The 57,671-nt window shown below is 48.3% G+C and carries 57 protein-coding genes (2 of these 57 running past the window's edge); 40 read left to right on the top strand and 17 right to left on the bottom strand.

Features of this window, described 5'->3' with window-relative positions; genetic code table 11:
- Both NOM72_RS09120 and NOM72_RS09115 read right to left on the bottom strand, forming a co-directional pair.
- Positions 1–117 carry the 5' end (the start) of a hypothetical protein gene (locus NOM72_RS09120; protein WP_255998977.1) on the bottom strand. It extends 315 nt beyond the left edge of the window, so only the first 117 of its 432 coding nucleotides appear in the window; the start codon lies at positions 115–117; its stop codon lies off the left edge, out of view.
- 60 nt (positions 118–177) lie between these two features.
- On the bottom strand, positions 178–372 hold the full coding sequence (locus tag NOM72_RS09115) for an aspartyl-phosphate phosphatase Spo0E family protein (RefSeq protein WP_023467779.1): 195 nt from the start codon (positions 370–372) through the stop codon (positions 178–180).
- 220 nt (positions 373–592) lie between these two features.
- On the opposite strand from NOM72_RS09115, the gene NOM72_RS09110 reads away from it, so the two are divergent.
- Positions 593–1,291 (top strand): cytochrome c biogenesis CcdA family protein, encoded by a 699-nt coding sequence (locus NOM72_RS09110; protein ID WP_023467780.1) that lies wholly within the window; start codon positions 593–595, stop codon positions 1,289–1,291.
- 16 nt (positions 1,292–1,307) lie between these two features.
- Positions 1,308–1,787, top strand: coding sequence for a CcdC family protein (locus NOM72_RS09105; RefSeq protein ID WP_029341259.1), 480 nt, complete (start codon positions 1,308–1,310; stop codon positions 1,785–1,787).
- Between the two features lie 42 nt (positions 1,788–1,829).
- On the opposite strand, the gene NOM72_RS09100 is transcribed toward NOM72_RS09105, so the two are convergent.
- The gene (locus tag NOM72_RS09100) at positions 1,830–2,255 is read right to left on the bottom strand and encodes a DUF2621 family protein (protein ID WP_023467782.1); all 426 of its coding nucleotides are present in this window, start codon (positions 2,253–2,255) and stop codon (positions 1,830–1,832) included.
- Positions 2,256–2,346: 91 nt separating this feature from the next.
- Here NOM72_RS09100 and NOM72_RS09095 point away from each other — a divergent pair, with 91 nt between their 5' ends.
- Complete coding sequence (locus tag NOM72_RS09095) at positions 2,347–2,670, top strand: hypothetical protein (protein ID WP_023467783.1); 324 nt, start codon at positions 2,347–2,349, stop codon at positions 2,668–2,670.
- A 43-nt stretch (positions 2,671–2,713) separates the two neighbouring features.
- Here NOM72_RS09095 and NOM72_RS09090 read toward each other — a convergent pair whose 3' ends face one another.
- The 3 genes from NOM72_RS09090 to NOM72_RS09080 all read right to left on the bottom strand — a co-directional run bounded on the left by NOM72_RS09090 (position 2,714) and on the right by NOM72_RS09080 (position 5,591).
- Entirely contained in the window at positions 2,714–4,018 is a 1,305-nt protein-coding gene (locus tag NOM72_RS09090; RefSeq protein ID WP_255998976.1) for a VOC family protein, read from the bottom strand.
- 26 nt (positions 4,019–4,044) lie between these two features.
- Positions 4,045–5,058 carry a hypothetical protein gene (locus NOM72_RS09085; protein WP_023467785.1) on the bottom strand — a complete coding sequence of 338 codons (1,014 nt, stop codon included), beginning with the start codon at positions 5,056–5,058 and terminating at the stop codon, positions 4,045–4,047.
- Between the two features lie 92 nt (positions 5,059–5,150).
- Positions 5,151–5,591 carry an RrF2 family transcriptional regulator gene (locus tag NOM72_RS09080; protein WP_023467786.1) on the bottom strand — a complete coding sequence of 147 codons (441 nt, stop codon included), beginning with the start codon at positions 5,589–5,591 and terminating at the stop codon, positions 5,151–5,153.
- 140 nt (positions 5,592–5,731) lie between these two features.
- Here NOM72_RS09080 and NOM72_RS09075 point away from each other — a divergent pair, with 140 nt between their 5' ends.
- Positions 5,732–6,529 carry a hypothetical protein gene (locus tag NOM72_RS09075; protein ID WP_050678331.1) on the top strand — a complete coding sequence of 266 codons (798 nt, stop codon included), beginning with the start codon at positions 5,732–5,734 and terminating at the stop codon, positions 6,527–6,529.
- A gap of 62 nt (positions 6,530–6,591) precedes the next feature.
- On the opposite strand, the gene NOM72_RS09070 is transcribed toward NOM72_RS09075, so the two are convergent.
- Entirely contained in the window at positions 6,592–7,836 is a 1,245-nt protein-coding gene (locus NOM72_RS09070; RefSeq protein ID WP_255998975.1) for an MDR family MFS transporter, read from the bottom strand.
- Positions 7,837–8,238: 402 nt separating this feature from the next.
- On the opposite strand from NOM72_RS09070, the gene NOM72_RS09065 reads away from it, so the two are divergent.
- The 3 genes from NOM72_RS09065 to NOM72_RS09055 all read left to right on the top strand — a co-directional run bounded on the left by NOM72_RS09065 (position 8,239) and on the right by NOM72_RS09055 (position 11,615).
- A complete protein-coding gene (locus NOM72_RS09065; RefSeq protein WP_058705241.1) occupies positions 8,239–9,819 on the top strand; it encodes a peptide chain release factor 3 in 1,581 nt (526 codons plus the stop codon).
- Between the two features lie 125 nt (positions 9,820–9,944).
- Positions 9,945–10,406, top strand: a complete 462-nt coding sequence (locus NOM72_RS09060; RefSeq protein ID WP_035398102.1) for a YflT domain-containing protein — start codon at positions 9,945–9,947, stop codon at positions 10,404–10,406.
- Between the two features lie 120 nt (positions 10,407–10,526).
- The gene (locus tag NOM72_RS09055; RefSeq protein WP_255998974.1) at positions 10,527–11,615 is read left to right on the top strand and encodes an MBL fold metallo-hydrolase; all 1,089 of its coding nucleotides are present in this window, start codon (positions 10,527–10,529) and stop codon (positions 11,613–11,615) included.
- A 164-nt stretch (positions 11,616–11,779) separates the two neighbouring features.
- Here the strand turns inward: NOM72_RS09055 and NOM72_RS09050 are convergent, their stop codons facing one another.
- Positions 11,780–13,018, bottom strand: a complete 1,239-nt coding sequence (locus tag NOM72_RS09050) for a purine/pyrimidine permease (protein WP_255998972.1) — start codon at positions 13,016–13,018, stop codon at positions 11,780–11,782.
- Positions 13,019–13,125: 107 nt separating this feature from the next.
- Between NOM72_RS09050 and NOM72_RS09045 the strand changes: the two genes are divergently transcribed.
- From NOM72_RS09045 to NOM72_RS09035, 3 genes are read left to right on the top strand one after another with little or no spacing between them, the layout of a single operon-like run.
- Complete coding sequence (locus NOM72_RS09045; RefSeq protein WP_255998969.1) at positions 13,126–13,947, top strand: LysR family transcriptional regulator; 822 nt, start codon at positions 13,126–13,128, stop codon at positions 13,945–13,947.
- A 30-nt stretch (positions 13,948–13,977) separates the two neighbouring features.
- Positions 13,978–15,162: an RtcB family protein gene (locus NOM72_RS09040; protein ID WP_255998966.1), complete on the top strand. Its 1,185-nt coding sequence runs from the start codon at positions 13,978–13,980 to the stop codon at positions 15,160–15,162.
- A 33-nt stretch (positions 15,163–15,195) separates the two neighbouring features.
- Positions 15,196–15,765, top strand: coding sequence for a hypothetical protein (locus tag NOM72_RS09035; protein WP_023467795.1), 570 nt, complete (start codon positions 15,196–15,198; stop codon positions 15,763–15,765).
- 33 nt (positions 15,766–15,798) lie between these two features.
- Here NOM72_RS09035 and NOM72_RS09030 read toward each other — a convergent pair whose 3' ends face one another.
- Positions 15,799–16,293 carry a hypothetical protein gene (locus NOM72_RS09030; RefSeq protein WP_023467796.1) on the bottom strand — a complete coding sequence of 165 codons (495 nt, stop codon included), beginning with the start codon at positions 16,291–16,293 and terminating at the stop codon, positions 15,799–15,801.
- A gap of 257 nt (positions 16,294–16,550) precedes the next feature.
- On the opposite strand from NOM72_RS09030, the gene acnA reads away from it, so the two are divergent.
- The 10 genes from acnA (at position 16,551) to NOM72_RS08980 (ending at position 27,838) form a co-directional block, all read left to right on the top strand.
- Complete coding sequence (gene acnA, locus NOM72_RS09025; RefSeq protein ID WP_023467797.1) at positions 16,551–19,277, top strand: aconitate hydratase AcnA; 2,727 nt, start codon at positions 16,551–16,553, stop codon at positions 19,275–19,277.
- A gap of 57 nt (positions 19,278–19,334) precedes the next feature.
- The gene (locus NOM72_RS09020; RefSeq protein ID WP_255998962.1) at positions 19,335–19,802 is read left to right on the top strand and encodes a DUF3939 domain-containing protein; all 468 of its coding nucleotides are present in this window, start codon (positions 19,335–19,337) and stop codon (positions 19,800–19,802) included.
- 190 nt (positions 19,803–19,992) lie between these two features.
- Positions 19,993–20,700: a hypothetical protein gene (locus NOM72_RS09015; RefSeq protein WP_029341277.1), complete on the top strand. Its 708-nt coding sequence runs from the start codon at positions 19,993–19,995 to the stop codon at positions 20,698–20,700.
- A 76-nt stretch (positions 20,701–20,776) separates the two neighbouring features.
- A complete protein-coding gene (locus NOM72_RS09010; RefSeq protein WP_058705232.1) occupies positions 20,777–23,020 on the top strand; it encodes an AAA family ATPase in 2,244 nt (747 codons plus the stop codon).
- Positions 23,021–23,032: 12 nt separating this feature from the next.
- Entirely contained in the window at positions 23,033–23,470 is a 438-nt protein-coding gene (locus NOM72_RS09005) for an acyl-CoA thioesterase (protein WP_058705231.1), read from the top strand.
- Between the two features lie 238 nt (positions 23,471–23,708).
- Positions 23,709–24,740: a M15 family metallopeptidase gene (locus NOM72_RS09000; RefSeq protein ID WP_255998951.1), complete on the top strand. Its 1,032-nt coding sequence runs from the start codon at positions 23,709–23,711 to the stop codon at positions 24,738–24,740.
- Positions 24,741–24,757: 17 nt separating this feature from the next.
- Positions 24,758–25,372 carry a glycerol-3-phosphate 1-O-acyltransferase PlsY gene (plsY, locus tag NOM72_RS08995; protein WP_035398091.1) on the top strand — a complete coding sequence of 205 codons (615 nt, stop codon included), beginning with the start codon at positions 24,758–24,760 and terminating at the stop codon, positions 25,370–25,372.
- 191 nt (positions 25,373–25,563) lie between these two features.
- Positions 25,564–26,328 (top strand): DeoR/GlpR family DNA-binding transcription regulator, encoded by a 765-nt coding sequence (locus NOM72_RS08990; protein WP_023467804.1) that lies wholly within the window; start codon positions 25,564–25,566, stop codon positions 26,326–26,328.
- Between the two features lie 25 nt (positions 26,329–26,353).
- Positions 26,354–27,016: a copper homeostasis protein CutC gene (locus NOM72_RS08985; RefSeq protein WP_255998947.1), complete on the top strand. Its 663-nt coding sequence runs from the start codon at positions 26,354–26,356 to the stop codon at positions 27,014–27,016.
- A 186-nt stretch (positions 27,017–27,202) separates the two neighbouring features.
- Positions 27,203–27,838 carry a DUF975 family protein gene (locus NOM72_RS08980; RefSeq protein WP_058265217.1) on the top strand — a complete coding sequence of 212 codons (636 nt, stop codon included), beginning with the start codon at positions 27,203–27,205 and terminating at the stop codon, positions 27,836–27,838.
- 51 nt (positions 27,839–27,889) lie between these two features.
- Here NOM72_RS08980 and NOM72_RS08975 read toward each other — a convergent pair whose 3' ends face one another.
- Positions 27,890–28,771 carry an NAD(P)-dependent oxidoreductase gene (locus tag NOM72_RS08975; RefSeq protein ID WP_058265218.1) on the bottom strand — a complete coding sequence of 294 codons (882 nt, stop codon included), beginning with the start codon at positions 28,769–28,771 and terminating at the stop codon, positions 27,890–27,892.
- Positions 28,768–30,513: an ABC transporter ATP-binding protein gene (locus NOM72_RS08970; protein WP_023467808.1), complete on the bottom strand. Its 1,746-nt coding sequence runs from the start codon at positions 30,511–30,513 to the stop codon at positions 28,768–28,770. Before NOM72_RS08970 ends, NOM72_RS08975 begins: the two co-directional genes overlap by 4 nt.
- A gap of 124 nt (positions 30,514–30,637) precedes the next feature.
- Between NOM72_RS08970 and NOM72_RS08965 the strand changes: the two genes are divergently transcribed.
- The 4 genes from NOM72_RS08965 (at position 30,638) to NOM72_RS08950 (ending at position 34,917) form a co-directional block, all read left to right on the top strand.
- Complete coding sequence (locus tag NOM72_RS08965) at positions 30,638–31,069, top strand: YaiI/YqxD family protein (RefSeq protein WP_055967203.1); 432 nt, start codon at positions 30,638–30,640, stop codon at positions 31,067–31,069.
- A gap of 83 nt (positions 31,070–31,152) precedes the next feature.
- Positions 31,153–32,787 carry an ATP-binding protein gene (locus tag NOM72_RS08960; RefSeq protein ID WP_023467809.1) on the top strand — a complete coding sequence of 545 codons (1,635 nt, stop codon included), beginning with the start codon at positions 31,153–31,155 and terminating at the stop codon, positions 32,785–32,787.
- A gap of 32 nt (positions 32,788–32,819) precedes the next feature.
- On the top strand, positions 32,820–34,574 hold the full coding sequence (locus NOM72_RS08955; protein ID WP_255998943.1) for an EAL domain-containing protein: 1,755 nt from the start codon (positions 32,820–32,822) through the stop codon (positions 34,572–34,574).
- A gap of 61 nt (positions 34,575–34,635) precedes the next feature.
- Entirely contained in the window at positions 34,636–34,917 is a 282-nt protein-coding gene (locus tag NOM72_RS08950; RefSeq protein ID WP_023467811.1) for a hypothetical protein, read from the top strand.
- A gap of 72 nt (positions 34,918–34,989) precedes the next feature.
- Here the strand turns inward: NOM72_RS08950 and NOM72_RS08945 are convergent, their stop codons facing one another.
- Both NOM72_RS08945 and NOM72_RS08940 read right to left on the bottom strand, forming a co-directional pair.
- Positions 34,990–35,955, bottom strand: coding sequence for a DUF4003 family protein (locus NOM72_RS08945; protein WP_255998942.1), 966 nt, complete (start codon positions 35,953–35,955; stop codon positions 34,990–34,992).
- A 54-nt stretch (positions 35,956–36,009) separates the two neighbouring features.
- Entirely contained in the window at positions 36,010–36,525 is a 516-nt protein-coding gene (locus NOM72_RS08940; RefSeq protein WP_035398077.1) for a DUF1836 domain-containing protein, read from the bottom strand.
- A gap of 112 nt (positions 36,526–36,637) precedes the next feature.
- Between NOM72_RS08940 and trhA the strand changes: the two genes are divergently transcribed.
- The 5 genes from trhA to NOM72_RS16190 all read left to right on the top strand — a co-directional run bounded on the left by trhA (position 36,638) and on the right by NOM72_RS16190 (position 40,874).
- The gene (gene trhA, locus NOM72_RS08935) at positions 36,638–37,285 is read left to right on the top strand and encodes a PAQR family membrane homeostasis protein TrhA (protein ID WP_023467814.1); all 648 of its coding nucleotides are present in this window, start codon (positions 36,638–36,640) and stop codon (positions 37,283–37,285) included.
- Positions 37,286–37,403: 118 nt separating this feature from the next.
- Positions 37,404–39,128, top strand: coding sequence for a M3 family oligoendopeptidase (locus NOM72_RS08930; RefSeq protein WP_255998938.1), 1,725 nt, complete (start codon positions 37,404–37,406; stop codon positions 39,126–39,128).
- A gap of 42 nt (positions 39,129–39,170) precedes the next feature.
- Complete coding sequence (rpiA, locus tag NOM72_RS08925) at positions 39,171–39,869, top strand: ribose-5-phosphate isomerase RpiA (RefSeq protein ID WP_255998935.1); 699 nt, start codon at positions 39,171–39,173, stop codon at positions 39,867–39,869.
- Positions 39,870–39,890: 21 nt separating this feature from the next.
- Positions 39,891–40,151, top strand: a complete 261-nt coding sequence (locus NOM72_RS08920; protein WP_255998934.1) for a hypothetical protein — start codon at positions 39,891–39,893, stop codon at positions 40,149–40,151.
- A 429-nt stretch (positions 40,152–40,580) separates the two neighbouring features.
- On the top strand, positions 40,581–40,874 hold the full coding sequence (locus NOM72_RS16190) for a DUF4306 domain-containing protein (protein ID WP_370688685.1): 294 nt from the start codon (positions 40,581–40,583) through the stop codon (positions 40,872–40,874).
- A 620-nt stretch (positions 40,875–41,494) separates the two neighbouring features.
- Here the strand turns inward: NOM72_RS16190 and NOM72_RS08915 are convergent.
- From NOM72_RS08915 to NOM72_RS08905, 3 genes are read right to left on the bottom strand one after another with little or no spacing between them, the layout of a single operon-like run.
- On the bottom strand, positions 41,495–41,899 hold the full coding sequence (locus tag NOM72_RS08915; protein ID WP_023467822.1) for a DUF350 domain-containing protein: 405 nt from the start codon (positions 41,897–41,899) through the stop codon (positions 41,495–41,497).
- Between the two features lie 13 nt (positions 41,900–41,912).
- Positions 41,913–42,080 (bottom strand): hypothetical protein, encoded by a 168-nt coding sequence (locus NOM72_RS08910; protein WP_023467823.1) that lies wholly within the window; start codon positions 42,078–42,080, stop codon positions 41,913–41,915.
- 55 nt (positions 42,081–42,135) lie between these two features.
- Positions 42,136–43,251 (bottom strand): GGDEF domain-containing protein, encoded by a 1,116-nt coding sequence (locus tag NOM72_RS08905; RefSeq protein ID WP_255998931.1) that lies wholly within the window; start codon positions 43,249–43,251, stop codon positions 42,136–42,138.
- Positions 43,252–43,491: 240 nt separating this feature from the next.
- Here NOM72_RS08905 and NOM72_RS08900 point away from each other — a divergent pair, with 240 nt between their 5' ends.
- The 5 genes from NOM72_RS08900 to NOM72_RS08880 are packed head-to-tail and all read left to right on the top strand — an operon-like array spanning position 43,492 to position 48,319.
- A complete protein-coding gene (locus NOM72_RS08900) occupies positions 43,492–44,931 on the top strand; it encodes a GntP family permease (protein WP_035398062.1) in 1,440 nt (479 codons plus the stop codon).
- A gap of 24 nt (positions 44,932–44,955) precedes the next feature.
- Entirely contained in the window at positions 44,956–45,657 is a 702-nt protein-coding gene (locus NOM72_RS08895) for a CoA transferase subunit A (protein ID WP_255998928.1), read from the top strand.
- Positions 45,658–45,670: 13 nt separating this feature from the next.
- Complete coding sequence (locus NOM72_RS08890; protein WP_035398057.1) at positions 45,671–46,333, top strand: 3-oxoacid CoA-transferase subunit B; 663 nt, start codon at positions 45,671–45,673, stop codon at positions 46,331–46,333.
- A 5-nt stretch (positions 46,334–46,338) separates the two neighbouring features.
- On the top strand, positions 46,339–47,115 hold the full coding sequence (locus NOM72_RS08885; protein ID WP_023467828.1) for a 3-hydroxybutyrate dehydrogenase: 777 nt from the start codon (positions 46,339–46,341) through the stop codon (positions 47,113–47,115).
- A gap of 13 nt (positions 47,116–47,128) precedes the next feature.
- Positions 47,129–48,319 carry an acetyl-CoA C-acetyltransferase gene (locus NOM72_RS08880; protein WP_255999193.1) on the top strand — a complete coding sequence of 397 codons (1,191 nt, stop codon included), beginning with the start codon at positions 47,129–47,131 and terminating at the stop codon, positions 48,317–48,319.
- A 58-nt stretch (positions 48,320–48,377) separates the two neighbouring features.
- Here NOM72_RS08880 and NOM72_RS08875 read toward each other — a convergent pair whose 3' ends face one another.
- On the bottom strand, positions 48,378–49,310 hold the full coding sequence (locus tag NOM72_RS08875; RefSeq protein ID WP_075642094.1) for a DUF2268 domain-containing putative Zn-dependent protease: 933 nt from the start codon (positions 49,308–49,310) through the stop codon (positions 48,378–48,380).
- Between the two features lie 280 nt (positions 49,311–49,590).
- Here NOM72_RS08875 and brnQ point away from each other — a divergent pair, with 280 nt between their 5' ends.
- The 6 genes from brnQ to NOM72_RS08845 form a co-directional block, all read left to right on the top strand.
- Complete coding sequence (brnQ, locus tag NOM72_RS08870; protein WP_255998924.1) at positions 49,591–50,931, top strand: branched-chain amino acid transport system II carrier protein; 1,341 nt, start codon at positions 49,591–49,593, stop codon at positions 50,929–50,931.
- A 153-nt stretch (positions 50,932–51,084) separates the two neighbouring features.
- Positions 51,085–51,405 (top strand): antibiotic biosynthesis monooxygenase, encoded by a 321-nt coding sequence (locus NOM72_RS08865; RefSeq protein WP_023467832.1) that lies wholly within the window; start codon positions 51,085–51,087, stop codon positions 51,403–51,405.
- 132 nt (positions 51,406–51,537) lie between these two features.
- Positions 51,538–53,016 (top strand): AraC family transcriptional regulator, encoded by a 1,479-nt coding sequence (locus NOM72_RS08860; RefSeq protein WP_023467833.1) that lies wholly within the window; start codon positions 51,538–51,540, stop codon positions 53,014–53,016.
- Positions 53,017–53,342: 326 nt separating this feature from the next.
- Positions 53,343–55,037: an IucA/IucC family protein gene (locus tag NOM72_RS08855; protein WP_255998920.1), complete on the top strand. Its 1,695-nt coding sequence runs from the start codon at positions 53,343–53,345 to the stop codon at positions 55,035–55,037.
- Positions 54,994–56,619: an IucA/IucC family protein gene (locus NOM72_RS08850; protein WP_255998918.1), complete on the top strand. Its 1,626-nt coding sequence runs from the start codon at positions 54,994–54,996 to the stop codon at positions 56,617–56,619. Before NOM72_RS08855 ends, NOM72_RS08850 begins: the two co-directional genes overlap by 44 nt.
- On the top strand, positions 56,606–57,671 hold the 5' portion of the coding sequence (locus tag NOM72_RS08845; RefSeq protein ID WP_255998916.1) for an AMP-binding protein. It continues 131 nt past the right edge of the window; only the first 1,066 of its 1,197 coding nucleotides appear in the window; its start codon is at positions 56,606–56,608; the stop codon falls past the right edge of the window. Before NOM72_RS08850 ends, NOM72_RS08845 begins: the two co-directional genes overlap by 14 nt.

Raw genomic sequence — 57,671 nt, 5'->3', positions numbered from 1 at the left:
CAATGAGACATATTCAAGCGGCTCGACCTCATGTACGTATAGTTGAGGGAGATCGTCAGGTATATAGAGGGAACGAGAACTAGCAATGAGTGTAAGAGCGGACGTCAAGCACCTCATCAGAAATAAGAAGCCATAAAAAAGTCAGCATTCACACTCGAATGCTGACCAAATCGTGCATTAAGATAAGAGCGGTTCGTTCGAACCGTGAATGGTGTAGTTTTGGACTGTCCGTGAATATTCTAAAAGCAGAACATCAAGTTCATGGCTAAGTTGTAGAACACGCGGGGAGGTGAAGCTGGACTGGTCAGCTTGATGATATAGTTCGCTACGTTTGGCTTCGATGGCTAACGTCAATAGTTGTTGTGTCGTCATAGCAGTCTCCCTTACATTGGTGTCGTATCCATATTCTAGCAAGTCCATTTACGAGGTGCAATGAGATTTCAGTAAAATCGATGAAATGTAATTTTTTTGTAATTTTGGCGGACACGAATCTTTTGCAACTTTCTGTGAGATAATAGGTGCTAAATGCAGAGGAGTTTGGCAAAATAGAGGAGGAACTTCTTCTATAGTAGTAAAGAAAGGGGATGCTCATATGGAGCTCTCATTATGGTTAGCGTTTGGAGCAGGATTATTATCTTTCGTCTCTCCATGTACGCTACCACTGTATCCTGTGTTTCTCTCATACATCACAGGCGTGTCGGTAACGGATTTAAAAGAACGGGGCGTACGAGAAAAGCGATCCTTGTTTCATACGTTAGCGTTCCTCGTTGGTTTTGCGATGGTGTTCGTTGTGCTCGGTTTATCGACATCGTTATTCGCAGATGTTTTTATCACATATCGCGATACGTTACGGATGGTTGGGGCACTCGTCATCTTCGTGTTTGGGATTGTTCTCGTCGGATTATGGCAACCAACATTCTTGATGCGTGAAAAGAAACTGAATCTCGGGGAACGAAAAGGAGGATACGTCGGGACGGTACTCGTCGGAATCGGTTTTGCAGCCGGTTGGACACCGTGTACAGGTCCGATTCTCGCAGGAGTCATCGGATTAGCTGCGACCAATCCGAGTCAAGGCATGTTCTACATGCTCGCGTATGTCCTTGGCTTCTCGATTCCGTTCTTATTGATGGCGTTCTTCGTCGGTCGTTCGCGCTTGTTCGTGCAGTATAGTCTGAAATTAACGAAATTCGGGGGAGCCTTGATGATGGTGTTCGGAGTCATGCTGTATTTTGATGGCTTGAGTAAATTCGCAGCATGGATGAGTGACATCGTCGGATTCACTGGATTTTAATCAAGGAAGTGATCGGATGATTTGGATATCAACTGGGGTAGCGCTCGTCATGGGATTGCTGATCAGCTTCATTCGTGTGAAGGCATCAGCAAAACCGACGAATGCTAAAAAAATCTTGATCCCGCCCTTTGCGATGTCGACGGGGATGCTACAGTTTTTATACCCAGCATCCCGTCTGACATGGACGGAAGTGGCAGAAGCATTGCTCATTGGAGCCATCTTCAGCATCTTTTTGATCAAGACATCCAATTTTTATGAAGCAGAAGGGCAGATTTATTTGCAACGTTCGAAAGCATTTTTCATCGTCTTATTCGGTATCTTATTCATTCGGACGGTTGCGAAGTTCTTCATCGGCGGGCAGATTGACATTTTCGAAACGGGCGGCATTTTTTATCTCGTCGCTTTTGGAATGATCGTCCCTTGGCGCTTCGCGATGTATTTGAAATACAAACGAGTCAAGTCGGGCACCGTGCCGGTCGCGCACTTACCTCACTAAAAAAACCGCTGAAGGCGACTTCGGCGGTTTTTCGTGCATCCTTCAATTTTGGAAGTATAATGCGTAGTCTCGCCAGTCGATGGCGTGCTCCGTTAGTGCTTTTTTCAAGAATTTATGATCGCGTTTCGGTGTCGCAGAAATATATCCTTTGACGACCAGTTCGGATGTCATCTCTGTCGCCCGTTCTTCAAGTGCGAACTGTCCGATCCGCCCGGCAATCTTGCGGCGTGCGACATCACGAAATGCCGATGGAACCGGCATGACGAGAGCGTTCAACAATTCCATCGTCTCATCCGTCCAAAGGTGTCGTGTTTGGTCGATGTACTCATCTTCCCAGTCCATCATCGATTTACCGTCTTCTTTCGGTAACTTCTTGAGGAACTTCCGGAACATGAAAAACCCGCCAATTGCCATGAGTGTGATCATGATAAAGCCCCAGAGCAGAATCCCGTTCATGAACCATTCCATGCGCGACTCATCCCCCTTTCACATCAAATATAGATTAGCATAAATCAGGTGGACGTGCTATGATGAATGACGGAGAAAGTGAGGCGAAAGAATGCTGCAACCATACGTACAATTGGACGAGACCGGACAGCCCCGTAAAGGTGTTTTACCTGAAACAGCGGACGGTCGGATCGTTGAATTCTATTATGATACGAAGGGTGAAGAGATCACGGTCATCTTCGTCACCGTTCCGGCAGAAGATGCGAGCCGGAAGCGTGCGTTTACGGTCGGGAAAACGTTCAAGACGGTTTCGACACTCGAAGACTTCACGTTACTTCACTATGAATGGGCAAATGACCAGATTTTTGCGACACTTGAGATGTTCGCGGATGGGTCGAAACGTCAAATCGACGCTTCGAGATTGCTCGACTATTAAAAAAGAAGGAGATGCGGATTGCCGCGTCTCCTTCTTTTGATATTCAAGAAATATGAAGTCGGATGACCTCGTCATGCAGTTCCACCTGACCACCAATCGGGAACGTGAACAAAGGACTCGTATGTCCGAAGTCGACATTCGCAAGAACCGGTACGTGCTCTAGGAATGGATAGAGTGAGATCAGATATCGCAGATGCTCTTCCGTCATCTTCGTTGTGAGTTGGAAGCGTCCAAAGACGATCCCACGAATCGTTTCCGCACCTGGTTGTGCCATCAAAGAGGCGAAATCACGGGCGAACGTCGCTGGATGGACTTCGTAATCATCTTCAAGGAATAAAATCGTATCCCGTAAATCAGGGAAGTGCGGTGTGCCTTGCAGGAGATTTAACGTACAAAGATTCCCACCGAGCAGTCGACCGCTTGCTTGCCCATTGGATAAAAGAATCGGTCCTTTGTTTGGTAACGTAATGACGTGTCCGCGATCGGTATCACGCCAATGCACCGAAGGCTTGATCGTAACGGGATCCGTTCCAAACAACACTTGCTTGAAGTAATCGATCGTATAGGCGTCGCGATCACGGAAAGCCCGTAACATTGGTCCCGAGTACGTCACTAAGCCGGTATTCGTTAGAATGGCGTGACTGAGTGCTGTGATATCGGAGAAGCCACAAAGGATTTTCGGATGTGTCCGAATCAATTCGTAGTCAAGTAAGTCGACAAGTTCATTCGTACTGAACCCACCGCGAACGCACAGAATCGCATCAACACTCGGATCAGCGAACGCGGCATGGAGGTCTGCGACGCGTAACTCAGGATCACTGGAACCGAACGGATTGACGGCACGCGCATGTTGACTGATCGAGACACGTAATCCGAGCGATTCGAGCGTTTGGATCGCACCATCGATGATCTTCATCTCGACCGTTGAGAGGCTAGAAGCGGGTGCGATTAAGCGGACATGAGAACCATCCGTCAACTTCTTTGGCGTTAACGTCGGCAGGTGGGCAGCGATGATCTCTAAACGATTACCGAATGGATCGGTTGTGAAGAAACGACGACGTGGCGCAAGGCGTGTGTCATGCTCAACCGGATAACCGGCAGCTTGAAGAGAATCGCTCAAGGCTTCGAACGCAGCGACGGTTAATCCAGGATGCGCTTTTTTAGCAGGGGAGAAGGGATCCTCGATGCCGAGATGAAGTGCTGCACCATGTTCTTCGAACCAGACACCACCACTGGCTTGAACACCAGTCGGTTTTTCGACTTCCTTCATATGTAAAAGCCCGGCATAAAATGCACGGGCGCGATCTTCTTCGTTTTTCGGCATAGCGAGCTGGACATGATCTAACATGAAGACACTTCCTTTACGAATTAGATTCAGGCAACGAACTGAGTGATCCGTTTCAGTTCACGTTCGACGAGGTTCAAGTAGAAGACACCTTCGATCCGGCGATCGAGAGATTGTGCGATCTCATAGAGATTCGTCCGAAGCGCTGCGAGATACGACGCTTCCTCACCAAGAGATTGACGATGGGCGAACGCATAGTGAGCGAGTAAGAACTGAAGATACCCACGATCAGTCAAGAATGGAATCAATTGTTTTTTCTCTTCCATCGACCAGGTATAGTTCGTATCGTAATACATCTTCGCATATAGGTGGTACGGCTCGTCGCCACCTGTGAACAAGGTTTCGCCACGTTTAACTTCTTCGATCAAGCGTTCACTCCAATCGAAGCGTTCTTTTTTGCGACTAAGGAACAACGGTAGGATGTATGGATGTGCCTGATCCGGCATCCGTGAACAACCCCGTTCATGCCGAAGTGCTGCATAAAGTAACAAGGCACGATCTTCGAAGCCACGTTCGATCGCATACGTCATCCGGCTAAATGCTTCGCAGGATGGGCAATCACTAAGTTCGTCACTTGGCGCGTCAACCCATTCCGATAGATAATGATCGGCTTGTTCCTCGTCACCGAGTTTGCTGTAGACCATGAAGCTGATATAGTCGCGCGTCCGAATAAAGCCATGCGCGTCACAGAAATCGATGAAGCGATCGAGATCTTCTTCGAGAAGCGAGACCGTCACGTCTTCTTGTTCTGCCATATAGATCAAGTAGGACTTGTAGTTCCAGTACAAATCAAGTTCTTGTTTTGGAGTCAGTGTCATCTCATCTTTTCGGATCCATTCCATCAAGAGCGTGAAGGACACAAGAAACGATCGGAAGTGTCCTAAATCAAATTGATTTTGTGAAAATGTCCATAAGGAGAGGAAGCGGAGTGAATCATCAGCTGTTTCCTCAAAGATGGCCCATAAGGCCTCACCGCGTGCAACGGAGGGTTCTTCTTCCTTTAAACGAAGATATAAGAGATGGAGTTCTTCTTGAGGGTTCATCTGTACCCCTCCTTTCTTATATAAGTATACCACGAGCGTTTTGAGAAATCGCAATTGAGCGAGGACGGAATAAAAAAAGATTCCGAACCCGCTCAATCGCGGTTCGGAATCATTTCAAGTATTTGTGGATGAGTTTCAGCTGTCGGATGTAGCAAATCATGTACTGTGTAACCATTGAGTACTTGATGGAACGCCGCAATGGCATCATCGAAAGCATCACGTGCTGGATTGAGCGAAGGAATCTCGTGAATGCCTTCTTGCGGATCGAGAAAATGAACGGTTGGTTCAAACAGTTGTACGACGTCACCGATATGAATTGCATCCGGAGGGCTCGCTAATCGAAAACCACCTCCACGACCACGGACAGATTCAATCAGACCACTCTGTCCTAAACGATAGACTACTTTCATCAAATGATTCTTAGAAATGTCGTAACAATCCGCTACTTCCTGGATTCGGACTAAACGATCGGGATGAGCTGCTGCGAACAGCAGGGACCGAATCGCGTAATCCGTATAACGTGTCATGCGCATTTTCATCACCTACTTAACACACATACTAGGGGGGGACGCAAGCATTTACAACTTTCAATGTGCAAAAAATAAGATGCATTTTAGAGATTGTTTTTGAGAGTGGATTCACGCATAATGGACGGTGAAAGGTAGGTTAAATTATGCATTTCGATCAGGCATTACACCTTTTGCAACAGCTCGGTCCATCGATGGAGCAAAAGGGATTGCGGATCGCGACGCGCTTCTATGACTCGCTCGAGGCGACGTACGAAGAAGAATTGCGCGCGCTTCGAGAAGCGGGGGCTCAGGACGGAACTCGTGCCTTACGGATTTTACGCCTGAGTCAATTATTGAATCAGATTACAAACCAGCATGAATCGAGTGAACTGTTTAAATTGATTTTACTGAATGAAATCGATCAGACGAAATCGTTTCTGTTGACGTACCCGGACATCATCAGTCGTGAAATTCTTCAAGCTATTCAAATCGAATATGACCTTAAAGAAGATGCACCTTTACTTCAAGCATGGGCAATTGTTCACCATCAACTCGTCGATACGTGTCGGCATTTTTGTAAATACCGTCATGCTGAAAACTGGCGTCAACAAGATATTTTGTTGATTGCAGAAGAGCATCATCTTGGAGCCGTCATCGACGAAGCTCGGCATGCACTCCTTAGTGGTCGAAAGACGACGTTACTTCACATTTCAGCTGAAACACTAGCAGAGCAGATGCTAGCGAATGTCGTATCCCTGACGACGAAAGGAATGGTCCTTCATCAAATCCAGCAAACTGGCTGGGAGCTACAGATGCACGAGTTCCTGACGATGATTACAGCAAATGATCCGATCGTCTTCGTCAGTGGATCGACGAATTTCATTGATGAAATTCAGCAACGACTCGATCCGTTACCGGTCCTGTTCGGTCCGTTCGTAGCGGCAAATCAATTACCATCTTAACGAGAAAAGCGACGTGTAACGCTCTGACTGAAGTCGGGGCGCTACACATCGCTTTTTTAGCTTTAAGCAGATTTCGTTAATCGTTTCGCGCGCTGAATCGAACGGTCGAGTGCAAGATAGACGCCACCCGACACACAACAGAGCAGTCCGATAAATGCTAGGGCAAAGTCACCTTTTCCTGAATCGAGGAACAACGATCCGAGAAGCGGTGCGGTGACGCCGCCAATCAACCACTGGAGACTCGCAGCACCATTGTACGTTCCGCGGAGGTGTTCTGGGGCGATCAAAGCGATGAACGTCATCTGGACAGGTGACATGATCATCTCACCAAGCGTATAGAACGCATAAGTCGCAAGCAATACCGTTACGAGCACGACATAACTCGTTCCGAGTGAGAACAGGTAGGACGGCACGAACGCGAGGAAAATCATACCGATGCCGAAAATCGATGCCCCGAGCAACATGACTTTTCCGAATGCTTTGCCGGACAAGCGAGCAGCAATCGGGAACTGGAACAAGACGACCATGATTCCGTTCAGAGCCATCAGATAAGGGAACGGATTTTGTTTCGTTGGTAATCCCGGTAGTGCTTCCTTCAAGAAGACCGGTAACATACTCTCGACGAGGGCAAATCCCATCGAGATGAAGACACCCGCCCCGATGAAGATTAAAAAGACATGATCCTTCCGCAATACAGTGAGCGGTGATACTTTGACTTCGTCCGTCTTTTCGATATACTCCGGTTTCGTTTCTTCGATGAAGAAGTAGAGAACGAGTCCGTACAGGAAAAAGACGAAAGCGGCAGAGTAGAAGATGAGTGAACGGTCAACGAACAGGACGGCACTTCCGAGAAGTGGACCGAATGCGGCCCCGACGTTATGCCCCATCCGGAGCAGACCGAACGATTCGTTCAGGCGTTCTGGTGGTGTGACGTCAGCGACCATCGCGCTTGCTGCTGGATGGAACAGTGAACTGGATAAACCGAGTAGCGCGTTCAACGCGAGAAGCGGTCCGAATGAATCAGCGAACGAAAAACCGATTAAAGCAATGACGTCACCGATGATCGAGAGGACCATCAGTGGTTTTCGACCGAATTTATCGGCGAAGTGACCACCGAGAACGGCGCCGACGAGCGACATGATCGGTCCGGTCGCCATGATGACACCGACCAAGAAGTAGGAATCGAGTCGATCCGCATAATAAAGAACTAAAAATGGTGCAATCATGAACATCATGATCCCCGTGATCGTTTCCCCGACGAACCGGATCCAGATGTTGCGATCAAGCTGTTTGAGTGCGTTAAACATAGTAAAAACCCCTTATATTCCGTTTTTAGACAATAGAAAAGACGGATACGCACAAATATGGGCATACCCGTCCTAATATAAGAGGGCAGCATGTACGTATACGCATACGCACACCCTGCTTAATTAAAAATTAAACGATTGGGTGACGTACAGTTGTAGCCGATACAAAGACAGTGTGGACAGATGTCCGGGCTTGATGGAATACCATTGTACGTCTCCTCCTTCTGTAATAGTGAACTTCCTAGTCATCGTAAAGAAGATCGTGATGAATTGTCAACATTTAATCTGAAAATTAAGTCAATGAAGTGAAATGGACGAGACCTTGAAAATTCGGTATGATAGACTAGTTGCGAAAAAGATTGATCGGACTTTTGAATATATCGGTGAAAGGAACTACCATACATGACAAACATTCTACAAACGGAAGTCGAAAAGCGTCGGATTTTCGGCATCATTTCCCACCCGGATGCGGGTAAGACGACATTAACTGAAAAATTCCTCCTGCATGGAGGCGCAATCCGTGAGGCAGGTTCTGTCAAGGCACGGAAAAACTCGAAATTTGCGAAATCGGACTGGATGGAAATCGAAAAACAACGCGGAATCTCCGTTACGTCTTCGGTCATGCAATTCGAATACAACAAAAAGATCGTCTCGATCATGGATACACCGGGTCACTCGGACTTCGGTGAAGATACGTACCGGATCCTCACAGCGGTTGACTCAGCGATCATGGTCATCGATGCGGCGAAAGGAATCGAGTCGCAAACGAAGAAACTGTTCCAAGTCTGTCGGATGCGCGGAATTCCAATCTTTACGTTCATCAACAAGATGGACCGTCAAGCACGTGACCCGCTCGAATTGATGGAAGAACTCGAAGAAGTCCTCGGCATCCCGTCGGTTGCTGTGACGTGGCCAGCTGGTTCGGGTCAACAGTTCGAAGGGGTCTATGACCGCGTCAAAGGACAATTCCATTGTTTCAAGAACGATCGTAAGTCGATCGAACTCGGCGAGGAAGGTCTCGCGAACGAAGAACTCGCGACGACAATCAACTCGGAAATGTATGAGACGTTGATGGATGAAGTCGACTTACTCGACGGCGCAGGTAACGAATACGATGAAGAATTGATCGCAAAAGGTGAACTGACTCCAGTCTTCTTCGGATCAGCACTCGTCGATTTCGGTGTCACACCACTTCTTGAACATTACTTGAACTTGTCTCCTTCACCGACACCACGCGAGTCGAACAAAGGGAAAGTCGAGCCGGCACAAGACTTCTTCAGCGGTTTCGTCTTCAAGATTCAAGCGAACATGAACCCGAACCACCGTGACCGGATTGCGTTCGTCCGTATTTGTACGGGTAAATTTGATCGTGGAATGGACGTCGTCCTGACACGGACAGGCAAGAAGATGAAGTTATCTCAATCGACACAATTCATGGCGGATGAGCGGGAAACGGTCAATGAAGCGTTCGCAGGAGACGTCATCGGATTGTACGATTCAGGCAACTATCAAATCGGTGATACGATCACGAACGGTGATCCATCATTACAATATGAAGCACTACCAACGTTCGCACCAGAACTCTTCTTGAAGGTCTATACGAAAAACGCCTTAAAGTCGAAACAGTTCCAAAAAGGTGTCGAACAGCTCGCGCAAGAAGGCGCGATCCAGGTCTACAAGACGGAATACAACGAAATCATCCTCGGAGCGATCGGACAACTCCAATTCGAAGTCTTCGAGCACCGGCTCAAAGGCGAGTATGGCGTTGATATCTTGAAGGATGCTGCGAACTTCCAAGTCGCGAAATGGATCAAGCCGGCTGAAGTCGCTGCCGTCAAACAATTGACGGATTCACGGACGGTTCTCGTTTATGACCGTTGGGAGAATGCTGTTCTGTTATTTGCGAATGATTTCGTCTACGAGCGATTCGTTCAGAAAAACGAAGGAACGATCACGTTGGTCGATTCACCGCAACAACTCTAAGTTTTTGACGGACTACTTTTCGAAGTGGTCCGTTTTTTCGTTCCTGAAATCTCGTTTGATGGCAAGCGAACAAGGGTAAAAATAGAGCGTGTTTGAATTCATATGAAAAAGGAAGGTGTCATGTGATGGCGAAACGGTTTGTTGGGATCTATCAGGATCAATCGAGTCTGGAACGAAAAATCGAGGAATTGAAACAACAGGGGCATCACGATTCAGATTTTTCCGTCGTCGGTCGAGATGACGCGGCAGACGAAGCATCGGGTGCAAGTTGGATTGATCAGGTCAAATCAAAATTTTCTAAAGAACCACCGCTCCGCGAGACGTTAAAACGTGTTGGACATTCGGATGATGAGGCAGAACGGCATTACGCAGAAGTCGAGCGTGGCGGTCTTGCATTGTTCGTCAAGGATCGAGATCACGATCATGACCACGACCATGAGCACCATCATCACCATGACCATGATCATGACCATCGACACGATGATAACAAGGTCGAAAATCCGGGGAACAATGCCTATGAATCCAATCACCGCGGGGACGGTGAGAAGAGCGACCGGGCGAAGTGGAAAGCGGACGATCTCGACTAATACCTAAAAGTGAAGGCGCCGCTTGCGGTGGACTTCACTTTTTTTCATATCTGGAGGCGTAGGGCGAGATGTGTGAGGAATCGAGGTGCTATACTGAGAGCATCGAAGAGGTGATAAGACATGAAAAAAATAGTGACAGCTTTAGCAGGAATTGGTCTTGCCAGTGCTTGGTTCATTAACCGGTACCCAGTTTTCGGGAAACGACCAAGCCGTGCAGAGCGGCTGAGTTTCGAACGATCAGATCGTTTTGTCGACGGGAAGTTCAAAAATGAGATGGATTTCCAGTTGAAGATGGAATGGGACTCGATGAAAAGTATCTTAAAGGATTACGGAAGAAACATTCCGAATCTGCGTCCTGTCAAAGCGTTACCGACGCTTCCGTATCAGCGACGTCAAGACGATAGTGAAACACCACGTGTCACATGGTTCGGACATTCGGCATTTTTACTCGAACTCGATGGGCAAACGATTTTCTTTGACCCGATGCTCGGGCGCGCACCATCACCGTTTCCGAAACTGGGCGGAGGACGTTTTCAAACGACGCAGAAGGTTGATTTCGAACGTCTACCGTTGATTGATGTCGTCGTCTATTCGCATGATCATTATGATCATCTCGATTATCCATCCGTCCTCGCCTTGAAAAATCGAGTCGGTCGCTTCATCGTGCCGCTCGGTGTCGGAAGTCGTCTCCGTGGATGGGGCGTCTCGGCTGAGCGAATCACGGAACTCGACTGGCATGAATCGACACAAGTCGGTGGCATCAAACTGACAGCGGCTCCTTCGCGCCATTATTCAGGACGAAATGGTCTTGATCAATTTTCAACGCTATGGGCGTCATGGGTCATCGAAGGCTCGCAAAAGGTCTTCTTTAGTGGCGATAGTGGATATGGTCCACACTTCAAAGCAATCGGCGAACAATATGGTCCGTTTGATTTGACGATGATGGAATGTGGACAGTACGATGTCCGGTGGTCCAATTCGCATATGTTACCGGAACAAACAGTTCAAGCTCATCGAGATGTCAAAGGTCGCGTCCTGATGCCGATTCACTGGTCTGCTTTCATCCTCGCTTTTCATGCCTGGTTCGAACCAGTCGAACGGTTGCTCAAGGAAGCGAAACGCGATGAGATTCCGGTTCTGACACCAATGATCGGGGAGAGTGTGACACCCGAGAGCACGACACGAAAATGGTGGCGGGAAGTGCGTTGAGTAAAATAACTTTTTGATTTTAATTGAATGAAATGAGAAAAAAGTAGCCTTTTCGAATCACATCGAAAAGGCTACTTTTTTAGGTGAATAAACAGACGAAATGTTCATCCTCGACTCTTATAGAAAAGCGAGGATGATGCCATCGTCCGGTCGTACAATACCATTTAGCTCGCCAATCGATCCGCTTGCTTTACGCGACGAGAACGAACTTTTTCGATGATTTCGAAACCGAGCACAAGCATCGTTCCGACGAGTAATCCGTTACTGAGGAACGGACGAAGCGTCAAAGGCAGGACTTCCGCGATGACGGTCGATTGCAACAAGATACTGATGCCGATGACGGCACTGATCGCAAACGCATGGCGGCGGCGACTGTTCTCCATGTTACTTTCCGCAGACTGCCAGGCAATCAGGAACATGTGCGGCAATGTCGCAAGCAACGCGGCACTCGCAACGCTACGCGGTAATGTCGCGATGATCCCGATCAAGCTTGGGAAGAAACCGATCAGTGCGATGACGAGCGAGGCAATCAAGAACGGGCGACGTTTCCGGCTTCCCGTTTGCGCGATGAATCCGCTCGTGATGGGTAATGGCACCGGGACAAGCGTCGAGAATGTAGCAGCGAGTAAATGAATGACACCTTCGATGGATAATCCTTGGTGCAGACGTCCTTGTTTTTGAAGCGTCGCTTCGACGGCGCTTAAAGCGGCAATTAAATTGACGACGAGCAAGATCGCGAACGGAATCGCGACAAGGAATGCACTGCCGTCAAACTGTGGCCATCCGAACGGTAGCGCTTGCGGTGGTGCGAACAAACTAGATGATGCAGGAAGCGACGGACGGCTGACGAGCCAACCGACGATGATTCCGATCATCAAGGCAAACGGACGTAAGCGACTCGGTCCAAATTGGCTGAGTCCGAGCACGAGCAAGAACGTGACGATTCCGGCGAGGCGTGTTGCCTCGACGGCGAGAACGGCACCGAGCATAACACCTGTCAATTGAATACATAATAAGAGCAAAAACGTTCCGCTGACGAGCGGTGTAAAGACGGGTAATAAGTACTTCGTCCATCCTGTCAAACCGAGAATGATGAGGACGACGCCGGCAATGACGACGGCTGCCATCGCGATTGTAAAGGCAGTTTTTGAATCGACCGGTAGTGCGGCGATGACGACGAAGATGCTGACCCATGATCCGGCAGGTCCCGATACGATCGGAAGCCGGTGGCCGAAGGCTCCGTGTAGGAAACAGGCAATCCCGCCTACAAAGAACGACCGTTGGACAAGGGAAGCAGTCTCAACTGATGAGAGGTCGAACAGACTGGCGACGACGATTGGTAAAGCAATCGTGTTCGCGAGTAAAAAGACGATCCACTGGAAGGTAGAAGTCGTTTGTTTCATGAAAAAGCTCCTTTCTTAAACTTCAGATATTCCTGCATCATAGCATATGATTGATGTTATGATTCATATATCTTTATACATGAAAACATATGAAAGAGATGATGAATATGGATTTACGCCAGTACCGCTATTTTTGTGCGGTCGTCGAGGAACAATCCGTCACGCGGGCAGCGGAGCGCTTACGGATGGCGCAACCTGCCTTGACGCAGCAAATTCGGCGGATGGAAGAAGAGCTAGGCGTTCGTCTGATTGAGCGGGCAGGACGCGGGATCCGGATTACCCCGAGCGGCAACCGCTTATATGAACGAGCGGTTTCTTTGCTGCAGTTCGAGCAGGAGACACGGATGGAAGTGAGCGACATCGAAGCCGGACGAACGGGAATCTTGCGCATTGGTGTGAACACTTTATCAGCCAGTCGGCTCGTCGAATGGATTGAACAGATGAAACGACGACATCCTGGCATTATCTTACAAGTCCATCAAGGAGAATCGAGTGCGCTCATCGAACGGTTGAAAGAGCGGTCGCTTGATGCGGCGTTCGTCCGTCTGCCGATTGATGCGAAAGGGATTTCGATTGAATGGATGGAAGAAGAACCGTTTCATCAAGTCTGGCACCCCGATCATCCGACTGCGGATCTCATCATTCCGAGTCAGGAAGGACTCGGTGTCTTTCAGACGTTAAGTCAACGGCTCGGCGTCGTATCGCAAGAGACGTGTTCCGATGTTTTGACGCTGATCGGACTTGTCCGCAGTGGACAGGCGGTGACTGTATTGCCGGAGAGTACGTTGCGGGAACTGGATATGACAGGACTGCACCAGACATACCTATCCGGTGCAGCAAGTACGACAGCCTTCGTCTGGTTGACGGAGACGGGACCGACGACACTGACGAAACAATTCATTGAAATCATGAAAGAAACAGCAGATTGATCAACTGACAGGAAAGAAAGGATAGATCGTATGAAAACGATTCAAGGCACGTATGGAGAAGCAAAGATTTTCACGGATAACGTCGACGACCTGACGATTAAGCAAGTCACAGCTATGTTAGAGGAACAATTTGCGACAGACAGTCGCGTCCGGATCATGCCAGATTGCCATGCTGGAAAAGGATCTGTCATCGGAACGACGATGCATGTGACGGACAAGGTCGTACCGAATCTCGTTGGTGTCGATATCGGTTGCGGCATGTTATGTACACGACTTGCTGAACAAGAACCAATCGATTATGCGAAACTTGACGCGACGATTCAGCGTCTCGTTCCAAGTGGCATGTCGGTACGTCAGCAAGCTCATCCATTGTCCGAACAGGTACCGTTTGATCAAGTACTTGCACCGTTTAACGAGACACGGGCACGATTATCGATTGGTACGCTTGGTGGAGGGAATCATTTCATCGAACTGAACCAGGATGCAGCAGGACAGCGCTATCTCGTCATTCATTCTGGTAGTCGCAATCTTGGGAAGACGATTGCCGAACATTATCAAGCAGAGGCAGAAACTGCACGCTTCCAATTTGACGCTGACCAAGTCATCGCCGAATTAAAACAACAAGGGCGCGAGTCGGATATACAGACGACCTTACAGCAATTGAAGGAAAAACGGTCTACGTTTAACAAAGATTTAGCATCTGTTTCCGGCGAAGCGATGGAGCGTTATCTCCATGATCTTAAGATCGCTCAACGATACGCAGCATTGAACCGTCAGGCGATGACCGAGGTCATTTTCGAGGCGATGGGATGGACGGTAGCGGATCAATTCGATACGATCCACAACTACATCGATCTTGACGCGATGATTCTACGAAAAGGTGCCATCTCTGCAAAAGCCGGCGAGCGGGCAATCATTCCGATGAACATGCGTGATGGTTCCTTGATCGTCGTAGGAAAAGGAAATCCCGATTGGAACTATTCCGCGCCACACGGAGCAGGACGAATCATGTCGCGGTCAAAAGCATTCAAAACAGTTGAACTGGATGCGTTCGAAAAGACGATGACCGATGTCTGGTCAAGTTCAGTCGTCGCATCGACGCGTGACGAGTCGCCGTTCGTCTACAAGCCGATGGACGAAATCATCCGTAATACGAAAGAAACGGTCGATGTCGTCGAGATCATTAAACCGCTGTACAATTTTAAGGCGAAATGATGGAAGGTTATTATCAATTGGGGAGGATATTCTATGAATTATAAGGGGACTATGTTGATTCTGTTTTCAAGTGTGTTTTTGATCGCTGGATGCACGGATGAGGCGGTCACGACGGAACAGAAAAAAGTAGAAGTCAAAACTACTACGCATACGAATCAGACGAAACACCCCATCTTAAATCCAGTTCAGTATGAAAAGCTGTTCAAGCATATGAATGAACACTTGAAGATGGATCAGTTTCAGTTGAAGGATAGTACGATCGGTGCAGATTTCACGGCTGTCGACCAATCCTTGAGTTTTGAGAAGAGAAGATGGTTAACGGTTGACGGAACGATTGATACGCCATCGACCCAGGAGACACTTTATTTTGAAAACCAAAAACAAGATACGCAGTTAGCGATTCATTTTGCGTATACGAATCGATACATAGGCAATGATCTGGTTCAGTATCAATCAAACGGTAGTTACGGCGAGCTCCTCATCATTAGCTACAAAAACATCCTCATATCCGTACAACAAAATTCATTAAACAAAGTAGATCCTGACACGACACAGGAAGCAGCAAAACAGGTGATCCAGGAATTAAAAAACGTCCCCGTTTAAAACGAGAACGTAAAGGTGACAACTCTGATTTGATTAGACCGTACCATCCGGTAATGTCTCACCAGTCCGACGAATCGTCGCGCCAAGTTCAGCAGCGATTGCATTGACGGCTTCTGAATCTTCGTTGACCTCACTGATCAAGATGACACCGTAATGGTCAGGATTGATCTGATTCAGCGTCCGGTTGAACAAATCAAATGATTCCCGCTCGTTCTTCTCATCCCGGTTCGCACCAATCAAGTAACCAGCAACGGAGCCGACGAGCATACCGAACGGACCACCAACGACACCGATTGCCATGCCGATCAATGAGCCTTTGAAGGATTGGTCCTGTTGCGTGAAGTCGATGGCATCGATGAAAGAGAAGCCCTCTGCTTCGTCACGTTTTGCGAGAACCATCTGATCCATCTCGATTTCCTTGATTGCCTCGAGATCCTTAATCATCGCAAAGCCTGTTTTTGCTTTTTCTAAATCACTAAAAATGATTGTCGTAATAACGTGCGTTGCATCGCTTTTGTATTTCGCCATAATAAACGCCTCCACAAGAATCGGATATCGTACTACACTTTTTAAGTACCCTGAACATTCTAAATGGAAACGCGAGACTGGAAATATGAAAAAAACAGGACAACAGAATAATTTTCTAATATCGGCAATAAGTAAAACTTATCGAAAGTCTTTCGTTCTTTCAAATTGTAACGGAATCCATATTATACTATGATAGAACTGTACAAGTAAGCGGTATCAGGGGCTTGATGTCGTGAACACTTAAAGGGGGAATCACCATGAAGCAAACAGATGTGTCGCAAGATGTCTTTGGCGCACGCCGTTCGTTTGAAGCAAACGGTAAGAATTATCAGTACTATAGTCTTGAAAAATTGGAAGAACTCGGATTGACGGAAGTCAAACGCCTTCCATACTCGATTCGTGTCCTGCTCGAGTCAGTACTTCGTCAACAAGATGGTCGTTCGATCACACGTGAACACGTCGAGAACTTGGCGAAATGGGGAACAGCTCAAGTTTCGAACGATGTCGATGTTCCGTTCAAACCGTCACGCGTCATCCTTCAGGATTTCACAGGTGTTCCAACGGTCGTTGACCTCGCGTCACTTCGTAAAGCCATGCAAGATCTCGGTGGAGACCCATCGGTCATCAACCCAGAAGTACCAGTCGACCTCGTCGTTGACCACTCGGTTCAAGTCGATGCTTACGGTTTTGCTGGAGCACTTGCAGAAAACATGGATCTCGAATTCGAACGTAACGAAGAGCGTTACAAATTACTTCGCTGGGCGACATCGGCATTCGATAACTACCGTGCCGTACCACCAGCAACAGGGATCGTCCACCAAGTTAACCTCGAGTACTTGGCATCTGTCGTCCTTGAAAAGGAAACAGCAGACGGTACAGTTGATGTGTACCCGGATACACTCGTCGGAACGGACTCACACACGACGATGATCAACGGTCTTGGCGTCCTCGGTTGGGGAGTCGGTGGGATCGAAGCGGAAGCGGGCATGCTCGGACAGCCATCGTTCTTCCCAGTACCAGAAGTCATCGGTGTACGCATTACAGGTGAGATGCACCCAGGAACGACAGCAACAGACGTTGCCCTTCGTGTAACGGAAATGCTCCGTCAAGAGAACGTCGTTGGTAAATTCGTCGAGTTCTTCGGTCCATCACTCCACTTGATGTCACTTTCTGACCGGGCAACAATCGCGAACATGGCGCCAGAATATGGTGCAACATGTGGATTCTTCCCAGTCGACACAGAAACATTGACGTACCTTCGTCTGACAGGTCGCGATGAAGAATTGATCGAAAAAGTCGAGAACTACTCGAAAGCAAACGGTTTGTTCTACACGCCACAAAACGAAGATCCAACATTCACGAAAACAGTCGAACTCGATCTTTCGACAATCGTTCCTGCCCTTGCTGGACCAAAACGTCCACAAGACCGGATTGATTTGACGGATGTTCATACATCATTCAAAAAAGCGTTGACGGCTCCACAAGGAAACGCTGGATTCGGCTTAGCGGAAGAAGAAGCGAACAAAGTCGCTGTCGTTCAGTTCGAAGACGAAGCAGTTGAAATGCGTACGGGTGACGTGGCAATCGCTGCGATCACGAGCTGTACGAACACATCAAACCCATACGTCATGATCGGTGCTGGACTCGTCGCGAAAAAAGCGATCGAACTCGGTCTTTCGGTTCCAAAATACGTCAAGACATCACTTGCGCCAGGATCGAAGGTCGTTACGGATTACCTCGAGAAATCAGGACTCCAAACGTACCTTGACGAACTCGGCTTCAACACGGTCGGTTACGGCTGTACGACATGTATCGGGAACTCTGGTCCACTCGACCGCGCAGTCGAAGACGCGATCCTCGGTTCAGACTTACTCGTATCGTCTGTCCTCTCCGGTAACCGTAACTTCGAAGGTCGTGTCCACCCGCTCGTCAAAGCGAACTACTTGGCTTCACCGCCACTCGTCGTCGCGTATGCACTTGCAGGAACAGTCGACGTCGATATCATGAACGCGTCACTCGGAACAGGCAAAGACGGACAAGAAGTCTTCTTCGCTGACATCTGGCCGTCACGTGATGAGATCCAAACGATCATCAACACGGTCGTCACACCAGAAAGCTTCCGTGCAGAATACGATTCAGTCTTCACAGGAAACGAACGTTGGAACAACCTTGATGTGCCAACAGGGGATCAGTACGACTTCGACGGTGAGTCGACGTACATCCAAAACCCACCGTTCTTTGAGAACTTGGCGAAGGAAGCTGGTCAAGTCGAAGCCCTCAACGGACTCCGTGTCTTCGGTAAGTTTGCTGATTCGGTTACGACGGACCACATCTCACCAGCGGGTTCATTCTCGAAAACGACACCAGCCGGTCAATACCTCGTCAACAAAGGGGTTGCACCAAAAGACTTCAACTCATACGGTTCACGTCGTGGTAACCACGAAATCATGATGCGCGGAACGTTCGCGAACATCCGCATCCGTAACCAAGTCGCACCAGGTACAGAAGGTGGCTTCACGACGTACTGGCCAACAGGCGAAACGATGGCGATGTACGATGCTGCGATGAAGTACAAAGAAGATGGCACAGGTCTCGTCATTCTTGCTGGTAAAGACTATGGTATGGGTTCTTCACGTGACTGGGCAGCAAAAGGAACGAACTTGCTTGGCGTCAAAGCCGTCATCGCGGAGAGCTTCGAGCGGATTCACCGTTCAAACCTCGTCATGATGGGTGTTCTTCCACTACAATACGTGGCAGGCACGACAGCTGAAACACTTGGTTTAACAGGTGAAGAAGCGATCAGCATCGCAATCGATGAGTCTGTTCGTCCACGTGACATCGTTAAAGTCACAGCGACAGCGGCAGATGGAAAAGTCACTGAATTCGAAGCGATTGCTCGTTTCGATTCAGAAGTCGACATCGATTACTACCGTCACGGCGGGATCCTTCCAATGGTCCTTCGTGAGCGTCTCCAACAAGCATAAGTTGTCTAATCAAAGGTGGGGGAAACCCCACCTTTTTTTGACGAGAGGAGGAAAAAGGTGAACCGATTCAAGAAGTGGTTTCAACCGAAGGAGGACGACCAGCCATTACCGATGCGTGACGTGACGCTTGATGAAGTCAAACAAGCGACGCATGCCTTTGAATCCGAACTACCGAAAGGGACGAATCGGACAGTGCTTCTAGATAATGAGCAACGCATCGACTTAAAGCAGTTGGAGCCGTATTTAAAGGTTCGTTCGACACAAGTGTTTTACATGTCGCGTGAGACATTCACCATCATGGAGGCAAAAGATCGGGAACTCGTCTATGAGATGGATCATGTCCAAGTTGCCGTTGATCGGTATTTTGATCGGGTGAAGAAACTCCCGTTGAAACCGTATAGCAAAACGTTCCAAGTCGACTGTGCGATGTTGTTTCAGGAAGGCTATTTGCGTGAAATGCCGCATCATAGCTATTACTTGGTCGATGAGTCGATGATCGTCTCGCTGACGCCGAAGGAAGCGTAAACGTAATCAAGGGTGGACCGAATTCATTCGGTTCGCCTTTTTTTGTCGTCCTGACCGTTTTCTGATTTGTTCAAAAGTCTGACGAATTTAGTCAGAAATCGTGAAATCTCGGACAAACCCTTTGTATTCTCCTTATAAAACCGATACGATGATAAGGAATAGAGACTTGAGCTAGGAAGGTGTACATGGCATGACGAAACGAACGAGCACGTGGATTGCAGTAGCAATCGTGGCAATGGCGATCCTCCTTGCCTACAATTTTTATCTCTTGAACAAGACGCAGACCGCAAGCGATGAAAAAGCCGCGACGGTCAAACCGTTTTATACGATGACACGCATCCAATATGTTGAGAAGAAGCTCGCGACGAAAAAAGATGAACTTGAATCACGCACGTATGAAGTCGTCTTTAATGACAAAGGTCATTTTCGGACAGAAGTCGTAGACGGTCCGTCAAAAGGATCACTTGCGATTTGGAACGGGACGATGTTCCGTGAGTATGATGCGACAGGGAAGTTAGTCAATGAGACGAAAGCGGGCAAAAGTGTCAGTGCGCCGCGCCCATTCCTCTCACGTGGCTTCAACGAACAGATCCTCGCTTTCATCAACAAAGGTGACTTTGGACAAGTCGAGGGAGAAGCGGACATCGCCGGAATGGCAGCGGACGTGTATGTGAAAAAAGAACCGTCCAGCACGGTACCAGAAGAATGGATCAAACAATATCCATCGATTTTCGATAAAGAAAATAACCAAGAACAAGCAACGTATTATGTCGCTTCCGACCGTTCGAAAGTACTCGGTGCGGAGTCACGCAATAACGGTAAATTGTTCTACTCTGTCAAGATGAAGAGTTTTGAAACGATTGATACGTTCGATCCGGATTGGTTAAAAGCAAAATAAACAAGAGACGACCGGCGATGACGCTACGAAACGGTAGCGGGCAAAGTCGGTTTTTTCGAGACGCAGGAGGTTCAACATGGAAGCATTCTCGAAAGAGGAGATGTTCAATCAAATCAAAGCGTGGGAAGAGGGCGCGAAGGTCGAGGAGGTGCTCGCGCTACGTTATGCTCAAAGTAGCCGGTTGCTTGGAGAGACGGAAGCACTCGTCCGCATCTTGGCGTTACTCGTCGAACATCGCTATATCATGACAGGACGACTGGATGCCTTAGCTGAGAGTTGGATGCAAGAAATCCGTCAGCATGGCCGCCTGCCAGCCCGTCTTGAGCAGTTGTTGACGGAACAACAATTACAAAGTACGTATCAGCGCCTTGTCGCGCATACGTTTCCGACGATTCGCGAGACGGACAATGCAAACGCAAAACGCTCGGCGACGAAAGAACTGATCCTCCAAGCAAGTCAAATCGTCGAGGAGACGGAACAAATCGTCGAACTGACGGAACGACTTCGTCGGTTGGATGCCGGACGCTGGACGGAACTGTTCGAGGCTGGAACGGCATTATTGCGTTCAAGTGCCACGCTTGAACAGACAGCGCAGACATTCGTCGACAGCTTACAAGAGCGTTTCTATTCCCGGGAAGCGTTCCGCGAGATGACGGAACTGAAAGCGACGACGATCCAGGATCTCAAACGTGTCGTCGCTTTGCTCCCCGTCGAAAGCAAACAAGTCGAACGCTCAGCACTCGAGGAACTTGACGCGATGATTGGTCTCGAAGACATCAAACAACGGGTCCATCATATGTATCGCTTCTTGAAGTATCAACAGAAACGATCGGAAGATGGCTACCGTTCAAGCGATCAACCATCCTTACACATGATCTTCATGGGGAACCCCGGAACCGGAAAGACGACGCTTGCCCGTTTGATGGCAAAGATCTATCACGAGCTCGGATTACTCGAACGACCGGAAGTCGTCGAGACGGATCGTTCATCGCTTGTCGGTGCGTTCGTCGGTCAGACGGAAGAACAGGTCATGAGTAAAGTCCGCGAAGCCGTCGGAGGGGTGCTCTTCATCGATGAAGCCTATGCCTTAAAACGTGCCGGACAAAGTGGGAACGATTATGGTCAGGCCGCGATCGATACGCTCGTCGCAGCAATGACGAGTGGGGAATATGCAGGGCGATTTGCGGTCGTGCTTGCTGGTTATCCAGAAGAGATGCGTGATTTCCTGAAGGCGAACCCTGGACTGCGGAGTCGTTTCCCGGAATCAAATCATTATCTACTCGCCGACTATACGGATCAGGAGCTGCTCGCCATCGGACGCTCGATCGCGACCGCGAACGATTATGTCTTGACGGAACAAGCGGAGCGGGCATTACTCGGACGGCTTGAGCGGGAACGCGTCGACGCCAGTTTCGGAAACGGACGCGCTGTTCGCAATATCGTGCTCGATGCCATCTTCAAGAAGGGTGCGAGCCTTGGAGAGAGTGCCAGTCATGAAGACTTTGCCTTACTCGAACAAGAAGATTTCGAGATGGTTCAAGAACCGGACGCAACCGTTGAGGAGCGGATCGCTTCGCTCGTCGGATTATCCGATCTCAAAGACGAACTCAAGCAGATTGAAGCCTTATTGTCGATGCAAAAACGTCGTCGGGAAGCGGGCTATAAAGTCTTGCCGGTTGAACTGCATGCGGTCTTTAGCGGCAATAGCGGGACCGGAAAGACGACTGTCGCGCAGCTTTATGCTGATGTCTTACGACAATGCGGTTATTTGAAACGCGGACATCTGAAAGTCGTCAGCCGGGCGGATCTCGTCTCCGGTTACGTCGGACAAACGGCGCAAAAGACGCGTGACGCGATTCGCGACGCGCTGGGTGGTGTCTTATTCATTGATGAAGCGTATGCGTTAAACGGTGGAGCGAACGACTTCGGGAAGGAAGCGATCGATACGCTCGTGGATGAGATGACGAAACATCAAGACAATCTCGTCGTCGTCCTTGCGGGTTACGAGCAACAGATGAACGCCTTGCTCGCAAGTAACCCAGGACTGAAATCACGCTTCAAACGGTCATTCCACTTCCCGAATTACTCGCCAGACGAGTTGATTCAAATCATTGAAGGATACGCGGCACGGTTCGGATACGAGCTGACGGAGGACGCACGATTGACGCTTACCGAGAAGATTGATGTCGTTCCGAACGGAAACGCACGAGCGGCGATCACGATCGTCGAACAGGCGATCGCGAAGCAGTCGATGCGATTAATTGACAAAGTTAGCTTATCCGGTTCAGAATGGTCCTATCTTGAAAAAGAGGATTTTTAAGGGGGAAGCTACATGCACACGATTGAAATACCTGTCCGCTACGCCGAGACGGACATGATGGGCATCGTCTATCATTCGAATTATCTCGTCTATTTGGAACTGGCGCGGACGGAATTGATCCAGTCCTTAGGTCTTGACTATAAGCAAATGGAAGATGCGGGATATGTCTCCCCGGTCACGAATGTCAATCTCGATTACAAACGCTCGTTGACGTACGGTGATACAGCGGTCGTCACGGTCTGGATTGATCATTACGATGGATTGCGGACGATTTATGGCTATACGGTCAAACATCCGGACGGGAAGCTTGCGGTCTCTGCGAAGACGACACACGTCGTCGTCAAGAAAGAAAACTTCCGACCGATTCGCTTGCCGAAGGTGTTCCCGAACTGGCACGAAATTTATGAGAAGATGAGCGAGACGGACGCAGCACTCTTAACGGAAGCATAAAGAGATACATCAAAAGCGGGATCGATTTTTGAATCGGTTTCGTTTTTTTCATTTTTTTCAGTCTGAACAGTAAAAATTAGCACTTGGTACTAACGACCGATGACAAAGTCAGGATCATTTGCGAAAATAAAGAAGCTGAAGTAAGGTAGGGACTTACTCCATCTGTCGGAAGTAGACTCGACGGATGGAACGATTAGCGGTAACATAGAGAAGCATAAAAAGAAGAGGGGTCTTACTCATGAAAAAAATCGTAACCGTCAGTACGTTAGCGCTTCTCCTTGCAGGATGTAATCCTGGGGATCAACAAGCGGATGATACAACGAAAACGGAACAGAAATCAGATGAGACAAAACAATCAAACGACGAAACGAAAAAAGAAGACACAGCAAAAGACACGAACAAAGAAGAAACAAACAAAGCAGACGAAACAACAAAAGACGATACGTCAGAAGAAGCAAAACAAGAAGACAATTCGTCTGATGCGGCAACGCAAGAAGATCAAGAATCTTCGGATGAGACGAAAAAAGAAGAAGAACAAAAAGACGATACACCAGCATCAGAGAACAAGACGGAGGACAAAAAAGACGAATCGACGGATAAACCGGACAGTTCATCTCAGGATCCAGAACAAGAAAAACCGTCGAAACCAGAAGATGAGACACCGGACGTCGATAAATCAGCAGAAGCCAAAGCGGATTTATCACTTGGTAATCTTGTCGTCGTCAATAAGAAATACAGCTTGCCAATCGACTACAAACCATCGGATCTCGTCGTACCGAATGTCAGCTTCTCATACTCAGGTGTACTTGAGCAAAGCTACATGCGGGCGCCGGCTGCGAAACAGATGGAAAAGATGTTCGCCGCTGCTAAAAAAGAAGGCGTGACATTGAACGCTGTCAGCGGATTCCGTTCAGGCGCACGTCAAAAAGTATTGTATAATAATTATGTCGCACGTGATGGCAAGGCAGCTGCTGATCAATATTCAGCTCGTCCTGGTAACAGTGAGCACCAAACAGGTCTTGCTTTTGATATTTCGGCACCAAGCGTTGGTAACGGGTTAACAGCTGCCCTTGGTGATACGAAAGAAGGAAAATGGATTGCGAATAACGCAGACAAATATGGTTTCATCGTGCGCTACGATCGTGGTTTCCAATCACGGACAGGCTATACGTATGAGCCATGGCACATTCGTTATGTCGGTGTCGATGTCGCGACACAAATTAAAAATAACGGACAGACTCTTGAGGAATATATGAAAGTCGGTCACTAAGAGGTTGGAGGTTGACTATGATTGAAATCATAGGGATTTTAGTTCTTGGCTATCTGCTTGGTTCGATACCGTTCGCACTTCTTGTCGGGAAGTGGGGACACGGGATGGATATTCGCCAACATGGTAGCGGGAATCTCGGAACGACGAATACGTTCCGTGTCTTGGGAAAAAAGGCGGGAATCATCGTATTGATCGGTGATTTCGGAAAAGGAGCCGTCGCAAGCCTTGTTCCAATCTTAATGGGAGCAGATATACATCCGTTGTTTGCTGGATTAGCAGCTGTCATCGGTCATATCTATCCGATCTTCGCGAAGTTCAAAGGCGGAAAGGCAGTTGCGACGTCCGGAGGGATGTTGCTCGTGACGAGCCCTGTTCTGTTCATCTTCCTGCTCGTCTCCTTTTTGACGACACTTCGTCTAAGCCGGATGGTGTCGCTCAGTTCAATCGTGGCGGCAAGTGTCGGAATCGTTGTTTCCATCACCATCGGCTTTTTGACGAACGATTGGATCGTTCCGACGTTCTTTACGGTTCTTGCTTTGTTCGTCATCTTCAAGCACCGCGAGAACATCCAACGGATTCGCCAAGGAACAGAATCTAAGATTCCACTCTTTGCAAAGAAACCGTCTGAATGAGTCATTAAGACGCATCTACATCTCGTTCATTGAGATGCGGATGCGTCTTTTGTTTGTGAAAAAAGTCGGATAACGGACGAATTCAACGACATTTCATAGGAACTACACGTTTATTTACATCGGATTTACAAGACCTTTACAGACGTTCGATACACTAGAACTAGAACTTGTCTGTGAAGGGGGAAGCGCACGTGTCGTTGTTAGGAGAAGAGCGGAAATCACGCATCATGGAATGGCTGGAAGAGGAAGGGAAAGTCATGACTAAGGATTTGATCGAACGTCTCGATGTCTCGGGAGAAACGGTACGACGCTACTTAGAGGAACTCGAACGGGAACGGCAATTGAAGCGCGTCTATGGTGGCGCCATCTATCAAGGAGGAAAACGAGAGACGCCGATCTCACGTCGGACGGATCAATTGTCTCGCCGTTTAGCGCGTTATGCGAAAGGATGGCTCAGCGATTATTCCTGTATCTTTCTTGGTCGAGGTGAGCCGGTCGAGCATCTGTTGCCGTATTTAACGGGGAACGCGACGATCGTCACGAACTCACTGATGGTCGCTAGTCACTTGGAGCAGTGCCGTAAGACGGGACCGTTCAAAGGTGAAATTCGATTACTCGGTGGAACAGTCGATGCCTACGGGCAGACGGTCGGAGTCGAAGTCTTGCAGGCGCTCGATGCCTACGCTTTTGATGCCTGTTTTCTATCGTTTGACGGTGCCGAAATCGAGCGTGGCTTTGTCAGCGATGATATTGAATCCTCGCTGATTCAAAAAGCCGTCATCAGTTGTACGAAAGACGTTTATGCCTTTTTGGCGAATGATGAATTCCAGGGCAATCGTAAATATAAGGTGGCAGAGTTCCGACGTGCGAAGATCGTCCTCAGTCCAGCCTCCTATCCACCATCGTGGGAGATGAAACTATTCAACGAACGCGTGAACTGGATGGTCGTCTCATGATACACTGATGCGGGAGGGATGCATCATGTTAGAAATCATCGCATCGACCGTAGAAGAAGCGGTCGCAGCAGAACAAGCCGGAGCGGACCGGATCGAGCTCGTTTCCGCATTATCCGAAGGTGGGTTGACGCCGAGCTATGGACTGATTCGTCAAGTCGTCTCGACGGTCGAGATTCCGGTTCACCTCCTCGTTCGACCACATAGTAAGTCGTTCGTCTATTCGAAATCAGATGAGGAGACGATCATCACGGATATCGACTTGATCCGTGAACTCGGTGCTGCCGGGATCGTCGTCGGCTCATTGACCGCAGACGGTCGCATCGACGAAGGCTTCCTTGGTCGAATCATCAAACATAAAGGGGAACTGTCACTGACGTTCCACCGGGCGATCGACAGTAGTCGTGATATTTTCGAAGCGGCAGAAGTCCTCGCTGATTTTCCGGAAGTCGACCGGATCTTGACGTCAGGTGGTCAAGCGACGGCACTAGAAGGAAAAGAGACGATTGCGCGCTTGATCGAGGAACATCCAGACTTGATTATCTTACCAGGTTCCGGGATTACGCTTGAGAATGCGGAAACGCTTCTCAAAGCGACGAAGGCATCGGAACTGCATGTGGGATCCGCTGTCTTACAAGACGGTATCATTCAAAAAGAACGTGTTGAAGCATTGAAACGACTTCTCGGCTAATCCTATACCGCACGAATCCATTTTTCAAATCTTATGAGATGAGAGAAATGGATTTTTTTGTATGTGTTCGTGACGGATTTTCGACGATTCCGTGACGCGTTTGAAAAGCAGAGTGGGATAACTAGGTTTTTTAACGGGACTACGCTAGAATCAAAGATGGAAATAGTGGAAATGAAGGAGTACGACATGAACCCTAAACAATTAAAACAAGACGCCCTTGGTACACTAAAAGGACGCTGGCTGGTCGGGCTAAGCATCTCGATCATCTACTTCCTGATCTTTGCGCTTGCAGCAAGCCGGATGTCCTTTGACCAAGGTGACATTGACAGCATGGTCCGTTTCGCCGGACTGAACATGGTCGTAACGATCGTCCTTGCTCCGGTGACGGTCGGACGAACGATTGCTTACTTACGCTTCACACGCGGGGAATCTGCTGGCATCGGAACGTTATTCGAAGGATTTTCTTCGTTTCGACGTGCTTTCCGGACGATTGCTGCTTACGCGATCGTGACGGTATTGGTGTACGTCGGATCATTTTTGATTTTACCGGCATTGTACTTTTATCTAGCGTATCGCCTTGTACCGTACATTTTGGTCGACCGACCGGAATTGTCGTTTTGGCAAGTACTCGGTGAGAGTCGTCGGATGATGAAAGGGCATAAGCGTGAACTGATCATGCTTTACCTGAGTTTCATCGGTTGGGGTATCCTCGCACTACTTAGTACTGTGGGGGTCATCTTCTTGACGCCATACTTTGATACGACGATGGCACACTTCTATGAACGCTTGAAACCAACACGTCAATCATCCGTCGAGGGATGAACGAAAAAAGCCTGTACATTACGTCAGTAGACGTAGCGTACAGGCCTTTGCTCATTCTACCGAAGCGCGTGAACGTTCGGCGAGCAACAGATAAAGCGCTTGTGTACCGGAATCGGCATGACCCAGCTCAGCAAGTTGTTCATATAAATCCTTCGTCAGTGCAAGACCAGGTGTCGCGATGCCCATCTCAGCGCCGCGTTCGAGGGCAAGCCGCATATCCTTGATGAAGTGTTTGACGAAGAAACCAGGTGAGTAGTTTTCAGCGATGACGCGTGGAATCAAGTTCTCAAGACTCCAGCTACCGGCAGAACCAGATTTGATCGTCTCGATGAACTGCGTCGGGTCAATCCCGGACCGCGTGACGAACAACAGCATCTCCGCTGTTCCGATCATCGAGCCGGCGATTGCGATTTGGTTCGCGAGTTTCGCCGATTGTCCTTTACCAGGACCACCGAAGAGTGAAATCGATTTTCCCATCGCTTCGAATAATGGCTTCGCTTGTGCGAAAGTCGCTTCTTCACCACCGACGAGAATGGCGAGTGTTCCGTTCTTCGCACCGAGGTCACCACCTGTGACAGGTGCGTCAAGTGCCTGAAGACCGCGTGCTGCCGCTTCCTGCGCGATGCGTTCTGCAAGAGCCGGACTGGATGTCGTCATATCGATCAGAATCGTTCCTGGTGCCGCATGATCGAGGATTCCGTCTTCGAAGTAGATCTGCTCGACGTCTTGCGGATAACCGACGATCGAGATGACGACGTCGACATCCGTGACGACGTCTTGAATCGTATCGACGATCTCGACACCATCTGCTTCAAGGACAAGTCCTTTTTCTTTCGTACGATTGTATCCTTTGACTGTAAAACCTGCCTTGCGCAGATTGCGGACCATGCCTTGTCCCATGACACCTAATCCGATGAAACCGACTGTCTTCATACGTGATTCCCCCTTGCACGTTCCGTGCCGATGAATTGTTGCGTTACGAGCTTATTATACAATGGATTGTCGACGACAAGACGATCATGTGTCCCGATGCCGGAAATCCGACCATCTTCAAGGACGATGATTTGATCGGCATGACGGACTGTCGCGAGACGATGGGCGATGACGAACGTCGTCCGTCCGACCATCAATCGTTCAAGTGCTTCCTGAACGACCCGCTCGGACTCAGAGTCGAGGCTTGACGTGGCTTCATCCAGCAATAGAATTTCCGGATCTCGGAGGAGTGCACGTGCGATCGCAATCCGTTGGCGTTGACCACCAGACAACTTGACACCTCGTTCCCCGATTTCAGTTGCATACCCCTCCGGAAAACGTTCAATGAACGTATCGGCATTCGCCATCCGTGCAGCCTCCCGGATTTTGTCTTCACTGACGTCTTCCGCAAGACCGTAAACGAGATTGTCACGGATCGTTCCCGATAAAACAGGGGAGTCTTGGGCAACATAACCAATCGCTTGGCGCCAAGACGATAACGTTAAATCAGCGATGGATTGATCTCCGAGTCGGATTTGCCCGGACGTCGGTTGATAGAATCGCTCCAGTATCGCGAATAATGTCGTCTTCCCGGATCCACTCGGACCGACGATCGCTGTCGTCTTGCCGCGTGGTAACGTAAAGCTGACATCCTGGAGGATGGGCGTCTCATTGTATCCGAATGATAGGTGATCGACCGTGACGTCCGTAAACGGACGCGGCGCAACAAGCGCTCCAGGTGCTTCCGGTGTCTCATCGAGAAGCTCGATGATTCGCTCTGTCGCCCCGCGAGCCTTCTGTAGCTTCGTGATGAATTCAGTCATCGTCACGAGTGGCGTCATGATTTGGAACAAATAGAGTGAGAAGGCGACGAGTTCACCTGCTGTGATCTGGTTCGTCGCGACGCGGTAGGCACCAAAGCCGATGATCAAGATCAACATCGTCGTCAAGGTGACGTTAAAGATTGGCAACAAAAGGGCTTGGATTCGTCCTTCCTTGACGCCATAGCCATAAAGATTCTCAATGCGAGTTTTCCCACGGTCGAGCTCATAGGATTCAGTCGCTTGCGATTTGACGAGTCGGACTTCACCGAGCATCTCGGCAAAAAAACCGGATAATCCTGCGAGTTCCTTCTGAGTCTCACGAGATATCTTATGCAACTTCCGCACGAGTGGAATGATGATTAGTAGCGTCACGGGTACAGCGATGACCATGACAAGTGTCATCTGCCAGTCGAGGAAGAACAGGATCGTGATCGCTCCGATGATCGAGACGAGTGATGTCAGCAGGCGGACGAGTTGCTCCGACAGCAATTGCTGGAGTGTCGTAGCGTCACTATTGAGCCGAGAGACAAGCTCACCTGATTTCGTCTCATCATAGAACGGAATCGATAAGGTCAACAGGTGTTTCCATAAGAGCGTCCGCAAATTGGCGACGATCCGTTGACCAACGATCTGTAACCAATAGATCGATAAGGCATTCGCGACGACTTGGACGACGAAGACGATCACGAACAAACTGATCAGCTGCGGAGTCAGTCGATCGACTGTAAAACCGTCAATCAACGTCTTTAAGAACCAAGGGATGGCGAGTGCTGCCAGCGCTTGGATGACGGAGACGGAAACGGCAGCGGATAATAATCCGACCGGGGGTTTCGTTTTTTTCAATAACAGGTAAAAAGATTGGAACGTCGCAGCGTTCATTTCAACACATCCTCTCTTTTCCATTGTCCGAAAGAACGAAGAAACGGTCAAATGGGAAACGCGACTTGACAAGAAATCTTTTGGTTTGTGACACTGATAGTGGAAACAACAAGGGAGGATTCAGATGTCTATTTTCGTAGATGCAGACGGATGTCCCGTTGTCGATCTCGTCGTTCGACACCGACAGGGACGTGACGTCTTTTTAGTTTGTGATACAGCACACCAGATGATGCGGGAGGGGGCGACGACGATCACGGTCGGACAAGGACCAGATGCCGTCGATTACGCGATCGTCAATCGGATGAAACGTGGCGATCTCGTCGTGACCCAAGACTACGGTTTAGCAGCACTCGTCTTAGCGCGAGGAGGCTTCGCGATGGACCAAAATGGTCGTCAGTTTACGAACGAGAATATCGATCTATTGCTTCATACACGCCATGTCGGACAACAAATCCGACGAGCGGGTGGACGGACGAAAGGACCGAAAAAACGGACGCGCGATGCGGACCGGGCCTTTGAAGAGGCATTTCGCGCATTAGTGCAAAGCAGCATATAAGGAAGACAGTACTCGAACTGTCGATCAAATAGGGACCATGCTATAATTTGTAACAGGAATGAATTTTGAAAGGAGGATACACGTTGAAACGAATCTTACGCGACCACTCGAAGGACCGTCCTTACCGATTGCGCCAAGGAACGGTTCCAGCATCAGCTGAGGCACGACTCACATCACTCGATCAACGTGAAATCAATCGATTACAACAGAATTTACGAGAAGTCGAACTGAAATTGAAGCAACGCAATGAAATCATGGAAGCGTTAGCGACGCAAAATGTCGAAGCGGCCTGTGAGACCGTCCTGACGATCCTGTTGCAACTGCTCGATGTAAAAGAAGGTGCCATCCTCTTGTACCGTCGTGAACAGTTGAATCATTTCGTCGCGCAAGGCATCGACGAGATGGAGCTGATCGAAAAAGATCTCGATCAATATTCTGTCTTACGTCGGGCGTTCGTCATGCGTAAATCGGTTCAATTACCGATTGGCGATCAGTTCGAATCGGCGATTCCCGTCCAATCTCCAAGTAATGGACAAGTCGTCGGGTTACTTTATATTCGTCATGCTTTTCCTCAGTTCAATCTAGAGCAAGTCGGGGACTTACTTGATCTATCACGAAAACTCGGAATGACGCTTGAACGCCATCTCCTGTTCCATCAGATGGAGCATGAAAAGATCAAGACGTATCAGCTCCTCGACTCGATTCGGGAAGCTGTCCTATACATCGAGAGTAGTGGGGAACAGATCTATGCGAACCAAGCTTTGTTGAACATGTTTCCACCGAAGCTCGTCAATCAAGCGCAAGGATTCCGCCACGCCTACGAACGGGCGACGTCGCTGTTTGAACATGTCGATCAGCCAGACGCACTCCATGACTACATCGGTCAACTGATGAATGGAGATATTCCGGGAGAAACGATCGAACTATCAGCGTTTCGGGGGAACTTGCTACTCAGTGCTTACGCCGAGCGGATTGCGATCGCAAACGTCGAGTGGGGCATGATGCTCGTCTTACGGGACGTGACGAAAGATAAGGAACTTGATCTTAAGCAGGCAGAATTCGTCTCGATCGTGTCGCACGAGTTGCGGACACCGCTCTCTTCCATCATGGGCTTCACGGAATTATTGATGAAACGAGAAGTGGATCCGAAGCGCCAAAAGCGATATTTGCAGACGATTCATTCAGAAACCGTTCGTTTGGCGGAATTGATCAATGACATCTTGGAAATTCAAAAAGGAGAAGATTCGACGCATGGGACGCAAAAAGAACCGCTTGATGTGAAACAATTGATGTTCGAGATGAAACCGATGTTTGATCTCGCGAGTCGCGCGCATCGCATCAGTGTCCAGTTCGATCCAGGCACCTATACGATTTCAGCAAGCAGTGAAAAGATGAAACAGCTGTTCACGAACTTGATCATGAACGCGATTAAATATTCACCTGAAGGTGGCGCAATCCGGATCAAAGGGTCAAACCAGTCGGATCAATTACGGATTGAGATTTCGGACGAAGGGCTCGGTATACCAGAGAAAGCCCTACCTTATATCTTTGATAAGTTTTACCGAGCAGATAACTCGGATACACGTAAAATCGGTGGAACCGGCTTAGGACTCGCGATTTGTCGCATGATCGTGCTTGATCATGGTGGAGCTATTTCCGTCCAATCAACGGAAGGAAAGGGCAGTACATTCATCATTCAACTCCCGCTCGACGCATGACCGACAATCGACTGAGAAAGGAGGAAGACACGGTGAATAATTCACACATTCGTTATGAAGCATTGCATCCGCTCGTCGAAGAGATTCTTGAAAAACTGAGTGAACGGATCGGCGTCAACACGTTGTTTTTTGCATTAAATGATTCATATAGCAACTTTGTCGTCAAGGCGATCAATCAAGAGCGACAATTGATTGAAGAAGGCTCGACCCATGTCTTCCAACACGTTCTCTGTAAGCTGGTCGTCGATGAAACGGATGGAAAGGTTTCAATCAGTGAATTGCTCAACGATCCATTGACGGTCAATCATCCGGTCACGAAAGCACTGGGGAACGGAAGTTTCATGGGAGTGGCAATCAAGAATGCTGAGAATGAGAAGATCGGGACGTTGTGCGCCTTCGACGATCAACCATTCGACTTCAAGGAGCAGGATATTGCACTTGTGGAACATTACGCTGACATCATTAGTAAATCAATCAACGTTGAAACGTATGTCATCAAAGACGCTTTGACAGATGTCTATAACGAACGCTATATGAATCGTTTAATTTCGAGTGTGACGATTCATCCAGCTTTCTTGATGGTCTTGAACCTCGACCGTTTTCATGCGATCAATGCTACGCACGGTTACCGGATAGGGAATGAAGTATTGCGTGAAATTGCAAGTCGTCTAAAATATGTACCGTTACCGAATCATGTCGTCGGACGGATGGATGGTAATGAGTTCGTCGTATTGGCAGAACTTGAGCAAGAGCAAGAATTCGAACAGCATGCAATAGACTATGCCCGCATCGTCACGGAAGCAATCGAGCAACCAATCGTTGGTGTCGCGGACGAACCGATTCACGTGACGGCATCGTCTGGGGTCAGTCTCTTGACGGGTGACATGGCGAGTCGTCAGACGCAGATTTATGCAGCGGAAGCCTTGATGCAACAAGTGAAACACGACGGGAAACGACGGACCTCGTTCGTCAATCCGAACCGACATGCGGAGCAACACCCGTTTGCATCGGTCCTTGAATCAGAGCTGTCACATGCACTGGAACGAGGGCAGTTCGAACTTTATTACCAATGGATCGTCGATGCCAAACAAGAACATTATGTCGCGGTAGAAGCACTTTTACGCTGGAACCATCCAGTGCTTGGCTTTGTCAGTCCGACGGATTTCATTCCGATTGCTGAGAAGATGGAGATTTTTCCGGACATCGGTCGATTTACGATCTGTCAGGCCATCTTGGACCAACGACGGCTAGAAGAAACGTTTGGTCGTAAGATTTCCGTCGCTGTCAATCTATCGGCAAATCAGTTCGAGTCGGATCAACTCTTTTCCGAGTTAATTCGACTAACAGAAGAGTCTTACTTCCCGAATGAGCGTCTCATTCTAGAAATTCGTGAGGAAGTACTGCAAACACATCGTCGTTTTGCGATCAAACGCTTGGAACAGTTACGCCAAGCAGGCTATCGTCTGACCGTCGATCACTTCGGTAGTCATTATGCGTCACTCAATTCGTTGTTACGCCTGCCTGTTCAAGCGGTCAAACTCGATCCAATCTTTACGCGTCGACTCGTTCAAAATCAGCTGGAACGCTCGATGATTCGCTCTGTTCATTCCTTGACGTCGACGTTGAACATCGCGCTCGTGATTCAGGAAGTCGAAACGCCGTCTCAGCTGCAGCACATTCAAACGTTAGATGAGTTGTTGTATGTACAAGGATACGAGGTTCATCATCCTCAACCGATCGATCAACTGCTCGTCGAGGACATCATACGAGGGCGTGCTGAGGTTTAACCGTTCTTCAGTCGGGAATACCTTAAAAGGTGGAACAAGTACATTTTAAGGGGGATGCCAAATGGCTGATCAACACGATAAAGAAACGGATCCGATTACTTCAGGTAACCGAATGACGAAGGATGAGATTGCGGGGCGTGATCCGCAGAACCATGCGGAGGTTCCGGAAAAATCGAAGGATGAAAAAGAATCGAAGCATCAAGAGCAAGAACAAGATGCTGAGAAAACAGAACGACCAGACAACGATGCTTCGAGTGAAGAGGCACCCGATTTGTCCCATGCTTCAGATGAAGATGGGGATGTCCAGCCGTCTGATGATGACAACCAACAAGATAAGGAATAACTAAAATGAAAGGCAATCGATGTCCGGCAGAAATGCCGGATACCGATTGCCTTTTTTTGATGGAGTAAAAGATTACTCGCCACCCCCGCCGCCGTCACCACCACCATCAAATCCTCCGTCGATCCCGCCGTCTGTCGCATGGGACGTATCGGTCAAATCAACAGGGAAGAGTAAGAACGGAATCGCGTCGGCGCCGTCCGGTGGGAGAATCGAAGATGGGAAGAGTTGTTGCAGGATTGTTTGTTGACTTAAATACAATCGGATTGCTGTCAAATAGACTAAGTCTTTCCGGTACTTAAAATGTAAATCGGAGCGTAACGCCTCTGCCATCCGTTCGAGTGACGAAGCGTGAACATTTGGATCACCGAGTAACGCAAGCATACCGTGAAACGACAGCGGAACATGGTGTTTACGATGTATCTTACGGGATGCCTCCACTTGTGCGATATAGCGATCCCAATCGTCTTCAGGCAATAAAGCGAATATCAAGGCGACGACATACGTCTGTTGAGCGCGTCCGAATCGCCGTTTGAGTCGTTGATAGACCGTTTCGATACGCGAGGCGAGCTCGTCTAACTCACCGCGTGTCGTAGCGTGAAAATAGACGAAAGAGATCAATAGCGGTGACACGATGAACCGATGTTGTTTTTTGAGGCGTGTGTATAATTGTACCGTTCGTTCAAGTACCACGTCCTGCGGAGTAAGACGGCTGATGAACAGGGCAGTAGAATAGGCATTCAAGGGATGCGACAATCGATGCGATTTAAAATAGCCATGAATCGACATCATCTCAGCAATCCGACTCGGTGTGTGGGCGTCAAAGGCATGAATCTTCGAAGCAAGTAATAATGCCTGGGTGGTTTGTGTATGCAAGCGTATTTTCAAGTCATCTGCTGTCTCAAGCAACACACTTGCGGAAACCTGCTCCGTTCCGATCGTTCGGTCGAATGCCAGTTCGATGAGAATGCCATCCTGATAGGTTCTGAATTCTGGTCCGATGTTATCCAGCTGTCGCAAGAAAGTCGTCGCGATCTCCATGACTGTTCCTCCTCTGCCTTTTCTTATAGTGTATCACGCAGTGAAAGCGTTCTCTTATTTTTTCAGTTGGGTGTCAATCAATTGTTCTGCTGCGCGCCGGTACAAGTTACTCATATGAGCCATCGCTAAGATCTGTTCCAGTGGGTCGGTCGTCGAGGCGGTCAAAGCCTCTTGTTCCGTTACGAAGCGAGATGTATTTTGCTCTGCTAACATGAGATAGTCACGGTAAAATCCTTCAAGATCGAGTTGATCCTGTTCGATCCCTTCGTTCAAGGGCGCGAGAATCGTTTTGATATCATTGATCGAAAACGAACTTTTCAATTGATAAATCAAGCTGATCAGAATCAAGTGCTCCTTCGTGTACTTTTTATTCGTGACCGGAAAGAATAATTTCTTTTTGGCATAATTGTTGATCATCGTCTTCGTCAAAATCGTCTCGTCTGCACTTCGCGTCGTTTCCTCGAATGTCCGCTCGAACAGTTGGATGACTTGATCCATATAGAGATCGATATTCGGGATATCTTCGAGCCGTAATTGACGATCGTATCTAGTGTCATCAGAATGTGTCATAAAAAAACCTCCAAAATCGCTAAAATAGGACTTTCTACTTCTCCATCATATGATAGAATACGTATATAACGCCATGTAGTATTCAAAACTACATATCAGGGGAGGAACGAAAGTGAAAGCTTATATGAGAGAACCGATTAATGGATTAACGCATCTTGGAGGGGCTGTCTTTGCTTTTGTCGGGTTACTGGCACTTGTCATCAAGGCATCGTTAGAACGGGGGGCATCACTTGCGATCGTTGCAGCGATTATTTTTGGTGTCAGTATGATGGCGCTTTATGCCGTCTCAGCGACCTACCATATGGTGCTTGCGAGCGACCGGGCAATCGCGATCTGGCGTCGGTTGGATCATTCGATGATTTATCTGTTGATTGCCGGGTCTTACGCACCGTTTTGTCTCGTCAGTCTGAACGGTCCGACCGGTTGGGTCTTGTTCAGCATCGTCATGTTGATTGCAGTCTCTGGAATCACCTTTAAATTGGTTTGGTTCAACAGTCCGCGTTGGTTATCAACGACGCTCTACATCGGAATGGGCTGGATCATGGTATTTGCGATCACACCACTCGCGCAAGTCTTATCACCGCTCGGCATCGGATTGTTGTTCCTTGGTGGTATCTTCTATACGATCGGTGGCATCATCTATGGGCTGAAGCCACGTATCTTATCGTTCAAACATCTTGGATTCCATGAAATCTTCCATATCTTCGTATTACTTGGTAGCTTAGCACATTTCCTATGTGTCTACTTCTTCGTCTTATGAGGATGTCCTCCTTCAGTCAATGGCTGAAGGAGTTTTTTTGTGTCTGATGGAAATTACAGGAGAAGTCGAGTGTTCTCACGAATGAAAGAACGAATAGATCACGCATAGGGGGAAAAGCATGAAACACACACGATGGCAGTTAGAGACACTCTACACGATAGATGACGTCAAATCAGGAATTACTAAGATACAAGCAGCGTTGACGAAACATCCGACTAATGTGGCAGAACAGGTCGAGCGTTATCAGCAAGTCGCGCGCGACGTCGAGGAATGGAGCGACTTCATTTATTGTCTGTACGCTGAAGATGTCACGCGCTCAGAAGTCCATCCATTGCTCGAAGAGATCGAAATCGTGCAAGCGATGGTGCGCAGTGAGGCGGCAGCACTCGATACGAAGATTGCCGCACTGTCACAAGAAGAGTGGGAGGAGCTCGTCACGGGTTCACCATACGCCTTTTTCTTGAATGAACGCCGTGACATCCAGTCCCGTCGTGCACCACTAGTTCAGGAACAATTATTGCAGGATCTCGGTGTTGATGGGTTCCAAGGCTGGGGGCAGCTCTACAAACAGCGTTTCATGGCATTGCGCGTCGACTTGGACAAAAAGCAGGTCACGATCGGTCAAGGGCTGCACGAAGCGATGTTCTCACCTGACCGTTCGGCTCGTTTAGCGGCAGCGACAGCAGTTGACACCGCTTGTGCACAAGAAGCTGACCTGTTTGCGACGATTCTGAACCGGATTGCCGGCTTCAGATTGCAATCCTACAAGATGCGGAACTGGGAGCAACCGTTGACTGAGTTGCTTGAGCAGAACCGGATCTCGGAAGCGAGCCTAACAGCGATGATGGAAGCACTCGATCAACACCGCGATCTCTTTCACGCCTATTACTCTCGGAAGATTGCCCAGGCGGAGCGGGTGACGGGAGAATGGCATGATTTTGAGACGAACACCTATCGCTCCGCGCGTCACGTTCCGTTTGAGATGGCAGAGACCATCGTCACGACACAATTCAAACGATTGAATCCGCAGCTCGGCGCCTTCGCGGAAAACGTGTTTAGTGAGGGATGGGTCGATGCAGAGAATCGTCCTGGAAAAGCAGAGGGCGGATTCTGTGCTGCCTTTCCGATTGCCAAAGAGAGCCGGATTTTCATGACGTACCGTGATAGTTATCCGGACGTCGCGACGCTCGCTCATGAATTCGGTCATGCCTATCATAATTATTTACTGCAAGACGAACCGTATTTAAATCAAGTCAAAGGAACGAGCATTGCGGAGACGGCTTCGACGTTCATGGAGAATCTCGTCCTCGATGCTGCCATCAAAGAGACGACGGAACGGGAGGAAGTGCTTGCTCTGCTTGAAGTCAAGATCCGAGAAGGGCTGAAATATGCCAGCATCGTTCCCGGCATGTTCCGTTTCGAGCAACGTTTTTATGCGGAACGTCAGCAAGGGACGGTCAGTGCCGAACGGTTAAGTGAACTCCTGCAAGAGGAAGAACGGTTAGCCTATGGTCCGGTATTGCCTGAACCAGCGCGCTATAAATGGATGTACATCAGTCATCTGTTCAATCCGAATCTTGCGTTCTACAACATTCCCTACACGATCGGTTATCTGCTCAGCAATAGTCTGTATCAGACGGTTCAAGCGGATCCGAGTCAATTTTCGACAGTCTTTGAAGCCGTCATGCATGATTCCGGTCAAGCGACGATCGATGAGATCGTTAAACGTCATCTCGACGCTGATCCGACATCTGTCGCGTTTTGGATGGAAGCTCAACAACCGCTCGTCCAGGCAATTAAGCAGTACCTGACGTTAACGGAATCCTCTCTCTCCGTCGATTGAAGACGAATCGAAACGGGAACAGAAATGTAGGGAGGGATGCGGATGTATGAACAGGAGAAACAATTAGTCGCTGAGGCAGCACTAACGTACGTGAAAGATGGGATGATAGTGGGTCTTGGGACGGGTTCGACGACGGAACGGTTCATCGAGGCGCTTGGTCCACTTGTGCAGGCGGGACTACAGATTCAAGGCGTGGCGACGTCACTTGCGACGGTCCGACTCGCGGAACAGTTACACATTCCGTTGATCGACTTGGAAGAGGGAATGGAAATCGATGTGACAATCGATGGGATTGATCAAATTGACGGACGATTTCAAACGATCAAAGGTGGCGGCGGTGCACTATTTCGCGAGAAAATCGTCGCACTGATGAGTCGAGAATTGCTCTATTTGACGGATTCTTCGAAGTTCGTTCATCATTTAAGCGGACCGTTACCGGTCGAACTGGATCCGTTTGCCTTACCGTATGTGCGGCAACGGTTGCGTGATAAGCATGTTTCCGCAACACGACGCGTGAAAGACGATCGTCCCTTCGTTACAGATGGAGGTCACGTGATTCTTGACGTGAATTTATCATCCATCTCGGACGTCCGAGTATTCGCAAAAGAAGTGAAAAGTTGGTCGGGTGTACTCGAGACGGGTTACTTCGAGCGACAGCCCGATCATGTCCTGACGGTCGAAGAGGGAAAGGTCAAACGCATCGCGCATCCACGCCTGCGTGACGGCGGTGGGTTGGTTTAAGGAAAGAAAGAAGGAAACCATATGGGCTTGAAAAAACGGTATTTATTCGGAGCAGGTGTCATTGCCAGTGCGAGTCTACTGTTGTTCAGGAAGCGGGAACAGGGCACACAGACCGATGCGTTACGTGATTATTTAGCGCATCTCGATCAGGATCCGAGTCCCGATGCTACGAAGGACCCGGATGAGGTCGGATTGACGAAACTGGATTCGATCTATCGGTCGGAGTGGCAAGCGAATGGTTTTCCGCGTTCGCGGACAGAGCTAGAAGAGCTTGAAAAATAAAAGAACATGAAAACAGCCTTGAATTCAATGAATCAAGGCTGTTTGACTTAGAGGTAACCGACGAGAGAAAAAGCTTATCGTTCCACGAGGAATGTTTTAGAAGTGTCTTACTTCTTTACTTAATCGATACAAATAGATACCAAGCAAATCGTGGATACCTATTTTTTCTGTATTTATTTGCTTATCTTCAACGCTCACGTAATCTGTGGACGAGTTTTAGGAGACTCTTACAAAAAAATCTGAGCATATTCGGCACATAAAAACTTCTAAAATTAACTTTCGGCGAATTACGTCTCGCCTTGATAGGATGAATAGAAAGATACTTCTATAAAGAAACGTATATTATTAATTACTTAAAAGTTAATAATTTCTAAATGAGGGTGAATCAAGAAAGGGGATGATACAATCAAGAAAATAGGAAGGAGAGACATGATGAAGAGATGGATTACGTTGTGGGCTGTTAGCATCCCCGTTTTCTTGATTTCATACATCGGTTCGTTTTTCATAACAAGCAAGATTAGCATTTTGCCCCACGAAGAATGTAAGCCGCGTTTTATTTTTACGCCTCAAGATGTATCCTATTGTAGCGACATTTATCCTATAGACATCTTTCTCATCAGTTTGAAGACACAACCTCTCGCTTACGTATGCGTCGCTTCAGGACTCTACATAGTTGGGTTCATGGGTTACTTCATTTATCAAAAAGTGAAGAAAAAGAATTGAATACTCAAGCGATGGCTTCATATAGAAGTGAGGAAGAAACGGAATGAACGAGACCGTTCACAGTGTTTCTACTATTCTCTTATTCTCTCTCCGATGTTCGGATTGTTCTATTCGATTTGTCATAACAATGATATTTGGAGTAGATTTCCTTTTGGTTCACTTGTGATAATTATCTATTATCACAAGTGAGTTTTTAAATAGTAGTTATCATCTTCTTTGTAGTTCATAGTCCCTTCAGTCTTAGTCATCAAATCTATCCACACCAAATTGAACGTAATAAATTGGAATTACAAAAAGACATTTTCGAAATAGTGCGTAACACTACAAACAAAGAGCTTTAATCAAAGAATCGACAGGGATCAGGTTTTGACTAGAGAAAAGCTCATAACTCAAAAATAAAAAGAGACGAATAACACGAATTTAAAGATAATACGACAGATTCGGAGAGTAGTTGTTGAGAAGCAAAGGAAAAGTAATTTGGATATTTATGCTATACATCATATGATCATTTTGGCTTCGTTCTTGAAGTAATCGTAATAGCTAGCGATACCTAATTACGAAGTGGAGTTTTAATCTAAACAGCCCTGAATCCTAATGATCCAGGGCTGTTTTCATGTGTCTTAATATGTAAGCGATCCTGCAATGATCAAACCAATCGAAATCGATAAGAAAAGGAGCAGCAATCCGACTGCTTCGTTGTTCGCATCAATCTCTTTCGTCATGCTCAAACGTGGGATTAGTAAATCCGCGAGATAGAATAAGACGATTTGTAAGACGATCGCGAGTGCGCCCCATAACACCATATCGAGAATGCTGACAGAGTTCGAGATACTCGAATAGAGGACGATGGCGAGACCAAGAATACGTCCACCGAAGGCGTAGACGGCCGCTTTCTTCCCATTACGGATGAGTTCGAGTTCCTTCGATTTCGTCGTCACCTCGAACAGGACGACACCGATGGCAAGGAGTACGGTCGCGACACCGATATACGAGAGCGTTGAAAGAAATAGATCACTGAATGTCATGCTGGTACCTCCATCATGATTTTTTATTTTTTTTGCGTTGTTCGTATGCAACATACAATTCAAGCAGTGCTCCGACGAGAATACCTGCTGATACATACAAATAGAAGTTGTCACCAATGAATCCGAACAAGAGACCTAAAATGAGGCCGATCAGGATATAGGGACCTTTTGCTAACTTCATGCCAATCACCTACCTCTTCTTTAAAGGTAGCGGATTTCAGAGGTGGCGTCCATCGTTATTCTTGAAAGCTGACCGCAGATTCTGCATTAGGAGAAAACAGGACGACTTGGTTCCGTCCTTGTTGCTTTGCCTGATAGAGGGCAGCATCCGCATCCAGTAGAAGATCGTCGATTTGCAGTGTCGTCTCATCGTACACGGCTAAACCAAACGATGCCGTGAGCGATAGCTCTGTCGTCGCTAGTCGAAACGTACTAGAAGCGATGCGTTCACGTAATTGTTCTGCTAAAGGCAAGACTTCAGCAAGCGGAACACTCTCAAACAGGACTGAAAACTCCTCACCGCCGTTACGGGATAAATACCCGCTTTCTGCCACTCCATCGCGCAGTCGATTGGCGAACTGCCGTAGCACCTCATCGCCCGCCTCATGTCCATACGTATCGTTGACCTGTTTAAAATGATCAATGTCGATCGTCAACAACACGACCGACTGTTTGGTTAGAATCAATCGCTGTTTGACATCCGTGAAGTATTCATTGAAGGCGCGTGAATTGTTCAATCCTGTCAAAAAGTCGAGTTGCGCTTTTTGCCGAAGCATCCGTAATGATTGTTTGGTCAACCGAATATCGCGGATGATCAGTAGGGCGAGCCAACTACTGACGAACGATGCAGGAATGACGACTGCTATCACTTCAAGTAGAAGAATCTGTTTCGGTAAGACAATCCATAAGACAAGAGCGTGTATAGCCGTCGCGTAGAGCGTCACGAGTGTGAATGTTCGTTTTGCATAAGGTGGCATTTCGCGAACGATTAAGCTCGTTCCTAAAGCAATGGCGACAATGAAGCCGAATGCGGTGAAGGCTGCTAGATTCGTTCCTAAACTGAAACGATAGATGATGATCGCGATCGTCACGATCGTTGTCGGGATGGCGCCACCAAAATAGGCAGCGACGACGACCGGAATATGACGCAAATCAACCATGACGCCAGGTGCTGCTTCAATCGTCATCTGCATGAGTAGTAACGAGATGACAGTTAGAGCAAGACCGTACAACACGCGTGTCAGCCGTGGGGATTCACGGGTGATCGGGAGCGGTGATAATTTTCCGAGCAGATAGAAACCAGCCATTAATAGCGTCACGTTATGCAAGACGTCAAAAAGGATGCTTTTCATGAAATGTCCATCCTTTCAAATAAAGTACGTTACTTAAAAAGACATACGCCATAAAAGGACTAACTCCTGTTCCTTGAAAAAATAATCTATTTGATGCAATTGTGTCTATAATGTGAACTTATGATTTCTATAAGCTGTACTTATAGTTTAACGGAATTTAATTGACCTCTTCGACACTGCGTTGTTAAATGATGAAGAAGCGATATGAAAGCGCTTACTAAAATCGAAGGAGATCTACTTATGGAACTTGTCATCATTCTTCTTGCCTTATCCTTATTGATGTTCGTTGCCTATCGTGGTTTTTCTGTCATCCTATTTGCGCCAATCTGTGCCTTGTTCGCCGTCTTACTGACGAACCCGGATTGGGTGTTACCTTTCTTCTCGAATATCTTCATGGAAAAGATGGTCGGCTTCATCAAGGCGTACTTCCCGGTCTTCCTCCTCGGGGCGATTTTCGGAAAAGTCGTTGAGATGTCCGGTATCGCGGAGTCGATTGCAAAGACGATCATCCGTATGATCGGTGCGAAGCGTGCCATTCTTGCTATCGTCTTACTTGGCGCCATTCTTACATATAGCGGCGTCAGCTTATTCGTTGTCGTCTTCGCTGTGTATCCGTTCGCAGCAAACTTGTTCCGCGAAGCGAACATCCCGAAACGCCTCATCCCGGGAACGATCGCCCTTGGTGCATTCACGTTCACGATGGATGCCTTACCAGGAACACCTCAGATTCAAAACGTCATCCCAACGACGTTCTTCAAAACGGATATCTACGCTGCGCCAATCATGGGAACGGTCGGTGGATTGTTCATCCTAGTCGTCGGTATGTGGTATCTCGAGTCACGCAAGAAAAAAGCCCATCAAGCAGGGGAAGGCTACGCTGGATTTGAAGCGACGGCGGCAAGTGCCGCACCGCAGATGGAGTTGAAGAACGAACCGGAAATGACACTCGAGACGGATCGTCAACCGGTCTATCGGCAAGTCCTTGCCTTCGTCCCACTCGTCCTCGTTGCCGTCATGAACAAAGTCTTCACACTCTCGATTCCGAAATGGTATCCAGAAGGGTTCGATTTTTCAGCGATTGGTTTAGAAGCATTCGGAAAGATCGAGACGCCGGCCGTTCTTGCAATCTGGTCCGTCCAAATGGCGTTATTGATCGGAATTCTCGCAGCGATGCTGTATGACTTCCCGAAGATCAAGACGAATTTCCAAGCTGGTTTGAATGTCAGTATCGGTGGCGCGCTTCTAGCGGTCATGAATACAGGTGCTGAGTATGGTTTCGGAGGCGTCATCGCCGCACTTCCTGGATTCAAGTCCGTCTCAAGCGGAATCTCAGAGACCTTTACGAATCCGCTCGTCAACGGAGCCGTCACGACGACGACACTTGCCGGCGTCACTGGTTCCGCATCGGGTGGAATGGGGATTGCGTTAAGTGCGATGTCGGATAAATATACGCAAGCCATCACATCAGGCGGCGTGCCACCGGAAGTCATGCACCGCGTCATCTCGATGGCGTCCGGCGGGATGGATACGTTACCGCATAACGGTGCCGTCATCACGTTACTTGCCGTTACGGGGCTGACGCATCGTCAGTCGTATAAGGACATCTTCATGATTACGATTCTCAAGACAGTGACGGTCTTCTTGATGATCGGATTGTATAGCTTGACTGGTTTGTATTAAGAGTTTAGAAGGGGGCATCATCAGATGAAACAGGGGAAAGTATACGGATCATTCGCGGAAGCAACAGCAGACATCTTTGACGGGGCGACGCTAGTCGTAGGGGGCTTCGGACTCTGCGGAATCCCAGAAAAATCAATTACCGCGTTGCAAGAGAAGGGCGTCAAGGATTTGACGGTCGTCAGTAATAACTGTGGCGTCGATGACTTCGGACTCGGTCTCCTCTTGCAGACGCGACAAATCAAGAAGATGATTTCGTCGTATGTCGGGGAAAACAAGACGTTCGAGCAACAATACCTTAGTGGCGAAATCGAAGTCGATCTCGTCCCACAAGGTACGCTTGCCGAACGTATCCGTGCTGGTGGAGCTGGCATTCCCGGTTTCTATACACCAACAGGCGTCGGCACACCAATTGCTGAAGGGAAGGAACAAAAGGAGTTCGACGGGAAGACGTATCTCCTTGAAGAAGGAATCGTCGGTGATTTTGCGATCGTCAAGGCATGGAAAGCAGATCGACTCGGGAATCTCGTCTTCCGGAAGACGTCACGCAACTTTAACCCGATCGTCGCAACAGCCGGAAAAATAACGATCGTTGAAGTCGAAGAACTGGTCGAAGTCGGTGAACTTGATCCGAATGAGATCCATACACCTGCTGTCTACGTTCAGCGCATCGTCGTCGGAACGGATTATGAAAAACGCATCGAACGCCGGACTGTCCGGGAAGCTTGAGGAGGAGACGGATATGAAAACGACACGAGAGATCATCATTGAACGCGCACTTCAGGAAGTTGAAGATGGGATGTACGTCAATCTCGGGATCGGGATTCCGACATTGATCGCCAATGCGATTCCGGACGATATGCATGTCATGCTGCAATCCGAAAATGGACTGCTTGGCATCGGACCGTATCCGCTTGATCATGAAGTCGATGCCGACGAAATCAACGCCGGTAAAGAAACGGTCACGGCACAATCTGGAGCATCTTACTTCGACAGTGCCGAATCGTTCGCGATGATTCGCGGCGGACACATCGACCTCGCGATCCTCGGAGGGATGGAAGTCGATCAGAACGGTGACCTCGCGAACTGGATGATTCCGGGCAAGATGGTCAAAGGCATGGGCGGGGCGATGGACCTCGTCAACGGAGCGAAACGAGTCGTCATCATCATGGAACATGTCAACAAACACGGCGAATCGAAAGTCAAACAGGCGTGTACCTTGCCGTTGACAGGACGCGCCGTCGTCAACCGTTTGATTACGGACCGGGCCGTCTTTGATTTCACACCGGACGGAATGGTCTTGATCGAGACGCTGAATGGTCATACGGTCGAAGACGTCAAACAAGTCACGGAAGCACGATTCACGGTCAGTCCGGAACTCGAGCGCGTGACGGTAGGGGAGTGAAGCAGATGGTTCAAGGAGATATCGTACTCGTCACAGGTGCAGGAAGCGGCATCGGTCTTGAAATCTCAAAGGCGTTTGCTGCGGCAGGAGCGAAGGTCGTCGTAACGGACGTTCGCGCAGAAGCAGCAGAAGAGGCGGCGGCAGCGATTCGCGCAGCTGGTCATGAAGCGGTCGGCATGACGCTCAACGTCACTGATGAAGCACAGGTCGAAGTCGTCTTGAAGCAGACGGTCGAACAGTTTGGTCGACTCGACGTCTTGATCAATAACGCGGGTCTTCAACACGTCTCACCAATTGAAGAGTTTCCGACTGAGAAATTCGAATTGATGATCAAGATCATGTTGACGGCGCCGTTCATCGCTATCAAACATGCCTTTCCGATCATGAAGGAACAAGGCTACGGACGGATTCTTAACATGGCATCGATCAATGGTTTAATCGGTTTTGCTGGGAAAGCGGCGTATAACTCGGCGAAGCATGGATTGCTCGGTCTGACGAAGGTCGCAGCCCTTGAAGGAGCAGAACACGGGATCACCGTTAACGCGATTTGCCCGGGGTATGTCGATACACCGCTCGTCCGAAATCAAATGGAAGACTTGGCGAAGACGCGTCACGTCGAACTTGAGAAGGTACTTGAGGAAGTCATCTATCCGCTCGTTCCACAAAAACGGTTGCTCGCCGTCGAGGAAATCGCGGATTATGCATTGTTCCTTGCGAGCCGCAAAGCAAAAGGAATCACAGGACAAGCGAACGTACTCGATGGAGGATATACGATTCAATAAGGAGATGGAGCAGATGAGTGAAGCAGTCGTCATCGTAAGTGCGACGCGCACGGCGATCGGAAATTTCAATGGGAGTTTGAAGGACGTCAAAGCAACCGAACTTGGAGCGACAGTCATCCGTGCAGCACTTGAAAAAGCAGGTGTCGCTGGGAATCACGTCGATGAAGTCTTTTTCGGTAACGTCCTCTCAGCAGGACTTGGTCAAAATCCAGCACGGCAAGCGGCACTCGCTGCCGGATTACCGGAGACATGTCCAGCGATGACCGTTAACAAGGTCTGCGGATCCGGTCTCTCAGCCGTCCATCTCGCGTATCAGGCGATCAAGTCGGGTGAAGCCGATGTCATCGTTGCCGGTGGGATGGAGAACATGAGCCAAGCGCCGTATGTGCTATCGGGCGCGCGGTCTGGGCTGAAGATGGGTGACCAACCGCTCGTCGATACGATCATCCATGATGGACTTGAGTGTGCGTTTAATGACTATCACATGGGAATCACGGCGGAGAATTTAGCCGACATCTACGAACTCTCCCGCGAAGCCCAGGACCAGTTCGCGGCGACGAGTCAGCAAAAAGCGCAGACGGCATTAGCAGAAGAACGGTTCGTTTCGGAAATCACGCCAGTGTTGATTCCACAACGAAAAGGCGACCCGATCCGTTTTGATCAAGATGAGTTTCCACGTGCCGGAACATCTGTCGAAACACTCAGTCGTTTGCGCCCGGCATTCAAGAAGGACGGAACGGTCACGGCAGGCAATGCATCTGGCATCAATGACGGAGCTGCGGCGCTCGTCATCATGTCCGTGACAAAGGCACAAGAACTCGGCGTGACACCACTCGTTGAGATCGTCGCGAACGGAATGTCCGGTGTCGACCCGAGCATCATGGGAATCGGTCCCGTCCAAGCGGTCCAAAAGGCACTCGATAAAGCGGGACTGACGCTTGAGGAGATTGATGTCATCGAAGCGAACGAAGCGTTCGCGGCACAATCTCTCGCGGTCGATGCGGAGCTACAGTTCCCGCATGAGAAGCTCAACCGAAATGGCGGTGCAATCGCGCTCGGTCATCCGATCGGTGCGAGTGGGGCGCGGATTCTCGTTACGTTGATCCATGAACTCGAGCGGACGGGTGAGACACATGGTCTTGCGACGTTATGCGTCGGGGGCGGTCAAGGGGTAGCGACGATCGTCAAAAAATACGAAGGTTAACTAATAAAGCACGAGACGAAGGAGATGTTTGCTCCCGTTGTCTCGTGCTTTATTGATTTTAGCGAATCGTTAACATGTCTTTGTAACTGCTTTTTTCGAGAATTTGCACGGAGGACATCCGTGACCATTCCTTCAAGGAAATCTCGGGATGTTGCTTCACGAAGTCGGAGACGATCATGTAACCGAGTCTGTATTTTACGAACGATGGAATTTGTTTTTCGTAATTTCCTAAGAACAGATCATCCGTCGTCAATCGTTCCGCATTCAGCTCCGAAATCACATGCTCTAAAGTATGGTCAAGTAGAGGGGCGATCGCTTCCGATGATTCCACAGGATAAAGCTTGTGGGCAAAGAATTCCGCTTTTCCTTCGAGGATAATGTAATCGAGCATCGTCGCACGATTCGGTTCATCGAGGGCTACGGTATGATGGTACTCATGCGCCGTTGTGTTGCGTAATGATGTTTCCGAAAAATCCTTCAAGAAGAACAGACTCATTGAATTGTTTCCTTGCGCGACACCGCTGACACCACCATAACGTTTGGCATCATCATGCTCGATTGGTGTCGTCGGGGAGACGAAGACGACGAGCTTCTCATCCCGTGGAAGTTGTTTCATCGAAGTCAGGAGACTGGACTTGATCTGTTTCATGATGCGCTGATGGTGTTTTTTCAAATATGTATTCATCTGCTTTAAGTCCTTGATGTTTTCCGATGGCTGTTCGTAAAGGCTAGGAACGGGCATCGCTTGGAGCTGTTCTTTTTTGATGACGCTATTTTTAGCGCCCAATACATATTTTTTAAATAGTGCCTCATTGTCCTCTGGATGTTTCGAAGCCGCTTGAATGTAATCGTCATACGCCTTGTACAAAGGAACGATTTGAATCTCTTGTTTCTCATGCGTAAATGAGATGTCATACGTCTTCGGTTTTTCGGCAGCGGGGGAACAACTGGCAAGTAAAAGGGTGGCGCTAAGAAGATAGATCGATTTCATAGAAAAACCTCCTGTTTGATTATCCATATATTTACTTTCTTCATGAAGCCTTTTAATCCTACTACGTCATATGAACTTATGAATCCGGTTTCATGCTTCGACGCACAGACGTAACAAATTCTATAGACCATAGCTCCACCAAACTTTCTGCGCAATTTTCAGAATATTCTCCAGATAAACTCCTAGCACGAGCTCTTAAACGTATGGTATCCTTTCGAACGAAGTACTTCATCCGCTTAGGGAGCGAGATGAAGTCGATCATCATCAGTGGGGGTTTATTATGTCTAAAACTGTTCCAACATCATTTATCATCGTCATCGGCATGATGCTCTTCGCCTTATTCTTCGGGGCAGGAAATCTCATCTTTCCGCCGATGCTCGGACAGCTCGCAGGGGAGCATGTCTGGGTCGCCAATGCCGGATTCCTCGTCACTGGTGTCGGTCTACCATTGCTTGCGATTCTCGCATTCGCGTTTTCAGGGGAACGCGATTTACAAGCGATGGCGTCACGCGTTCATCCTGCGTTCGGAATCGGGTTCTCGGTCATTCTGTATCTTGCGATCGGTCCCTTCTTCGCGATTCCTCGTGCCGGAACGGTCTCGTATGAGATCGGCATCAAGCCGTTCTTCAGTGAATCGACGAGCCACTGGCCGCTGCTCATCTTTACGGTCTTGTTCTACACGGTTGCTTGTCTCTTATCATTGAATCCGACGAAAATCGTCGATGTCGTCGGGAAAGTACTGACACCGATTAAGATCACGTTCATCGGTCTGTTGATCGTCGTTGCTGTCCTGAATCCGATCGGAAGTTTTCAGAATCCTTTGAAGACATATCAGTCGAATGCCTTCTTTAACGGTTTCCAGGAAGGATATATGACACTCGATGCACTCGGTGCCTTCGTCTTTGGGATCATCATCATCGCAGCGATCAAGGAAAAAGGTGTCACATCGAAGCGACAGTTACTATTGATTTGTACGAAAGCGTCATTGATCGCAGCAGCCCTTCTAGCAATCACGTATTCGGCACTTGCCTTCATGGGTGCTTCAAGTGTCTCGGAAATCGGACAACTGGCGAACGGCGCAGAGATCTTGTCAGCTGTGTCGGATCATTACTTCGGTGAATACGGTGCGATCTTACTCGGTCTGATGATCACAGTCGCCTGTATGACGACAAGCGTCGGCTTGATCACGGCCTGTGCGTCGTTCTTCTCAGCACTCGTGCCAAAAATCTCGTACGTCAAATGGACGGTTGGTCTATCGGTCTTCAGTGCACTCGTTGCGAACATCGGTCTGAATCAATTGCTCGCCGTCTCAAAACCAGTCTTGATGACACTTTATCCACTGGCAATCTGTCTCATCTTCCTGACATTCTTGCATCCACTCTTTAAAGGTAAACCAGCCGTTTATCAAGGGGCGCTGTGGATGACATTCGTCGTCAGTTTGTTTGATGGATTGAAGACAGCAGGGATTAACGTCTCAGCTGTCACGAACGTGTTCGACGCGGTATTACCGTTTGCTTCCGTCAGTCTCGGATGGGTCGTACCAGCCATCATTGGTGGAGTGATCGGAGCAGTCGTCGGTAAGAAAACAGCGGAGACACAATCGTCGTCGCGTGTGGCTTAAATTAAATCCCTTCACTCAGATTACACTGGGTGAAGGGATTTTTTTGTAACGATGAAACGTATTCTAACAACAGTTGTTGACAAAAACCGGAGGAATAATGCTATAGTGTTAATGCAAATGATATTCATTATCAATTAGAAGGAGTGATAGGTGATGTTCATCCAATTAAAAACATTTAAAGTCAAAAAAGGAAGTGCTGTTGAAATGATCGAGCGTTTTTCAGGAAAGGGAATCATCGAGCAACAACCAGGGTTCCTCGATTTAAGTGTCTTACATAAGAAGCGTACAAAAGAGGAAGAAGAAGTTCTTGTCCTGATCCGCTGGGATTCGGAACAAGACTGGAAAGCGTGGGAAACGAGTGAGGTACACCTTGCCGGTCACCGAGAAAGAAGGGGGCAACCAGGTCCCTCCTTCATTCTTGACGGTCAGCAACATTACTATGATGTGATTGGATTTAAGACAGCAGATACATGATCGACACAACAATAAACAATCACGTAGGCAAGTGAAAGAAAAGCATCTCGAAGATTCCCTTACATATTGATCAAGATTGAACGGATACGGAAAAGCGTCAGATGGTATATGTTTTTTAGGAGTGAGTTGAAAATGACAGAAGCACTGCATGCATTTCGAGTGAGGAAACACGCTTTACAGACAGGAGGACAATTAGCGATACGTCCGGGTTTGATTGTCGTCATACAAGGCGTTGGCATTACCTACACGGAAAGGAAACGTCTAGAATCGGGCGAAGCCTGTTTCATCATGAAATCAGGTGAACGATTCATCGTCAAGGAGGGACATTGTCTCTTGTATCAGTTAGAGGTTGAACTGACGCCATTTCTAGTCTACCGTCAACCAACGAATGAACTAGTGGAGTGTTTAGAACGAATGCGCGGATGTCCAAACACAATGACCGGTTCTCTTAGACAACATCGCTATCTGTATCAACTACTGGAGCAATTAAGTGAACGTCGTCATGAGCAGACGTTTGAGGAAGTGACGTCCCAGTGGTTAAAAGAACTCGGAAAATCAAGAACAGTCAGTGACTTGGCAAGTGAGTTAAACATGTCACTGCCGACGTTTTCCCGCCAATTCAAAAAGCACTACGATCAATCACCAAAGGAACTGATTCATCAATTGCGGATGCAACGGGCGAAGGAGTGGATGATTGCACATCCAGATTGGACGATTGCTGAGATCGCAGAACGTGTATCAATCAATGATGAATTTTATTTCAGCCGTCTCTTTAAAAAACGTGAGGGACTATCACCAAGTCAGTACCGGAAACGGTTGTTTCCAAGGGTCGGAATCTGGAGTCAAGCGTTGTTGCAAGATCACTTATTGGCACTTGGCATTCAACCTGTCATCGCACCGTCTTTTCCGACACAATATCGTTCGAACGGTGTGCCAGACTATTTAAGTGAACTCGAAGGTACGCAACTATACGACGCGTCAGCAACGATTTTACCGGAATGGTTCGAGACATCAAATCTCGATCTCGTTTTACGGACACCGATACGAGGTGAATCACCACCTATGTTGACGTCTTGTCCGGTCATCGATATTTCGAAACAAACTTGTTGGAAGGATTACTTGTATGCTGTTGCTACGGCAACCGATACGCTTGAGCGAACGACTGACATCATCAACGAAGTCGAAACGCTTGAAACAATTGTGAAGCAACAGTTCGAATTCAATCGGAATGTGACATGGGCAGTTATTTGGATCAGAGACTCAGAAATCCGACTGTACGGACGAACAGGGCATACGATGTTAGATTTTCTGTTCAGTGAAATCGGTTTACAGCCCGTGGAAGGACTCCCGCACACCGTCTACATGACAATCAGCCTAGAAACATTACAGCAGTTGGATCCGGATGGTTTGTTCATACTGTGGAGTCAACCTGCAGATGTGGAACGAATTCGAGGAACGAGGGTGTGGCAAACGCTTCGTGCCGTTAGGTCGGAGCGTATATTTTACCCAGACAGTGTCGATTGGGATCCGTGGGGACCACTTGGGAGAATGCATATGTTACGTCAATTGCATACATATATCAGCGATAGTAACTGTTTTGTTTGTCCATGAAGAATGAAAAGAAAATCCATGTCACTCATCATTGATAATGATTATCATTACAGATGGAGTTCACGATGAGGCAGAGAAGACTGACAAATGAACCTAAAAAGTCGTCGCCTTGTCGTACGAATATTAGGGAGGATCGTTTGTTTGATTGGTGTTAAATCTCACGACGATATGTGACTTCTGCATTTAATCGATTGTGAAAACGGATTGAAGGAACTTGAAAACGTTTTACTTAAAATAAGTGTGTATACGCACCATCAAAAACGGGGAAACCCGTTTTTCTATTGATGTGGAATGAGAATGATTTTCAATAAGGGGAGGAACAGAGCGTGCGAACATGCGAAGAACAAATCGAGCGATTAGCGACCGAGGTGACGCTTCAATCGTTCATGAACAGCTACATCAGAGAAGTGAACCCGGGCGAATGGGTCAACGAGAGACCGTTTGATGCATCCGAGACATCCTCTTTTTATTGGATGAAGCCGTATCTCATCGAAATCAAACGTCGTTCCATCATCGGACGCCACGAGATTGGAATGATTCGTGAAGAGACAAAAAGCGGATGGCGGGAAGTTTCAGCCATGTCCTGTATCATCACCTGTTGCATCAAGCTTCAACAAAAAGACCCGAATCAAACGGACTTACTCTTTCGCGTTCTTGACAGTCACCGGACAGTGCAATTGATTTTAGAGGAACAGCTGAACGCACAAGAGCAAGAGACGTTCATCGATTATGAACAACGCTTGTGGTGTGGTCATTGGTTCCATCCGACCCCGAAAAGTAGAGTCGGTATGACCGACTGGCAACAAAAGGCGTATGCGCCTGAATTCCGTCAACCGTTTCAACTTCACTATTTTACAGTACATGAGACATTGCTCGAAGAACGTTCAGGTAGCTACGAGACGATCAGTCAGCTGATGGAAAACCAACTGGGTGATTCGATTCAAGTGACAGCGCAAGAGCGACTCGTTCCGATTCATCCACTTCAAGCCGAGTATTTGTTGCGTCAGCCGACAGTCGAGCAATGGTTTGAGCAAGATATTATCCGTTATCACGGCGCATCTGGACCACTCTATAACGCAACTTCGTCGATCCGGACCGTCGAATCACTCGACCGAAGTCATATGTTGAAGTTATCCATCCCTGTCCAAGTGACGAACTCAAGACGCGTCAACAAGCGACACGAATTAGAGGCTGGTTATTTGATGTATCGCTTGTTTTGTCATCTGTCTCTGCCTGATACGTTTGACCTTATTCACGATCCTGCATATTTAGCGATCCGGACTAAAGAAGAGACCGGATTCGAAGTCATTTTGCGAGAGCCAGCACCCCACGCGGTAAATGTTGCGGCACTCGTCCAACCGGCATTACCGAATTCAGAATCGCTCCTGCTGCGGCTCATCCGGCAGTCGGGATCAATCGCATCGAAACATGTCACTCGGTGGTGGAAACAGTACCTGGAGTTGACGTTAGGAGCAATCGTTACACTGTATGAGGAACAAGGAATCGGACTCGAGGCGCATCAGCAAAATAGTCTCATCACATTCGAAGACGGATGGCCGGTTCGATATCACGTCCGGGATAATCAAGGCTATTACTTAGCAGACACGAATCGAGATTCCTTTACCCTGCTGGAACCGGAACTGAAGCATACGACGTTATTCTACCCAGAAGAAGTCATTGCTGAGCGTTTGACGTACTACATGATTTGGAACCATCTAGCGAGTATCATCGACCGATTGGCAGCAGACACATTATTGAAGGAAGAAGTTGCTATCGCGTTACTGCACGAATGGTGTCAAGTACGAGTTAAAAGTCTAGAAGGGCGAGGCAGAGCTTGGCTTTTGATGTTGTTAGAATCGCCGACACTTCCATACAAGGCGAATTTACTAACACGCCTACAAGGACTCGATGAACTTGAAGTCGAGGGGGAACGGGTTTGTTTCATCGACTTGGATAATCCGTTACGGGAGGGCAACTATGCTTTACGACAGCAAAACACGCATCTGCAAACAACTTCTTGAGAGTTTGTTATTCGAGCGGATTCTTCCTTTTACTGAAATGATTGTCGGAATGAAGAATCGTTTTACATTTCACATAAAAGATAGTGAAGTGACAGTCGAAGGAAAACGCGGTCCTTTCGACCGAATCCGGCTCGACATCACGACGTTACGCTCATCGAAGTCATCTGGCGTCAACGACTGGTTTGAGCATCTCTTGACGCAGTTGCCGATCCCGGACGACTTTCAGGAAGAGTTGCGACGTACACATGATTTCGATGACTTGTCGCAGCGACATCGTCTACGAATCCATCGAGCAGGCTTAGATTATGAAGAGTTGGAGCAGACCATCATCGAAGGGCATCCCTATCATCCTTGTTATAAATCAAGGATTGGTTTTTCGCGAGCTGATCACGAGGCATACGGACCTGAAGTGGGCAATCGCTTCCAGTTACATTGGATTGCCTTACCTTCTACGCTCGTTCAAGGGAATGGAATCCTACCTATTCCACTGATTCTTGGAGAACCGCTTCTACATATGTTTTTAGTCAAACTGGAAGAACTCAAGCAAACCGATTATCAGATTCTTCCTGTCCACCCATGGCAATGGTTACGTATCAAGCAGGAGGTGGCACAAGTCGGAGGTGTCGACTTAGGCGAAGGCGGGGTATTCGTGCAAGCGACGCAGTCGATTCGAACCGTTTTTTGCCCAGGTCAGCCCGAACTACCGCATATCAAATTGCCGCTCGACTTGAAGCAAACGTCAGCCGTTCGGACTTTTTCCGTGCCGAATGTCGTGGCAGCTCCTGCAGTATCGGATTGGTTGAAAAAACAGGCGAGTGAATTGCCGATGACGTTGTTATCTGAATTTGCTTCATGCGTCGGCTCGAGCGGTCCACTTGCGGGTCGGGTCGGCTGTGTCTTTCGTGAAAACGTCTTGACGTATGTTCACAAGGGGGAACAGGTCATTCCCTTGACAGCACTTGCTCAAATCGAGGTGGATGGACGACATTTTTTAGGACCGTGGTTGGAACGATATGGTCATGAACGGTGGCTTCGTCGATTCTTCGTCGTCTATCTCGAACCAGTCATCCGACTCGTGACCGAGAAAGGCATCGGTGTGGAAGCTCACGCCCAAAATACGTTACTTGTCTTACGGGACGGATGGCCGGAACGGATCATTCTCCGCGATTTTCATGATAGCGTCGAGTTCGTCACCGAGTTACTCGACGATCCATCGGATGTACCCGATTTTAAGAGGCTACATCCTGATTTTGATGCACCGCTCAATACCTATTATGAAATGTCACACCCGCTTGCCTTACGCGAGCTGCTGTACGATACATTATTCGTCTATCATTTGACGGAACTAGCGTATCAACTTGGACTGACGGAGAACTTGAATGAAGCGACATTCTTTGATTGGATGCATCAGACGATCGAGGGGTTGCCGATTGATCGAGACCGACTAGAACGAATCGGATGGTACGAACAAAGAGTAACGGCAGAAGCCTTACTGGCACCACGGTTTGGTTTGACGAATCAAATCGATGTAAAAAATTCACTAGTTCAACGAGGAGAGGAAGACGATCATGCTATGGATTGAGAAAGAATGGGTGACAGCAGAAGAATTGACGACACACGAACTGGTGAAGCAATCGTTCATAACGGAAGGGAAGACCGTAGCCATCTGTACGTCAGATACAAAAGCATGGTTAGCCCTCTGTCTTACGATGCGACGTATGAATGGAACAATCCTTCCCATTCATCCGGAGACGCCTGTTTCTGGTGCTGAGCGTCTAGCGATACAAGCCGGATGTGGCTATTTGATTTATCAAGAGACCATCATTCCGCTTCCGGAAGCGGAAAAACGTGCGGGTGGATTGATTCAATTCAGTTCCGGTACGACGGGGCAACCAAAAATCATTCACCGGACATGGGAGTCGATCGAGACGGAACTGAATGCTTATACGAACAGTTTTCCGCTGACGACGAAAGCGACGATCGTTGCTTGTCCGACGACACACTCATTCGGATTACTGTGTGGAGTGTTCGCGACTTTAAGACGCGGAGCAACACCAGTCATCCTACAAGACTTCTCACCACGTCATGTGCTAGCAATCCATCGTTTGCATCCGGACGCTATCATCTATATGGCACCGGGACTAGCGTATGCGATGAGTTTGTTCCCGGAATCCGTTCACGCAGTGATGATTTCCGGGATGACATTACCAGAAAAGTGGTTCCGTTCGATCGAACGGAAGACACGTCATTTGCTTCAACAATATGGCTGTTCAGAAATCGGCTGTATCGCACTTCATCCAAATCCGCCGAGTCCGCAAGCGATCGGCTTTCCACTAGAGCATCTTGAGATCGAAACTGGAACGAAGGAAAAACCAGCAGAATTAGTCGTTTCGCAACAAGGCGTACGGATTGGTACGAAGGATTTAATGTACGTTGAAGACGGGCTGCACTTTCTTAGCCGACTCGATGAGATGATCAATGTGTCTGGCTTATCCGTCTACCCCGGGGAAGTCGAAGATATCTTGTATCAGCTGCCAACCGTCGAGGCTGTCGTCGTCTTTAAACGAATGGATGCGTTCCAAGGAGAGCGCGTCTGCGCTCAACTCGTGACGACGGCATCGGAGGAAGAACTAA

The organism is Exiguobacterium sp. LL15, assembly GCF_024436095.1.
Taxonomy (GTDB): domain Bacteria; phylum Bacillota; class Bacilli; order Exiguobacteriales; family Exiguobacteriaceae; genus Exiguobacterium_A; species Exiguobacterium_A indicum.
Note: the sequence above shows the minus strand (reverse complement) of the source record. Positions and strands in the feature narration are given on the sequence as shown.

What these genes read in the sequence shown, in the direction of transcription:
- NOM72_RS09115 (WP_023467779.1), bottom strand. Translation starts at nt 372, where the DNA reads ATGACGACACAACAACTATTGACGTTAGCCATCGAAGCCAAACGTAGC.
- NOM72_RS09110 (WP_023467780.1), top strand. Translation starts at nt 593, where the DNA reads ATGGAGCTCTCATTATGGTTAGCGTTTGGAGCAGGATTATTATCTTTC.
- NOM72_RS09105 (WP_029341259.1), top strand. Translation starts at nt 1,308, where the DNA reads ATGATTTGGATATCAACTGGGGTAGCGCTCGTCATGGGATTGCTGATC.
- NOM72_RS09100 (WP_023467782.1), bottom strand. Translation starts at nt 2,255, where the DNA reads ATGGAATGGTTCATGAACGGGATTCTGCTCTGGGGCTTTATCATGATC.
- NOM72_RS09095 (WP_023467783.1), top strand. Translation starts at nt 2,347, where the DNA reads ATGCTGCAACCATACGTACAATTGGACGAGACCGGACAGCCCCGTAAA.
- NOM72_RS09090 (WP_255998976.1), bottom strand. Translation starts at nt 4,018, where the DNA reads ATGTTAGATCATGTCCAGCTCGCTATGCCGAAAAACGAAGAAGATCGC.
- NOM72_RS09085 (WP_023467785.1), bottom strand. Translation starts at nt 5,058, where the DNA reads ATGAACCCTCAAGAAGAACTCCATCTCTTATATCTTCGTTTAAAGGAA.
- NOM72_RS09080 (WP_023467786.1), bottom strand. Translation starts at nt 5,591, where the DNA reads ATGCGCATGACACGTTATACGGATTACGCGATTCGGTCCCTGCTGTTC.
- NOM72_RS09075 (WP_050678331.1), top strand. Translation starts at nt 5,732, where the DNA reads ATGCATTTCGATCAGGCATTACACCTTTTGCAACAGCTCGGTCCATCG.
- NOM72_RS09070 (WP_255998975.1), bottom strand. Translation starts at nt 7,836, where the DNA reads ATGTTTAACGCACTCAAACAGCTTGATCGCAACATCTGGATCCGGTTC.
- NOM72_RS09065 (WP_058705241.1), top strand. Translation starts at nt 8,239, where the DNA reads ATGACAAACATTCTACAAACGGAAGTCGAAAAGCGTCGGATTTTCGGC.
- NOM72_RS09060 (WP_035398102.1), top strand. Translation starts at nt 9,945, where the DNA reads ATGGCGAAACGGTTTGTTGGGATCTATCAGGATCAATCGAGTCTGGAA.
- NOM72_RS09055 (WP_255998974.1), top strand. Translation starts at nt 10,527, where the DNA reads ATGAAAAAAATAGTGACAGCTTTAGCAGGAATTGGTCTTGCCAGTGCT.
- NOM72_RS09050 (WP_255998972.1), bottom strand. Translation starts at nt 13,018, where the DNA reads ATGAAACAAACGACTTCTACCTTCCAGTGGATCGTCTTTTTACTCGCG.
- NOM72_RS09045 (WP_255998969.1), top strand. Translation starts at nt 13,126, where the DNA reads ATGGATTTACGCCAGTACCGCTATTTTTGTGCGGTCGTCGAGGAACAA.
- NOM72_RS09040 (WP_255998966.1), top strand. Translation starts at nt 13,978, where the DNA reads ATGAAAACGATTCAAGGCACGTATGGAGAAGCAAAGATTTTCACGGAT.
- NOM72_RS09035 (WP_023467795.1), top strand. Translation starts at nt 15,196, where the DNA reads ATGAATTATAAGGGGACTATGTTGATTCTGTTTTCAAGTGTGTTTTTG.
- NOM72_RS09030 (WP_023467796.1), bottom strand. Translation starts at nt 16,293, where the DNA reads ATGGCGAAATACAAAAGCGATGCAACGCACGTTATTACGACAATCATT.
- acnA (WP_023467797.1), top strand. Translation starts at nt 16,551, where the DNA reads ATGAAGCAAACAGATGTGTCGCAAGATGTCTTTGGCGCACGCCGTTCG.
- NOM72_RS09015 (WP_029341277.1), top strand. Translation starts at nt 19,993, where the DNA reads ATGACGAAACGAACGAGCACGTGGATTGCAGTAGCAATCGTGGCAATG.
- NOM72_RS09010 (WP_058705232.1), top strand. Translation starts at nt 20,777, where the DNA reads ATGGAAGCATTCTCGAAAGAGGAGATGTTCAATCAAATCAAAGCGTGG.
- NOM72_RS09005 (WP_058705231.1), top strand. Translation starts at nt 23,033, where the DNA reads ATGCACACGATTGAAATACCTGTCCGCTACGCCGAGACGGACATGATG.
- NOM72_RS09000 (WP_255998951.1), top strand. Translation starts at nt 23,709, where the DNA reads ATGAAAAAAATCGTAACCGTCAGTACGTTAGCGCTTCTCCTTGCAGGA.
- plsY (WP_035398091.1), top strand. Translation starts at nt 24,758, where the DNA reads ATGATTGAAATCATAGGGATTTTAGTTCTTGGCTATCTGCTTGGTTCG.
- NOM72_RS08985 (WP_255998947.1), top strand. Translation starts at nt 26,354, where the DNA reads ATGTTAGAAATCATCGCATCGACCGTAGAAGAAGCGGTCGCAGCAGAA.
- NOM72_RS08980 (WP_058265217.1), top strand. Translation starts at nt 27,203, where the DNA reads ATGAACCCTAAACAATTAAAACAAGACGCCCTTGGTACACTAAAAGGA.
- NOM72_RS08975 (WP_058265218.1), bottom strand. Translation starts at nt 28,771, where the DNA reads ATGAAGACAGTCGGTTTCATCGGATTAGGTGTCATGGGACAAGGCATG.
- NOM72_RS08970 (WP_023467808.1), bottom strand. Translation starts at nt 30,513, where the DNA reads ATGAACGCTGCGACGTTCCAATCTTTTTACCTGTTATTGAAAAAAACG.
- NOM72_RS08965 (WP_055967203.1), top strand. Translation starts at nt 30,638, where the DNA reads ATGTCTATTTTCGTAGATGCAGACGGATGTCCCGTTGTCGATCTCGTC.
- NOM72_RS08950 (WP_023467811.1), top strand. Translation starts at nt 34,636, where the DNA reads ATGGCTGATCAACACGATAAAGAAACGGATCCGATTACTTCAGGTAAC.
- NOM72_RS08945 (WP_255998942.1), bottom strand. Translation starts at nt 35,955, where the DNA reads ATGGAGATCGCGACGACTTTCTTGCGACAGCTGGATAACATCGGACCA.
- NOM72_RS08940 (WP_035398077.1), bottom strand. Translation starts at nt 36,525, where the DNA reads ATGACACATTCTGATGACACTAGATACGATCGTCAATTACGGCTCGAA.
- NOM72_RS08930 (WP_255998938.1), top strand. Translation starts at nt 37,404, where the DNA reads ATGAAACACACACGATGGCAGTTAGAGACACTCTACACGATAGATGAC.
- rpiA (WP_255998935.1), top strand. Translation starts at nt 39,171, where the DNA reads ATGTATGAACAGGAGAAACAATTAGTCGCTGAGGCAGCACTAACGTAC.
- NOM72_RS08920 (WP_255998934.1), top strand. Translation starts at nt 39,891, where the DNA reads ATGGGCTTGAAAAAACGGTATTTATTCGGAGCAGGTGTCATTGCCAGT.
- NOM72_RS16190 (WP_370688685.1), top strand. Translation starts at nt 40,581, where the DNA reads ATGATGAAGAGATGGATTACGTTGTGGGCTGTTAGCATCCCCGTTTTC.
- NOM72_RS08915 (WP_023467822.1), bottom strand. Translation starts at nt 41,899, where the DNA reads ATGACATTCAGTGATCTATTTCTTTCAACGCTCTCGTATATCGGTGTC.
- NOM72_RS08910 (WP_023467823.1), bottom strand. Translation starts at nt 42,080, where the DNA reads ATGAAGTTAGCAAAAGGTCCCTATATCCTGATCGGCCTCATTTTAGGT.
- NOM72_RS08905 (WP_255998931.1), bottom strand. Translation starts at nt 43,251, where the DNA reads ATGAAAAGCATCCTTTTTGACGTCTTGCATAACGTGACGCTATTAATG.
- NOM72_RS08900 (WP_035398062.1), top strand. Translation starts at nt 43,492, where the DNA reads ATGGAACTTGTCATCATTCTTCTTGCCTTATCCTTATTGATGTTCGTT.
- NOM72_RS08895 (WP_255998928.1), top strand. Translation starts at nt 44,956, where the DNA reads ATGAAACAGGGGAAAGTATACGGATCATTCGCGGAAGCAACAGCAGAC.
- NOM72_RS08890 (WP_035398057.1), top strand. Translation starts at nt 45,671, where the DNA reads ATGAAAACGACACGAGAGATCATCATTGAACGCGCACTTCAGGAAGTT.
- NOM72_RS08885 (WP_023467828.1), top strand. Translation starts at nt 46,339, where the DNA reads ATGGTTCAAGGAGATATCGTACTCGTCACAGGTGCAGGAAGCGGCATC.
- NOM72_RS08880 (WP_255999193.1), top strand. Translation starts at nt 47,129, where the DNA reads ATGAGTGAAGCAGTCGTCATCGTAAGTGCGACGCGCACGGCGATCGGA.
- NOM72_RS08875 (WP_075642094.1), bottom strand. Translation starts at nt 49,310, where the DNA reads ATGAAATCGATCTATCTTCTTAGCGCCACCCTTTTACTTGCCAGTTGT.
- brnQ (WP_255998924.1), top strand. Translation starts at nt 49,591, where the DNA reads ATGTCTAAAACTGTTCCAACATCATTTATCATCGTCATCGGCATGATG.
- NOM72_RS08865 (WP_023467832.1), top strand. Translation starts at nt 51,085, where the DNA reads ATGTTCATCCAATTAAAAACATTTAAAGTCAAAAAAGGAAGTGCTGTT.
- NOM72_RS08860 (WP_023467833.1), top strand. Translation starts at nt 51,538, where the DNA reads ATGACAGAAGCACTGCATGCATTTCGAGTGAGGAAACACGCTTTACAG.
- NOM72_RS08850 (WP_255998918.1), top strand. Translation starts at nt 54,994, where the DNA reads ATGCTTTACGACAGCAAAACACGCATCTGCAAACAACTTCTTGAGAGT.